We start from the raw sequence: 45,342 nt of genomic DNA on the forward strand, positions 1-45,342 counted from the left end.
GAGCTTGCCCGCGAAGCTTTTGGCGTCTTTGAGGGCGCCTTCGCGGGCAAGCTCCGCTCCCACACAAGCCCATCCACCACTGAAAGCTTCGTTGCTGTCAGGGGCCTCAATCCTCAAACAGGATCGGGCACTTATCCACACCCTCGAGCTTGACCAGCTCTTCCACCACCGGCGCCCGCGCCCGCCTCAGGGTCAGGCTGCGGCCTTCGCGTATCAACCGCCGGGCTTCCTGGTGGAGCATTTCAACCCCCGAGTAATCGATGAAGTTGATCTGCTGCGCCTCGATCACCACCTTCACCCCGTGCAACCGTTGCAACTGCACTTGCAGGTAATGGCTGGCGCCGAAAAAGATCGATCCGCCGACCCGCAGCACATCCTCGTCGCCATCGCGCCAATGCTGGACCCGCGGCTGCGAGGTGCGCTTCAGGTAGAAAAACAGCGAGGCCAGCACCCCGGCATAAATCGCCGTCTGCAACTCCAGCAGCAAAGTTGCCACGCAGGTCATGGCCATTACCGCGAACTCGGCGTGACTGACCCGGAATAACGCGCGGATGCCGCGCCGGTCGACCAATCCCCAACTGATCAGCAGGATACTGCCGGCCATCGCCGGGATCGGGATATGCGCGATCAGCGCCGAGCCGGTTACGGCGAACAGTGCCACCCAGAGCGCGGAAAACACCCCGGCCAGCGGTGAGCAGGCCCCGGCTTCGTAACTCAGTGCGGCGCGGGTGAACGAGCCGGCCGAGAGGTAGCCGGAAAACAGACTGCCGACGATATTCGACAGGCCCTGGGCGCGGACTTCCTGGTTGGCATCGAGCAATTGCTGCGAACGTGCGGACAACGAGCGGGCTATCGACAGGCTGGTCACCAGCCCGAGCATGCCCACCGCGACGGCGCTGGGCAGCAGGCGCAGGATGGTTTCCAGGTCCAGCGGCAAGGCGCTGAACGGCGGCAACCGGCCGATAAAGCCCTTGACCCGTTGCACATGCCCGAATAGGCCCGGACACAACCAGACCAGCGTGCTGGCCAGGACCAGGGTGATCAACAGGGTTGGCCAGCGCGGCAGCCAGGATTTGAGCGCGAGACCGAGGATCAGCGTCCCCAGGCCCAGCAGCAGCGAGGGTTTGTCCAGTTCGCCGAGGTGCTGGCCCAGTTGCAGCAGGCTGTTCAGGGCGGTGGCCTGGTTGGGGATATCGAGCCCCAGCAGGTTTGGCAGTTGCCCGAGGGCGATGACCACGGCGGCGCCCAGGGTGAAACCCAGCACCACCGAATGTGAGACGAAATTCACCAGAGCACCGAAACGCAGCATCCCCAGCAACCACTGGAAGATCCCGGCGATACAGGTCAGCAACAGGATCAGTGTGATGTAGTCCTGGCTGCCGGGCACCGCCAGGGGGCTGACGCTGGCGAACAGGACAATCGAGATGGCCGCCGTGGGTCCGCAGATCAGGTGCCAGGACGAGCCCCAGAGACAGGCGATCAGCACCGGGACGATGGCTGCGTACAGGCCGTATTCGGGGGGCAGGCCGGCAATCAGCGCGTAGGCGACCGATTGTGGCAAGGCCAGGATCGCCCCGCTCAGGCCGACGATCAGGTCACGACTGACGCTGGCGCGGGTTTGCCGCGGCAGCCAGCTGAGAAATGGCAGGAATTTGTGGCGGTTGGTCCAGCCCATGGGTCTCTCGGTCGGATGAGTCGGCGTCAGGGTGAGGGGTATATCCGAAATTTTCGCGGTGAAGCACTGACCTTGTAGGAGCCGGCTCCCACAGATCCCGGTTCCGCCGCAATACTATCGTCATGCGCCGAACCTTGTAGGAGCCAGCTTGCTGGCGATGAGGCCCTTGAGCCTTGCGCTGCCCTTGCGGACGCCATCGCCAGCAAGCCGGCTCCTACACCTCAGGTTGTGTATTGCTCTTTAGAGCTTGGCTTTAACCGCCGGCAACCCATCCTGGCCATCCACGGTCTTCACCCCGTCCAGCCATTTATCCAGCACCGCCGGGTTGGCCTTGATCCAGGCCTTGGCCGCATCGGCATTGCTCAGCTTCTTGTTCGCCACCTCGGCCATGATGCTGTTTTCCATGTCCTGGGTGAAGCTCAGGTTGCTCAGCAATTTGCCGACGTTCGGACAGGCCTGTGCATAACCCTTGCGGGTCACGGTATAGACGCTGCCGGTATCACCGAAGTATTTCTCGCCGCCCTTGAGGTAATGCATTTTCATCTGCACGTTCATCGGGTGCGGGGTCCAGCCGAGGAAGACCACGAACTTCTGCTTCTTCACCGAACGAGCTACTTCGGCCAACATCGCCTGCTCGCTGGACTCCACCAGTTTCCACTGGCCCAGGTCGAACTCGTTCTTCTTGATGATATCCGCCAGCGAGGCATTGGCCGGCGCGCCGGAGCCGATACCATAGAGCTTCTTGTCGAACTTGTCGGCGAACTTGTTCAGGTCGGCAAAGTTATGCACGCCCGCGTCCCAGACATAATCCGGGACCGCCAGGGTGAACTCGGTGCCGTCGAGGTTCTTCGTCAGTTGCGTGACATCGCCGTTGGCCAGGAATTTGTCGTAGAAACCCTGCTGCGCAGGCATCCAGTTGCCAAGGAACACATCCACCTGGCCGTCCTTGAGACCGCCATAGGTGATCGGCACCGCCAGGGTGTCGACCTTGGCCTTGTAGCCCAGGCCATCAAGCAGCAAGCTGGTGATGGCGTTGGTCGCGGCGATATCGCTCCAGCCCGGATCGGCCATTTTTACCGTGTCGCAGCTCTGCTCGGCATAAGCACTCAGGCAGCTCATGGCCAGCAAACCGGCCGTCAGTGCTGTGGATAACTTCTTCATCGCCTTCCCCTTACGTTCGTTATTGGTTTTGGCAGGGTTGTGGATAACGTGCTTTGCGTTCCAGATCGTCGAGGTCGATATGGTTGCGCATGTATTGCTGACTGGCATCCACCAGTGGCTGGTGATCCCAGCTCTTCAGCTTTCCTTGGCTCAGCGCGCTGGCGACGAAACGCCGCCGCCGCTGACTGGCGAGCACCTGTTGGTGGATCGCCGGGATGTTCCATTTCGCCCGGGCTTCGGCCAGGAAGTCGTTGAAGAGTGCTTGATGCGGCACTGACTGGCTGAGTTCTTCCTCCTCATGGGGGTCGTTGTGGACATCGAAGAGCAGGCAGGGGTCGTCTTCGCTGTAGATAAATTTGTAGGCTCCACGGCGAATCATCATCAGCGGGCTGATGGTGCCTTCGGCCATGTATTCGCCGAACACTTCGTCGTGGCCGCCCTCGCCCTTCAGGTGTGGGACCAGCGAGCGCCCGTCCAGCGGCAGTTCGGCCTGCAAGGTGCCACCGGCCAGTTCCACCAGGGTCGGTAGCAGGTCGGCGGTGGAGACGGCCGCGCTGACGCGGCCGGCGGCAAACTGCCCCGGCGCGCTGATCAGCAGCGGTACCCGCGCGGACATTTCGAACCAGTGCATTTTGTACCAGAGGCCGCGCTCGCCGAGCATGTCGCCGTGGTCGCCGGAGAACACGATCACCGTGTCCTCGGCCAGGCCGGTTTCCTCCAGGGTTTGCAGGAGTTTGCCGACGTTGCTGTCGATATAGCTGCACGCGCCGAAGTAGGCCCGGCGCGCGTCGCGGATCTTCTCCACAGGCAGCGGCTTGTCCCACAGGTCATAGACCTTGAGCAACCGCTGGGAATGCGGATCGAGACTGTCCTGGGCCGGGGTCTGCGGCAACGGAATGTCTTCGTCGCGATACAGGTCCCAGAAGGCCTTGGGAATGGTGTAGGGATCGTGGGGGTGGGTCATGGACACGGTCAGGCAGAACGGCTGGTTGCCGTCTTCGCGCACATGGTCGAACAGGTATTGTTGCGCCTTGAAGACCACCTCTTCATCGAAATCCAGCTGGTTGGTGCGCACGCAAGGACCGGCCTGCAGCACCGAGGACATGTTGTGGTACCAGCTGGGCCGCACATCGGGCTCATCCCAGTTCACCGCCCAGCCGTAGTCCGCCGGGTAGATATCGCTGGTCAGGCGCTCTTCATAGCCATGCAACTGGTCCGGCCCGCAGAAGTGCATCTTGCCCGACAGCGCGGTGCGATAGCCGAGGCGCCGCAGATAGTGGGCATAGGTCGGTACGTCGGCGGGGAAATCGGCGGCGTTGTCGTAAGCGCCGATCTTGCTCGGCAACTGGCCACTGACGAGGGTGAAGCGCGACGGCGCGCAGAGCGGGCTGTTGCAGTAGGCGGCATCGAAGACCACGCCTTCGGCGGCCAGACGGCTCAGGTTCGGAAGCTTGATCGGCGATGCACCGTAGAGCGGCAACAGGGGTGCGGCCATTTGATCGGCCATGATGAAGAGAATGTTCTTGCGCTTCATGTAATCGCGGCATTCCATAGTGAATTGTTATGCGATAGTGCTGTGATTCAGCATGTGGCCCACGGAATCTGTGGTAAAGCCCCTGCAAAACAATGACTAGGATAAGTGCAGCTTATGTATGAAGCGCTGGGTGACCTGTCCCTCGATCTGCTCCGGGCCTTCGAAGCGGCGGCCCGTCATCACAGTTTTACCGCCGCCGCGGTGGAGTTGGGCACTACCCAGCCGGCCATCAGCCAGCAGATCAAGCGCCTGGAAGAGCAGTTGACCACCCGCCTGTTCGACCGCATCTACCGCGGCATCGAGTTGACCGAGGCCGGCTCGATTCTGTTCGAGCAGGTGCAGGTCGGTCTGCAGAGCATCGACAGTGGTTTGAGCGCGGTCACCGCCCAGCGTCAGCACGAGGTGCTGCAGGTCGCCACTGACTTTGCCTTTGCCGCCTATTGGTTGATGCCGCGCCTGCATCGCTTCCACGCGGCCAATCCACAGGTCGATGTCAGCCTGGTGACCAGCGAGCGCAGCCACAACATGCTGCGCACCGACATCGATGTGGCGGTGTTGTTCGGCAAGGGCCGTTTCAAGCAGGGCGAGAGCCATTGGCTGTTCAGCGAGGAAGTGTTTCCGGTGTGCAGCCCGCAATTGCTCAAGGGTCGGGAGTTGCCGCTACCCACAGAGGCTTTGCTGGAGTTTCCCTTGCTGCACCTCAAGGGCGAAAACAGCAGCCACTGGTTCGATTGGAGTGGGGTTTTTCGCGAACTGGGGCTCACCGCCGCACCGGCTCCGGGGCAATTGCGCTTCGACAACTACACCTTGTTGATCCAGGCGGCGATTGGCGGCCAGGGCGTGGCCATCGGCTGGCGCCACCTGGTGGATAACCTGTTGGAGCAGGGCTTGTTATGCCGGCCGATCAGCCAGACGGTGATTTCCACCTTTGGTTATTACGTGGTGTTGCCTCAGCGTAAACGGCGTGGGGCGCTGATCCAGCGCTTCTTTGACTGGTTGATGGCCGAGCAGGCCAACAGTGCGCAATCGCTGGTGGGGCTGGGCTTGCCCTCGATTGCGGTGTAGCGTTAGGTCATTAACGGACGCTGAACGAACGAGAGCGGCATGCAACGTATCAAGGGCTACCACGCCCACATCTATTTCGATGCTTCGACCCTGGAGCAGGCCCGTGAGCTGTGTGAACTGGCGGCGACGACTTTTCCGCTGAGGATGGGACGGATGCACCAGCGCCCGGTGGGGCCGCATCCGGACTGGAGTTGCCAGCTGGCGTTCGAGGCGCAATACGTTGGTGTGGTCCTGCCGTGGCTGGCGCTGAACCGCAAGGGGCTGGTGGTGTTCCTGCATCCCCTGACCGGCGATGACCTGGCCGACCATCGCGATCACGGGATCTGGATGGGAGCGGTCAGGCCATTGGATCTGTCGATCTTCGCCTAGCGCCTCAAGCGGTCAGTTCAGCACGCCGTCGAGAATCTCGTAGACGATCCCGGTGCCGATGGTGATCAAGACCACGTCATCGCCCATGCGCCGCCATTCGTAACCCTCGTACATCGGCAGGCGCGACAGCGCCCGGTCGTCCAGGCGTTCGCCTTCGTAGCCGCGTGGCAGCGGTTGGCCGCGCACCAGACGGTAGCCCGGTGGTGGTGGCGCGCCACGGCCGAAATGTTCGCGGTCTTCATGAATCATCTGGCGGACCCGGCCGAAATCCTGGGGCGGACGGTGCGCATTGCGCTCGTCATGTTCCCTGCCTTGGCCTCTGTTGTCACCCCGGTCCCGTTGGTCGTAGCCACCGCGATCATGATCTTCGCCGCGCCACTGGTCTTCGGCATGCAGCAGGGGGCTGGTGCTGAGTATCAACAGGCCAAGACCGGCCATCAGGCGTTTGGGCATTTTCATCGGGGGCATTCCTCACCACACAGGCAATACATCGAATAGGGGTGAAGGCTTGGCTTCAAACCCCCGGGTCTTGCTCTATTAGTCCGTATGGTGGCGTTTAGATTCCTTTGTATCAGGAACTTTACCTTTGTCCGGCGCCGGTGCTATCTCCAGCGATCATGCTGTTCGCTCAGGCCATGCCGCAGGGCTTCAAGACGTTCGCGCAAGGAGGCGTCGTTTGCCGCTGCGCCAGCGGTTCTTGCCGGGACGCCGCTCTGCGAAGCCAGTTTCGCGGTGCTGGGGGCCAGGGGTTCGAACGCGAACAGGCTGGACAGGTTTTGTCGCGGTGGTGGGGTTTGGCGGGGCTGGGAAGTCACCGATCTGAGCCGCTTTGGGCGAGGGCTTTCAGTGACGGACAGGTGGTCGAGGAAGGTACGGGCGATAGCGAGTGTCATAGGGGCATCCATTTTCATCGGTAACGATCCAGCGCTCCTGCGCGGCCGTCTCTTGCCGGTATTTCCCGGAAAGAGAATGAAATGATTACCCCTTTGACAGCGCGGTTCTGTCAATAAACGCTCAGGTTCGCGCCCATGAAAAAAGGGACCCAGGGCCGTGGCCGTGGATCCCCTGGTGTCGTGCCGTGTGGCTTAGCGCGCGGTCCGTACGCCTTCGGCGAGGGCCGCGCACAGGCTCAGCACGCCATCGATGGCCTGCTCATCGCTGGTGGCGTTGGCGATATGATCGATCAGCGCCGAGCCGACCACCACGCCGTCCGCCAGCCGGGCGATGGCCGCGGCCTGCTCCGGTGTGCGGATACCGAAACCGATGCTGATCGGCAGATCGGTGTGGCGACGCAGGCGAGCCACCGCCTCTTCGACGTGTTCCAGGGTCGCCGAGCCGGCACCGGTCACGCCGGCCACCGACACGTAGTAGACGAAGCCGGAGCTGCCGTTGAGCACGGTGGGTAGACGGACGTCGTCGGTGGTCGGGGTGGTCAGGCGGATAAAGTCCAGGCCGGCGGCCTGGGCCGGGTCGCACAGCTCGCCGTTATGTTCCGGTGGCAGGTCGACCACGATCAGGCCGTCGACACCGGCGGCCTTGGCATCGGCGATGAAGCGTGGCACGCCGTAGTGGTGGATCGGGTTGAAGTAACCCATCAGCACCAACGGGGTTTCATTGTTCTCGGCGCGGAACTCGCGAACCATCTGCAGGGTTTTCGCCAGGTTCTGCTTGGCGGCCAGGGCGCGGATGTTCGCCAGTTGGATTGCCGGGCCGTCGGCCATCGGATCGGTGAAGGGCATGCCCAGTTCGATCACATCGGCACCGGCCTTGGGCAAGCCCTTGAGGATTGCCAGGGAGGTGTCATAACCCGGGTCGCCAGCGGTGACAAAGGTCACCAGGGCGGCGCGGTTCTGTTGTTTCAGCTCGGCAAAGCGGGTTTGCAGGCGGCTCATCAGTGTTTCTCCTGCTGGGACTGTTGCATGTGGTGCATGACGGTTTGCATGTCCTTGTCGCCGCGACCGGACAGGTTGACCACCATCAGGTGATCCTTGGGCAGGGTCGGCGCGCGCTTGAACACTTCGGCCAGGGCGTGGGCGCTTTCCAGGGCCGGGATGATGCCTTCGAGGCGGCAGCACTGGTGGAACGCGGCCAGGGCTTCATGATCGGTGATCGAGGTGTACTGGACGCGGCCGATATCGTGCAACCAGGCGTGTTCCGGGCCGATGCCGGGGTAATCGAGGCCGGCGGAAATCGAGTGGGCGTCGATGATCTGGCCGTCGTCGTCCTGCAGCAGGAAGGTCCGGTTGCCGTGCAGTACACCCGGGACGCCGCCGTTCAGGCTGGCGGCGTGCTTGCCGGTCTCGATACCGTGGCCGGCCGCTTCGACGCCGATGATTTCGACGCTGGTGTCATCAAGGAACGGGTGGAACAGGCCCATGGCGTTGGAGCCGCCGCCGATGCACGCCACCAGGCTGTCGGGCAGGCGCCCTTCCTGGGCTTGCAGCTGCTCGCGGGTTTCCTTGCCGATCACCGACTGGAAGTCGCGGACCATGGCCGGGTACGGGTGTGGACCGGCGACGGTGCCGATCAGGTAGAAGGTGCTGTCGACGTTGGTGACCCAGTCGCGCAGGGCTTCGTTCATCGCGTCTTTCAGGGTGCCGGTCCCGGCAACCACTGGAATCACTTCCGCGCCCAGCAGTTTCATGCGGAACACGTTGGCCTGCTGGCGCTCGATGTCGGTGGTGCCCATGTAGATCACGCAATCGAGGCCGAAGCGCGCAGCCACGGTGGCGGTGGCCACGCCGTGCATGCCGGCACCGGTCTCGGCGATGATGCGTTTCTTGCCCATGCGCCGCGCCAGCAGGATCTGGCCGATGCAGTTGTTGATCTTGTGCGCGCCGGTGTGGTTCAGCTCCTCGCGCTTGAGGTAGATCTTCGCGCCGCCGCAGTGCTCGGTCAGGCGTTCGGCGAAGTACAGTGGGCTCGGACGACCGACGTAGTCGCGCTGGAAGTAGGCCAGTTCCTTGATGAACGCGGGATCGATCTTGGCGGCTTCGTATTCGCGGTTCAGGTCGAGGATCAGCGGCATCAGGGTTTCGGCCACGTAGCGGCCGCCGAATGCGCCGAACAGGCCGTTGGCGTCGGGGCCGTTGCGCAGGTTGGACTGGGTCATGGGAGGCTCCAGGTGGACGATTGAAGGTTCGATGGGGTTCACTCTAACCATGACAGGCGCGGATGAAAACCGATAAGATCGGCGTAACCTGTCAGGAAAACTCACAGATACCATGAGCCGCGACCTTCCCCCGCTCAATGCCTTGCGCGCCTTCGAGGCCACCGCCCGCTTGAACAGCGTCAGTCAGGCGGCCGAACAGCTGCATGTGACCCATGGGGCGGTCAGCCGGCAATTGAAAGTGCTCGAGGAACACCTGGGCCTGAGTCTGTTCGTCAAGGACGGCCGCGGCCTGAAACTCACAGATGCGGGGATACGCCTGCGTGACGCCAGTTTCGAGGCATTCGAGCGGCTGCGGGCGGTCTGCGCCGAGCTGACCCAGAGCACGGCGGATGCGCCTTTTGTACTGGGCTGTTCCGGGAGTTTGCTGGCGCGCTGGTTTATTCCGCGACTGGGACGACTGAATGCCGATCTGCCTGACTTGCGCCTGCACCTGTCGGCGGGTGAAGGCGATCTCGATCCACGCAAGCCGGGGCTCGATGCCCTGCTACTGTTCGCCGAGCCGCCATGGCCGGCGGATATGCAGGTCGTTGAGCTGGCCAGCGAGCGCATCGGGCCGGTCATGAGCCCGCACTTCAGCCGTTACGAGTCCTTGCTGCGGGCGTCGGCCCGGGGGCTGGTGGGCGAGCCGTTGTTGCACACCACTTCGCGACCGCAGGCCTGGCCCAGTTGGGCGCGGCAGAACGGCATCGATGTGACGGAGTTGAAATACGGGCAGGGTTTCGAGCATCTGTACTACCTGCTCGAAGCGGCGGTGGCCGGGTTGGGCGTGGCGATCGCGCCGCAGCCGCTGGTGGCGGACGATTTGCGCGCCGGTCGCCTGGTGGCGCCCTGGGGCTTCAATGAAACCCCGGGGCGGCTGGCGTTATGGTTGCCTCGGCGTGCCGCGGACGGACGTGCCCAACAGTTGGCCCAATGGCTCAAGACCGAGTTGGAGCACGGCACTTAGTCCCGGCGTGTGCACAGCAGGTAAGCCGCCAGCAACCCCAAGGCACCCACCGCGATACCAGCGGTTGTCCACGGATGCTCCTGGGCGTAGTCCCGGGTCGCGATCCCGGTTTCACGGGTTCTGACCTTGACCTCTTCATAGGCATCGCTGAGCAGGTGCCGCGAGTGTTTCAGCGCATTCTCGGCATTGCTGCGGAGCGCCTTGAGGGTCTTGCGCGACTCGTCCGAGGCGTCATCCTTGAGGCTTTCGAGGGACTTGAGCAGGCTCTCGATTTCGGCTTCCATGCTTTGCAATGAAGCTTTGCGTAGTGAGTTGCTGGCCATATCGGCATTCTCCCGCAGTTGAGTGGCGTGTGTAGATTGGGACTTCAGCGCGGTGTGAAAGTGCAAAAAATCTGCGCCGCCTCCCGGGGTCACTCGATGCGAGCTGTGGGAAAAATCACTGCTAGGCTCTCTGAACCGCCCTCGGGACTTAGGAGAACAGCATGAGCGACCATCACACCTACAAGAAAATCGAACTGGTAGGTTCTTCCCCCACCAGCATCGAAGACGCGATCAACAACGCCCTGGCCGAAGCCGGTAAAAGCATCAAGCACCTGGAGTGGTTCGAGGTGCTCGATACCCGTGGGCATATCAAGGACAACAAGGCCGCGCACTTTCAGGTGACGCTGAAAGTGGGCTTCAGAATCGCCAATAGCTGAACAAATGCTGGCCTTTTGAACTTATAGGCTGGCCGACTGCCATATTGATTGCTATACAGAGGGCGCTAAATAGCCCCAGGTGCGTCGCCTAACAGCCGACGCACTTTTTTTGATCTGACCAGGGAATATGATCGATGAAAAAGCTTGTGCTGGCGGTAGCGTTGTTGAGTCTGGCGGGAACCGCCCTTGCGGCGGGCAAACCATGCGACGCGGTAGAGAAGGACATCAAGGACAAGCTTGAAGCCAAGGGCGTCCATGGTTACTCGCTGCAGGTCGTCGACAAGGCCGGCAATACCGGCGCCGATGGCAAGGTCATTGGCAGCTGCGATGCGGGTAAAAAGGAAATCGTCTACAAGCGCAAGTAAGCTTGAGTGGGTATCAAAGCCGGCGCCAGGCGCCGGCTTTTTTGTCGCTGGCCCTCAGCCTTTCATAAGCTGCGCCAGCAACTCGTAGGAATGCAGCCGATCGGCATGCTCATACAGGTCACAGGTGAAGATCAGTTCATCGGCCTGGGTCTGCTCGATCAGCACCTCCAGCTTGGCGCGGATCTTCGCCGGGCTGCCGACCATCGCCAGACCGAGGAAGCTCGCCACGGCTTCTTTCTCGTGGGGTAGCCACAAGCCATCCATGGTTTGCACCGGAGGCCGTTGCACCAGACTCTGGCCACGCATCAGGGCGAGGATGCGCTGGTACACCGAGGTCGCCAGGTAGTCGGCCTTTTCATCGGTATCCGCGGCCACCAATGGCACGCCGAGCATCACGTAAGGTTTGTCAAGCACCGCCGAAGGCTTGAAGTGGTTGCGGTAGACGCGAATCGCCTCATGCATATAGCGCGGCGCGAAATGTGAAGCGAAGGCGTAGGGCAAGCCCCGCTCGCCAGCCAGTTGGGCACTGAACAGGCTCGAGCCGAGCAACCAGACCGGCACCTGGGTGCCGGTGCCCGGCATGGCGATCACCCGTTGTTCCGGCGTGCGCGGGCCGAGGTAGCCCATCAGCTCAGTGACGTCCTCGGGGAAGTCGTCGGCGCTGCCCGAACGCTCGCGGCGCAAGGCCCGGGCGGTCATCTGGTCGGACCCCGGGGCGCGGCCCAGGCCCAGGTCGATACGGCCGGGGTAGAGGCTTTCCAGGGTGCCGAACTGTTCGGCGATCACCAGTGGCGCATGGTTGGGCAGCATCACACCGCCGGAGCCGACGCGAATGGTCGAGGTGCCGCCCGCCAGGTAACCCAGCAGCACGGAGGTGGCCGAACTGGCGATGCCGTCCATGTTGTGGTGCTCGGCGACCCAGAAGCGGTTGTAGCCGAACTTCTCCACATGACGGGCCAGATCCAGCGAATTGCGCAGCGATTGGCCCGGGCTGCCGTCCTGGCGCACGGGCACCAGGTCGAGGGTGGAAAATTTGGTATCGGACAGTCGCTTCATAAGCCTGCTACTCCATAGGGGGGTACGCAGGCTTCGTCTGCTGTCGAAAAACCTGCCGGTCTCCAAGGAATGTGGGCATATACCCGAGTTTCAAGGGGTGGCTGGTTTTTAACCTGCATTTTTTTCAGATGGGTCTTACAAAGTGAACTTTGAGACAGCGTCTATCCTCAGAACTTTGACCCCGGCGTGAACCCTTCGCGCCGGCTTTTGAGGAGGCAGCTATGAGTATCAAGAAGAAAGCATCGGCTCATTGGGCAGGCGACCTGAAAACCGGTATCGGTTCGATTTCCACGGAAACCGGGGTGTTGCGCGAAGCACCTTACGGTTTCAAGGCCCGTTTTGAAGGCGGCAAGGGCACCAACCCGGAAGAGCTGATCGGTGCCGCCCACGCGGGGTGTTTCTCCATGGCCTTTTCGATGATTCTCGGCGAGGCCGGTCTCAAGGCCGACAGTATCGACACCCAGGCCGAAGTGACCCTGGACCAGGTCGACGGTGGTTTTGCGATCACCGCGGTGCACCTGATTCTCAAGGCGAAAATCCCCGGCGCCAGCCAGCAGCAGTTCGATGAACTGAGCAAAAAGGCCAAGGAAGGTTGTCCCGTGTCCAAGGTACTGAACGCCAAGATCAGCCTCGACGGGACCCTGGTTCACTGACCGGGCTGCGGCAAACGCCGGGGATGTGAGGTGGAGCAGAACTTGGCCGGCGCAATTGTGGTCGAATAAAGTGTGGAGTTTGCGCGTACGCTCTTGCGACGCGCTGCCGTAGTCAAGGAGTTCGACCATGAAACGTTTTGCCCTGGGGATTTTCTGTTGCGCGCTGGTCACCTCGGCCTTGGCCGCGACCAAACCTTGTGACGAGCTCAAGGCCGAGATCGAAACCAAGATCCAGGCCGCTGGTGTCAGTTCCTACACCCTGGAAATCGTCGCCAATGATGAAGTCCACGACCAGAACATGGTCGTGGGCAGTTGCGACGGCGGCAGCAAGAAAATCATCTACCAGAAGAACGACCGCTGACGCCTGGCCACACCGGTCACTCGCTAGGTAATGCAGAACACGTTGTTTTGCTCGGCCACCACTTCACCCTTGTCGTTATACAGCCGTGCGCTGGCGTAGAAGCCCAGGGCAATGCCTTCCAGACGGTAACGCCGGCCGGCTTCGAAGTGGTCGTAGTGCACGCTCAGATAGCACAGGCGGTTCGGTGGATCGGTGTTCATGGCCATGCCGCCGATATAAACCTCGTAATCGAAACGCGCCACGAGGTCATGGCTGCCCGGGGTGACCTGGAAAAAGCGCCCGTCGCGCAGGCGCTGCTTGTCCAGACTTTCGGCCATGATCACCGTGCCGGTGTGGGTGTCCAGGTCGACCCAGGCCATTTGTGGGTTCACCGCCGGTAACGGACTGATACAGCCGCCCAGGCTGGCCAGGGCGAGGAGTACGAGGGGAGTCTTGCGCATGATGGTTTCCAGTCTGTCAGAGCCTCAGCATACCCGCGTTCAGGGGCGGCGGGATGCCCCCGGGCGTCAAGCTCGTGCTGGGACGGCCGCATTGCGGTTAACCGCGTAACCTCAAGAATCATTCATGGAAAAGTGTTCGGTCCGCACGCTAGTCTTGTGTCTGCTCCCAGCAGGATGACACCCATGATGTTCAGGCCCTTGGTCCGCGGTTCGATCGCTGCCATGCTGCTGTTGCTCGGTGGTTGCAGCAGTATCGATTATTATAGCCAACTGGCCGGCGGCCAGTTGAGCCTGTTACGCGCCCGGGAACCGGTGGCCGAGGTGATTGCCGATCCGACCCGGGATCCGAAGCTGCGTGAACACCTGGCCCAGTCCCAGCAGGCGCGAGCCTTCGCCAGCGAGCATCTGCATCTGCCGGATAACCACAGTTACCGATTGTATGCGGATATCAAACGCCCTTATGTGGTCTGGAATGTCTTCGCCACGGCGGAATTTTCCCTGACCCCGCAACCGCACTGTTTCCCCATTGCCGGCTGCGTGGCCTATCGCGGCTATTACAACCAGGGCGCGGCGCGGGGTGAAGCGGCGCTGCAAAAACAGCAGGGCATGGACGTGTATATCGGTGGGGTCGAGGCCTACTCGACGCTGGGCTGGTTCGACGATCCGATTATCAGTTCGATGCTGACCTGGGGCGACGAGCGCCTGGCGACGCTGATCTTTCACGAGCTGGCGCACCAGCGCTTTTATGTGAAGGACGACACCGAGTTCAACGAATCCTATGCCAACTTCGTCGAACAGGAAGGCACGCGCCAATGGCGGACGGCGCGGGGCTTGCCGCCGGCCAAGGTCAACGATGTGGCGCAGAAGGATCAGTTTATCGAGCTGCTACTGAAGACGCGGGCGCGTTTGCAGCAGCTGTATGCGCAGGCGTTGCCGGTCGAGCAGATGCGTGAGCGCAAGGCACAGGAGTTCCAGCGTTTGCGTGATGAGTATCACCGGATACAGGCGAGTCAGTGGGCTGGCGACAAGCGTTATGACGCCTGGATCAATGCGCCGCTGAATAACGCCAAGCTGCTGCCCTTTGGATTGTATGACCAATGGGTGCCGGCGTTTGCGGCGTTGTTCAAGCAGGTCAATGGCGACTGGCCGGCGTTTTTCAGTGCGGTGGAAAAGCTTGGGGGGCTGCCAGTTGACGAACGCAAGGCGGTGTTGCGCCAATTGATGCCTGGCTGAAGGACGCCATCGCGAGCAAGCTTGCTCCTGCAGTGTCTGTGTCGTATCAATAAATTGCGGACGACCGATATCCTGTAGGAGCAAGCTTGCTCGCGATGCAGGCGACACGGTTTCACGACTTACACAAACGCCCGATGCAGCTCAGCCAAGGTCTGGAAATGATAAGCCGGCTGCTGCGCGCTCAACTCCTCGAAACTGCCAAACCCATACCCCACTGCCGCCGCATCCAAACCATTGGGTTGCGCGCCGATCAGGTCGTGCTTGCGGTCGCCGATCATCAGCGTCTCGCTCGGCACCAGCCCTTCTTCGGCGATCAGGTGGGCAATCAGCTCGACCTTGTCGGTCCGCGTGCCATCCAGCTCGCTGCCGTAGATCACCTTGAAGTGCCGGGCAAAATCGAAATGCCGGGCGATCTCCCGGGCAAACACCCAGGGCTTGGACGTGGCGATATACAGGGTGCGGCCCTGTCCGCCCAACAGCTCCAGCAGCGGCGTGACCCCTTCGAACACCCGGTTCTCATACAGCCCGGTGACCTTGAAGCGCTCCCGGTAGAAGTTTACCGCCTCCCAGGCCTTGGCCTCGTCAAAACCGTAGAACTGCATGAACGCCTGCAACAACGGCGGGCCGATAAAGTGTTCGAGCTTGCCGAGGTCCGGCTCGTCGATCCCCAGCTTACCCAGCGCGTACTGGATTGAACGGGTGATGCCCTCGCGTGGATCGGTCAAGGTGCCGTCGAGGTCGAAGAGAATCGTCTGGTAATGCATGGCGTGTCCTGGTTGTACAAAAAACAATCAAACGGCCTGATGATAACCTTCGGCCATGTGCAGGTCCTTGAGCTTCACGTAGTTCGCCGCGCTGTAGGTGAAAAACGCCCGTTCCTTGTCTGTCAACGCCCGCGCCTGCTTGACCGGGCTGCCGATATAGAGAAAACCGCTTGCCAGGGTCTTGCCCGGCGGCACCAGGCTGCCGGCGCCGACGATTACCTCGTCCTCGATCACCGCGCCGTCCATGACGATACTGCCCATGCCGATCAGAATCCGGCTGCCCAGCGTGCAGCCATGCAGCATGACCTTGTGGGCGATGGTCACGTCGTCGCCGATCAGCAGCGGGAAACCTTCAGGGTTGAACGGCCCGGCGTGGGTGATATGCAACACGCAGCCGTCCTGCACGCTGGTGCGTTGGCCGATGCGGATTCGGTGCATGTCGCCACGGATCACGGTCAACGGCCAGATGGAGCTGTCGGCGCCGATTTCGACGTCGCCGATCACTACCGCCGAACGGTCGACAAAGGTCCGTTCACCGAGTGCCGGCGTGAGGTTCTGATAGGTGCGAAGGGTCACGATAGGCGCTCTCTCTTTGGTTGATAGCTGCGGTCGGCGTCGATTGTAATTAAGATGGGCGTATGTTTCTTCCAGCCAAGGTGCCAACCGTGAGCGTGAATAACCCTCTTCTGCAGTCCTACGACCTGCCGCCGTTCTCGGCGATCCGCGCCGAACACGTGCTGCCGGCCATCGAACAGATCCTGGCGGACAACCGCGCGGCCATCGCTGACATTCTGGCAACCCAGGGCCAACAGCCTACCTGGGCCGGGCTGGTCCTGGCGATGGATGAACTCAACGATCGCCTGGGCGCCGCCTGGAGTCCGGTCAGCCACCTCAATGCGGTGTGCAACAGCGCCGAATTGCGCGAAGCCTACGAGGCCTGTCTGCCGGCCTTGAGCGCCTACTCCACGGAGCTGGGCCAGAACCGCGAACTGTTCCAGGCTTTCGAAGCCCTGGCGAACAGCCCGCAGGCCGCCAGCTTCGATGTAGGCCAGAAAACCATCCTCGAACACTCCCTGCGCGACTTCCGCCTGTCGGGTATCGACCTGCCGCCCGAGCAGCAGCAGCGCTACGCCGAGGTGCAGAGCAAGCTTTCCGAACTGGGCAGCCGCTTCTCCAACCAGTTGCTTGACGCGACCCAGGCCTGGACCCGGCATGTCACCGACGAGGCTGGCCTGGCCGGCCTGAGCGATTCCTCCAAGGCGCAAATGGCCGCCGCGGCCAAGGCCAAGGGCCTGGACGGCTGGTTGATCAGCCTGGAATTCCCGAGCTACTACGCGGTGATGACCTACGCCCAGGACCGTGCCCTGCGCGAAGAGGTGTACGCCGCCTACTGCACCCGTGCCTCGGACCAGGGGCCGAACGCCGGCCAGTACGACAACGGCCCGGTGATGGAAGAGATCCTCGACCTGCGCCAGGAGCTTGCTCAATTGCTGGGCTTTGCCAGCTTCGCCGAATTGAGCCTGGCGACCAAGATGGCCGATTCCAGCGACCAGGTGCTGACCTTCCTGCGCGACCTGGCCAAGCGCAGCAAGCCGTTTGCCGCCCAGGACCTGCAGCAACTCAAGGCCTACGCCGCCGAGCAAGGCTGCGCCGAGCTGCAAAGCTGGGACAGCGGTTACTACGGTGAGAAGCTGCGTGAACAACGCTACAGCGTTTCCCAGGAAGCCCTGCGCGCCTACTTCCCGATCGACAAGGTGCTCGGCGGGCTGTTCGCCATTGTCCAGCGCCTGTACGGCATCGAGATTGCCGAACAGAGCGGTTTCGACACCTGGCACCCGGATGTCCGGCTGTTCGAAATCAAGGAGAACGGCCAGCACGTCGGGCGCTTCTTCTTTGACCTCTATGCCCGCGCCAACAAGCGTGGCGGTGCCTGGATGGACGGTGCCCGCGACCGTCGGCGTACCGTCGATGGCGTCCTGCAAAGCCCGGTGGCCAACCTGGTGTGCAACTTCGCCCCGGCCGACAGCGGCAAGCCGGCCTTGCTGACCCATGACGAAGTCACCACCCTGTTCCACGAATTCGGCCATGGCTTGCATCACCTGCTGACCCGCATCGAGCATGCCGGCGTGTCCGGCATCAACGGCGTGGCCTGGGATGCCGTGGAGCTACCGAGCCAGTTCATGGAGAACTGGTGCTGGGAGCCTGAAGGCCTGGCGCTGATCTCCGGTCACTACGAAAGCGGCGAGCCACTGCCCCAGGACCTGCTGGAAAAAATGCTCGCGGCGAAGAATTTCCAGTCCGGGCTGATGATGGTGCGCCAGTTGGAATTCTCGTTGTTCGACTTCGAACTGCATGCCACCCATGGCGATGGCCGTAGCGCGGCGCAGGTCCTCGAAGGTGTGCGCGACGAGGTCTCGGTGATGCGTCCGCCGGCCTACAACCGTTTCCCCAACAGCTTTGCGCATATTTTCGCCGGCGGTTACGCGGCGGGCTACTACAGCTACAAATGGGCCGAAGTGCTGTCGGCCGATGCCTTTTCCCGGTTCGAGGAAGAAGGTGTGTTGAATGAGCAGACCGGGCGGGCTTTCCGTGAAGCGATCCTGGCACGTGGTGGTTCCCAGGAACCGATGCTGTTGTTCGTCGACTTCCGTGGCCGCGAGCCGTCAATTGACGCACTCTTGCGTCACAGCGGCTTGAGCGAGGATGTCGCGGCATGAGCGAGGCACCTGTGATCAAGACCAAGAAGCGCTTTATCGCCGGGGCGGTCTGCCCAGCGTGCAGCGAGCAGGACAAGCTGATGATGTGGAGCGAAGACGAGGTTCCGCACCGTGAGTGCGTGGCCTGCGGTTATGCCGACACCCTGAATGAACAGGGCTTGTCGGTACCCAAGGAGTTGGGCACGCGGGTCAATACCGCGGCGGTCAAGGCGCCGCAGGACAACAAGGTCCAGACCGTGCAGTTCTTTCCCAATCCGAAGCTGAAGAAGCCCGACGGCCAGTAGCCGCCGCGTGTTATAGCCTGAGCCGGGTCACGCCCGGCTCATTTTTGGCCATCACTCGACACTGGCGGACTTGAGCCAGCTGCGCACCGCGCAGGTGGCGTAGGGGTTGGTGCTGCATGCGCCGCTGGCCAGGGCCTCGCGCAACTTGTCGACTGGCGCCTGCATCATGTAGCGGATGCTGTCCTTGAAGTGCGCGCTTTCGCCAAATCCACCCATCATCATCTCGCTCAGGGCTTCCTCCTTGCTCCAGCCCTGCACCACCACCCGGTACATCGCCGCCATCAGGCCGGTGCGCTCCGTGCCCTGCTTGTCGTGGATCAACACCGAACCCTGGTCCTCGGCGTCCTTGATCGCCCGCAAAATCGTCAACACGTCGGCGTCGTCGACATGGCCGATCCGATAGGGCAGTTGCACTTGCTTGATCTCGGGGGCCGACAGCCAGCTGGAGTCGGCTTCCGGTTGGAAGTTGATCACCGTGGTGATGTTCAGCTTGGCCAGGAGCTGTACGGCATTGCTGTCCGGCAAGGTGCTGCGGTAGAGCGTCGGGGTCATCTGGTTGAGGTTGTACTGGTTGCCCACTGGGGTCGCCCATTGCGGCGGGCGTTGGCTGCTATTGTCGCCGGCCTGGACGGCGAGCCACACCAAACCGCTGATGAGGATCAGGCCAAGGAGGGAAAACCAACGAACGATCGACATGTGGACGGCGCCCGGAAAAAGAGAACTCGACATTGCCCTATAGCATTGAATTTTCCGGATCAAAAGCCTGTGAGTCGAGTGTCAAAGATTTGTGAGAGCCACGGAATACGCGCAGCAAAAAGCCGAGATTTTTAGCTGAATCGATTCATCTTGATGCTTAGGCTGCTATCATTTGTAACTAAAGGTTGCCGGTGTGTTCTCTATTCGAGGTGTCTCGCTAGAGACCGCTGCCCGAAAAAGACAGGTTGCTCAATTGAAGTGGCCGATTAATCCGTGCGTGCAAGATGAGTAAGGTACCGCCATGTCTGATCAAGATCGAGATAACCCGCGGCGTGAGTTCCTGCGCAAAACCCTGACCTTGATCCCGCTGGTCAGCGTGGCGAGCAGCGCCTTGGGCAGCAGTGTCCTGCAGGCCGCGTCGCAAGCAACGCCGCCGGCCGCCGACCAGGCGCTGGTCAACAGCGGTCATTACGAGCCGAGTTTCTTCACCACCGAGGAATGGGCTTTTCTCAATGCCGCGGTGGCCCGTTTGATTCCGGCCGACGCCCAAGGGCCGGGGGCCCTGGAAGCCGGAGTTCCAGAGTTTATCGACCGGCAAATGAACACGCCTTACGCCAGTGGCGCCCTCTGGTTCATGCAGGGTCCGTTCGCCGCCGACGCGTCGGCGGAGATGGGTTGGCAAAGCAAATTGGTGCCCCGCGAGATCTATCGCCTGGGTATCGCCGCCACGGAGGCCTGGTGCAAGAAGCTGCACGGTTCAACTTTTGCCGAGCAAGACAGCGCTACCCAGGACGCCTTGCTCAAGCAACTGGAGGCCGGAGACGCGGCGTTCGACAGTGTCCCTCCGAAGATTTTCTTCAGTTTCCTGCTGCAAAACACCAAGGAAGGGTTCTTTTGCGATCCGATCCATGGCGGCAACAAAGGCCTGGTCGGTTGGACCCTGATCGGCTTCCCCGGCGCCCGCGCCGACTTTATGGATTGGGTTGAACGCAACGAGCAATACCCCTTCCCGGCTGTTTCCATTCGCGGCGAGAGGGCGTGAGCATGGCGATTCAAATGAAAAAGGTCGACGCGGTGATCGTCGGTTTCGGTTGGACCGGTGCAATCATGGCCAAGGAGCTGACCGAAGCCGGGCTGAATGTCGTGGCCCTGGAACGGGGTCCGATGCAGGACACCTATCCCGATGGCAACTACCCACAGGTGATCGACGAACTCACCTACAGCGTGCGTAAAAAACTCTTCCAGGATATCTCCAAGGAAACTGTCACCATTCGCCATAGCGTCAATGACGTTGCCCTGCCGAACCGCCAGCTCGGTGCGTTCCTGCCAGGTAACGGCGTGGGCGGTGCCGGCCTGCACTGGTCGGGTGTGCACTTCCGGGTCGACCCCATCGAGCTGCGCATCCGTAGTCACTACGAAGAGCGCTACGGCAAACACTTCATTCCCAAGGACATGACCATCCAGGACTTCGGCGTCAGCTACGAAGAGCTGGAGCCGTTCTTCGACTACGCCGAAAAGGTCTTCGGCACCTCGGGCCAGGCCTGGACCGTCAAGGGTCAGTTGGTCGGCCAAGGCAAAGGCGGCAATCCCTACGCGCCGGATCGCTCCAATCCTTTTCCGCTGGAGTCGCAGAAGAACACCTATTCCGCACAGCTGTTCCAGAAAGCTGCCAGCGAGGTCGGCTACAAGCCCTACAACCTGCCGTCGGCGAATACCTCAGGGCCCTACACCAACCCTTACGGCGCGCAGATGGGACCGTGCAATTTCTGCGGTTTCTGCAGCGGTTATGTTTGCTACATGTATTCCAAGGCCTCGCCGAACGTGAACATCCTGCCGGCGCTGCGGCAGGTGGCGAACTTCGAACTGCGGCCCAATTCCCACGTGCTGCGGGTCAATCTCGACAGCAGCAAGCGCAAGGCCACCGGGGTGACCTACGTCGACGCCCAGGGCCGCGAGGTGGAGCAACAGGCCGACCTGGTGATTCTTGGCGCCTTCCAGTTCCATAACGTGCGGCTGATGCTGCTGTCCGGTATCGGCAAGCCCTACGACCCGATCACTGGCGAGGGCGTGGTGGGCAAGAACTTCGCCTACCAGAACATGGCCACCATCAAGGCCTTCTTCGACAAGGATGTGTACACCAACAATTTTATCGGCGCTGGCGGCAACGGCGTGGCGATCGATGATTTCAACGCCGACAACTTCGACCACGGCCCCCACGGGTTTGTCGGCGGCTCGCCAATGTGGGTCAACCAGGCCGGCAGCCGGCCGATTGCCGGGACCTCGAACCCGCCGGGCACACCGGCCTGGGGCAGCGCCTGGAAACGTGCCACGGCGGATTACTACACCCATCAGGTGTCGATGGACGCCCACGGTGCGCACCAGTCCTACCGGGGCAACTACCTGGATCTCGACCCGGTTTACCGTGATGCCTACGGCTTGCCGCTGCTGCGGATGACCTTCGACTGGCAGGAAAACGACATCAAGATGAACCGCTTCATGGTTGGGAAACTGAGCAAGGTCGCCGAGGCGATGAACCCCAAGTCGATTGCCCTGTTGGGCAAGCAGGTGGGTGAGCACTTCAACACCGCGTCCTACCAGACCACCCACCTCAACGGCGGCGCGATCATGGGCAGCGACCCGAAGACCAGCGCCCTGAACCGCTACCTGCAATCCTGGGATGTACACAATGTCTTCGTCCCCGGCGCTTCGGCCTTTCCCCAGGGTCTGGGCTACAACCCCACCGGCCTGGTGGCGGCGCTGACCTACTGGTCGGCCCGGGCGATCCGCGAGCAGTACCTGAAGAACCCCGGCCCGCTGGTTCAGGCTTAAGGAGCGATGAACATGAAAGCATTGGTTATCGCCACCCTGGCACTGTTGGGCAATGGCGCGGTCAGCGCCGCCGAGGCCGATCCGTCGGCCCTGATCAAGCAGGGCGAATACCTGGCGCGGGCCGGGGATTGCGTCGCCTGTCACACGGCCAAGGGCGGCCAGCCGTTCGCCGGTGGGCTGCCGATGCAGACGCCCATCGGCACGATCTACTCGACCAATATCACCCCGGACCAAAGCGGCATCGGTGCCTACAGCTTCGAGGATTTCGACCAGGCGGTCCGGCATGGTGTCGCCAAGAGCGGCAGTACCCTGTACCCGGCGATGCCCTATCCGTCCTACGCCCGGGTCAGTGACAGCGATATGCAGGCGTTGTACGCCTATTTCATGAAGGGCGTGGCGCCGGTGGCCCAGGACAACAAGGTGGTCGATATCCCCTGGCCGCTGAGCATGCGCTGGCCGTTGGCGGGTTGGCGCTGGATGTTCGCGCCCAAGGTCGCCGAATATCAGGCCGCTAGCGGCGCGGATCCGCTGCTGAGTCGCGGCGCTTACCTGGTCGAAGGCCTCGGCCATTGCGGCGCCTGCCATACGCCACGGGCCCTGACCATGCAGGAAAAGGCCTTGAGCGCCAATGACGGCAGCGCCTTCCTGGCGGGCAGCGCACCGCTGGAAGGGTGGATCGCGAAAAGCCTGCGTGGCGACCACAAGGATGGCCTCGGCAATTGGAGCGAGGCGCAGTTGGTGCAGTTCCTCAAGACCGGTCGCAGTGAGCGCAGCGCAGTATTCGGCGGCATGAGCGACGTGGTGGTGCACAGCATGCAGTACATGAGCGATGACGACCTGAGCGCCATTGCCCATTACCTCAAGAGCTTGCCGCCGGTGGACCCGCAAGATGCGCCCCACGGCTATGAGCCACAGGTCGCACAGGCCTTGTGGAAAGGTGATGACAGCAGGCCGGGGGCATCGGTCTACATCGACAACTGCGCGGCTTGCCACCGTACCGACGGGCACGGTTATACCCGGGTGTTCCCGGCGTTGGCCGGCAATCCGGTGGTGCAATCGGCGGATGCCACCTCGTTGATCCATATCGTGCTCAAGGGCGGCACCTTGCCGGCGACCCACACTGCACCTTCGGCCTTCAGCATGCCGGCGTTTGCCTGGCGGCTGTCGGACCAGGAAGTGGCGGATGTGGTCGGTTTCATTCGCGGCAGCTGGGGCAACCAGGGCGGCGCGGTGAAGGCCAGTGATGTGGCGGCATTGCGCAAGGAGGATATGCCGGCCAAGCCGTAAGATCCCGAGAGCGCCACCGCCCCCTGTAGGAGCCGGCTTGCCGGCGATGAGGCCCTTGAGTCTTGCGGTGCCCTTACGATCGCCATCGCCAGCAAGCAGGCTCCTACAAGGTCCGCGTTCGGCCGGGCCTTTTGGGCGCTCCTGCCAGACGGTGCTAGGCAGATCGGCTCGGCTCCATTACTGTATATAAATACAGTAATGGAGCCTTCTCCAATGTTTACCCCGCTCCCACTCCGTGGCCGTGGCACCGCGACCAACCCGCACAACCGCTTCTCGCCCAATCGTTCGGTGGCCGAGGACGACGGCTGGTACCAGGAGGTTCCGCTGACCCAGGGCACCGAGGTGCGCATCGAGACGGCGAAATCCATCATCACCCGCAACACCTCGCCGGACCTGCCCTTCGACCGCTCCATCAATCCCTATCGCGGTTGCGAGCACGGTTGCATCTACTGCTACGCACGCCCCAGCCATGCCTATTGGGATCTGTCCCCTGGCCTGGATTTCGAAACCAAACTGATCGCCAAGACCAACGCGGCCGCGCTGCTGGAGCAACAACTGTCCAAGCCGGGCTATCGGGTGGCCCCGATCAACCTGGGCTCCAACACCGATCCCTACCAGCCGATCGAACGCGAGCACCAGCTCACCCGGCGGATTCTCGAGGTGTTGCTGCGTTATCGGCATCCGGTGACCATCGTCACCAAGGGCTCGTTGATCCTGCGCGATCTGGACCTGCTGACGGAACTGGCCCGGCAGCGACTGGTGGCGGTGATGATCAGCCTGACCAGCCTCGACGATGAGCTCAAGCGCATCCTCGAACCCCGTGCGGCGGCGCCCAAGGCGCGCTTGCGGGCGATCCGGGTCATGCGTGAAGCGGGCATCCCGGTGGGCGTGCTGTGTTCGCCGATGATTCCGATGATCAACGACAGTGAGCTGGAAAGCCTGCTCACCGAGGCCCGCGATGCTGGAGCCCAGAGTGCCGCCTACATGATGCTGCGCCTGCCGCTGGAGGTGGCGCCGCTGTTCGAGGAGTGGCTGGCCGCCCATTACCCGCAGCGGGCGGCCCATGTGCTGAGCCTGATCCGCCAGACTCGCGGCGGTGAGCTCTACGACAGCCGGTTTGGTGCGCGGATGCGCGGCGAAGGGCCGTTTGCCGACCTGCTGGCACAACGCTTTGCCAAGGCCATCAAGCGCTTGGGTCTCAACCACCGGGAAGGCTTCAACCTCGATTGCACGGCGTTCTGTCCCCCCGGAGGGCAGATGTCGTTACTCTGAACCATGACCCGGACCAAGGTTGCTTGGTGGTGTTTAGCCTGTGCCTATACTCTTGGGTAACAAGCGTAAGAAGCTTCTGGAACGTCCGTTCTAGAGCCTCTGATTCAGCTTGAGTTAAGTTTTCGCGGTTAGGGTGAAGTTGCCTGTTTCGTACGGGTGGCGTTCAAGGAATCGGGCGCGTTGATCCGATGAGTGCTGGCCGCGAGCGAGCCAAATCAGGAAAATCCCCTTAAATCCGTCAGAAAAGAGGATGAATCATGAGTGACAAGGATAAACAGCCGTCAGCTGCGTCGGCATCAGGGGTTTCCGGAGCCGAAAGTGCCGATGCGGCGCTGAAACATATCGTCGATGGCTTCCTGCATTTTCACCATGAAGTCTTTCCGCAACAGGAAGAGCTGTTCAAGAAACTCGCCACGGCGCAGAGCCCGCGGGCGATGTTCATCGCCTGCGCCGACTCGCGCATCGTTCCCGAGTTGATTACCCAAAGCGCCCCAGGCGACCTGTTCGTGACCCGCAATGTCGGCAATGTGGTGCCGCCCTACGGGCAAATGAACGGCGGTGTCTCGACCGCCATCGAGTACGCGGTGCTGGCCCTGGGCGTGCAGCACATTATCGTCTGCGGGCATTCGGACTGCGGCGCCATGCGCGCGGTGCTCAACCCCGACAGCCTGGAAAAGATGCCCACGGTCAAAGCCTGGCTGCGCCATGCGGAAGTGGCGAAGACCATGGTCCATGAGAACTGCGACTGCGCCAACGAAGGCGAAAGCATGAAGGTGCTGACCGAAGAAAACGTCATCGCCCAGTTGCAGCACTTGCGCACACATCCCTCGGTGGCCTCGCGCATGGCCAACGGTCACCTGTTTATCCATGGCTGGGTCTACAACATCGAAACCAGCGAAATCAAAGCGTATGACGCCGATCGGGCCTGTTTCCTGCCTCTCGATGGTACTCATCCGATCCCGAGTGCAACGCCCAAAGCCCGCTTCTAGCGTCTGAAGCTTCCTCCCTCCATTGGGTTCAGCCACGACCGGCGTCAGAGCGGTCGGGCTTTGCCATGCCTGAAGATATCCTCAGGAGACTGATCATGCGTGCTGCACAACTGAAAGCGCTTTTGCCACGGGAGCTGTTGGCTTCCGTGGTGGTATTCCTGGTTGCCCTGCCGCTGTGCATGGGGATCGCCATCGCCTCCGGCATGCCACCGGCCAAGGGGCTGATCACCGGCATCATCGGTGGGCTGGTGGTGGGCTGGCTGGCCGGTTCGCCGTTGCAGGTCAGTGGTCCGGCGGCGGGCCTGGCGGTGCTGGTGTTCGAACTGGTGCGCGAGCACGGCATGGCCATGCTCGGGCCGATCCTGTTACTGGCCGGCCTGCTGCAATTGCTGGCCGGTCGCCTGCGTCTGGGCTGCTGGTTCCGGGTGACCGCGCCGGCAGTGGTCTATGGCATGCTCGCGGGTATTGGCGTGTTGATCGTTCTGTCCCAGATGCATGTGATGCTCGACGGCTCGCCCCGGCCCTCGGGTCTGGACAACCTGCTGGGCTTTCCCGCCGCGCTGGGTCAGGCGTTTTCCGGCGAAGGCAGCGGCTGGCAGGCCGGTGCGTTGGGCCTGGCGACGATCCTGGTGATGTGGGTTTGGGACAGGCGCAAACCTCAGGCCTTGCGCTTTGTGCCGGGTGCGTTGCTCGGCGTGGGCCTGGCGACCCTGGCGAGCCTGCTGCTGGCGTTGTCGGTCAAGCGCGTGGAAGTCCCGGCCAACCTGGCCGAGGCCATTGACTGGCTGCGGCCCGCCGACCTGCTCAACCTGGCCAACCCCAACCTGCTGATCGCGGCCTTTGCCGTGGCCTTTATCGCCAGCGCCGAAACCCTGCTCTCGGCGGCCGCGGTGGACCGCATGCACGACGGTCAGCGTTCGGACTTCGACCGCGAACTGTCGGCGCAGGGGGTGGGCAATATGCTCTGCGGCTTGCTCGGGGCGTTGCCCATGACCGGGGTGATCGTGCGCAGTTCGGCGAATGTCCAGGCCGGTGCCCGGACCCGGCTGTCGGCGATGTTCCATGGTCTGTGGCTGCTGGCTTTCGTGCTGCTGCTGTCCAGCGTGCTGCAAAGCATTCCGGTGGCGAGCCTGGCGGGTGTGCTGGTGTATACGGGCATCAAGCTGGTGGACCTCAAGGCCTTTCGCGGCCTGGGGCGTTACGGGCGCATGCCGATGCTGACCTATGCGGCCACGGCCTTGGCGATTGTCTGCAGCGACTTGTTGACGGGAGTATTGATCGGTTTCGGCCTGACCCTGGCGAAGTTGGCCTGGAAGGCCTCGCGCCTGAAAATCAGCCTGGTGGATTTGCCCGCCGAGGGTGAGATGGAGCTGCGCCTGCTGGGGGCGGCGACGTTTCTCAAGGTGCCGGCGCTGACGCGGGTGCTGTCGACGGTTCCGCCGGGCACGGTGGTGCATGTACCGCTGGGCAACCTGAACTATATCGACCACTCGTGCCTGGAGCTGTTGGAGGAATGGGATCGGGCCAACCGGGCCAAGGGTTCGCGATTGGTGATCGAGTCCCATGGCTTGAAACGGCGTCTGGAGGGGCGGCTGCGGACCACCACCGGTATCGGTTCCGCCGCGGTCTGATGAGAATCTTGAAAACACCACAAAACCTGTAGGAGCCCGGCTTGCCGGCGATAGCGGCCCTAAGGACGATAAAGCCCTTGGGCCTTGCGGCGCCGATGCGGACGCCATCGCCGGCAAGCCGACTCCTACAGGGGACCGCGTTCGGCCGCGAAGGCCTGGCCGCACTAAGCGCTGGGCTTGTCGAGCTCCAGTTCCACGCCCAGTTGGCGCGACAGGCACGGCCAGCGTTTCCACGCCGCCTCGGTGTCCGGGTTGTACAGGCGCTCGCGATAGGCTTCCACCGACTCCAGGGCAAAGCTCTCTTCATTGAGCATTTCATCGACCGCGTGATGCACCGCTTCATCCAGCTGGTTGGCGAATGTCTCGCCGATCAACTGGTGGGCGATCAGGTTGGCCACGGTAATGTCCGAGGGAATCAACGGCTGGCCGAAATGCTTGATATACAGGTCGTTGACCTCCTCCACCAGGCGGTGCGCCAGATAGGCTTCATCCAGCAGGCCGTCGAGCCCGACATGGCCTTCCAGGATCGCCGGCGGTTGCAGGAAAAACTGCTCGGCGATTGTCAGCACCGGTTTGATCTGCGATTCGATACCGGCTTCGCGCGCCACCTCATTGGCGGCATCCAGCAGGTCGGGAACCAGGTCGATGTAAGCTTTGACAAAGCGCGTCAGCACGCCTTTGGCGTCCACATCCGGCAGTTGAATAGCGGGGTGAAGGTGCGGCAATTGAACTTCAAGTTGACGAGTCAACTGGCCGGTACCGGTCTCGTGTTGATGGGCACGTTGAATCTGCTCGCGCAATGCGGCGGTGTTCATGAAAACTCCAGGGGGGTGCGACAAAGGGAAAATAGGGAGAATACAAAGTAGCTGGGTTATAAAAGATGCTCAGACGCATTTGTAATAATTATTTCATGCTTATATGCATGAGTTATATCGGCTTGCCATCATTTCTGCCCTACCTCAGGTAATCCAGGGCCTCCAGCCCGATACCCAGTCGCCTTTCAGTTCATTTCCCAGATCGCATGGCGCGGTCCCGGTCGCTGTCTATACTCGGTTTTGTATGGAGTTAGCTGATGACGCCCGGCTGCGGTTGCAGGCCAGGCCGAATGGTCCGCTTACGCAGTACGACCATTCCCTTGGCCGCAGGTGAAAGCCGGCGGGATAACAAGAACGATAAGGGGAACCCGCAATGATGCGACATCCACGAGTCTGGATGGGCCTCCTGTTGTGGTCGATATTCAGTCAGGCGCAGGCTGCCTGGACCGTGAATATGACGCCTGGAGCGACGGAAGTCAGTCACGAGATCTTTGATCTGCACATGACCATTTTCTGGATCTGTGTGGTGATCGGCATCGTCGTGTTCGGTGCAATGTTCTGGTCGATGATCATGCACCGACGCTCCACCGGCCAGGTAGCGGCCAAGTTCCATGAAAGCACCACCGTGGAAATCCTCTGGACCATCGTGCCTCTGCTGATCCTGGTGGTGATGGCGGTTCCCGCGACCGCCACGCTGATCAAGATGTACGACACCAGCGAGTCGGACGTCGATATCCAGATCACCGGCTATCAGTGGAAATGGCATTACAAATACCTGGGCCAGGATGTCGAGTTCTTCAGCAACCTGTCCACCCCCGCCGAACAGATGCATAACCAGGCGCCCAAGGGCGAAAACTACCTGCTGGAAGTCGATCAGCCGCTGGTGTTGCCGGTGGGGGCCAAGGTGCGTTTCCTGGTGACCTCCGCCGACGTGATCCATTCCTGGTGGGTGCCGGCCTTTGCGGTCAAGCGCGATGCGATCCCGGGGTTTTTCAACGAGGCCTGGACCCGCGTCGACAAGCCCGGCATCTACCGTGGGCAATGCTCAGAACTCTGTGGCAAGGACCACGGCTTCATGCCAGTGGTGGTCGATGTCCGCACCAAGGCCGACTACGACAGCTGGCTGGCCGAGCGCAAGGCCGAGTCCGCCAAGCTCAAGGAACTGACCAGCAAGGAGTGGACCCTCGACGAACTCAAGGAGCGCGGCGACAAGATCTACCACACCACCTGCGTGGCCTGTCACCAGGCCGAGGGCCAGGGCTTGCCGCCGATGTTCCCGGCGCTCAAGGGCTCGAAGATCGCCACCGGTCCGAAAGAGGATCACCTGCACCGGGTGTTCTTCGGCAAGCCGGGCACCGCCATGGCGGCCTTCGGCAAACAGTTGTCGGAAGTTGATATCGCCGCCGTCATCACCTATGAGCGCAATGCCTGGGGCAACAACAAGGGCGACATGGTCACCCCCAAGGAAGTCCTGGCACTGAAGCAGACGGAGGGCAAATGAACAGCTCCGAAACAAACAGCGCTGTTGCAGGTTCGCCGAACCGGTCGGAGGCCAGTGCCCTCGACCAAGCCGTTCCCCCCGTCAGCAGGAGAGAGGACATGAGTGCACTGATCGACGACCATGGCCATGTCGGCCACGATGAGCACGCCGTCCACGGTCCGGCCAAGGGGCTGATGCGCTGGGTGCTGACCACCAACCACAAGGATATCGGCACGCTGTACCTGTGGTTCAGCTTCGCCATGTTCCTGCTCGGCGGCTCCTTCGCCATGGTGATCCGCGCCGAACTGTTCCAGCCGGGACTGCACATCGTCGAACCGGCGTTCTTCAACCAGATGACCACCATGCACGGCCTGGTGATGGTCTTCGGCGCGGTGATGCCGGCCTTCGTCGGCCTGGCCAACTGGATGATCCCGCTGATGATCGGCGCGCCGGACATGGCCTTGCCGCGGATGAACAACTTCAGCTTCTGGCTGTTGCCGGCGGCCTTCGCGCTGATGGTCTCGACCCTGTTCATGCCCGGCGGCGGGCCGAACTTCGGCTGGACCTTCTATGCACCGCTGTCGACCACCTATGGTCCGGAGAGCGTGACCTTCTTCATCTTCGCCATCCACATGATGGGCATCAGTTCGATCATGGGCGCGATCAACGTGATCTCGACCATTCTCAACCTGCGTGCGCCGGGCATGACCCTGATGAAGATGCCGCTGTTCGTCTGGACCTGGCTGATCACCGCGTTCCTGCTGATTGCCGTGATGCCGGTGCTGGCGGGCTGCGTGACCATGATGCTGATGGACATCCATTTCGGCACCAGCTTCTTCAACGCCGCCGGCGGTGGTGATCCGGTGCTGTTCCAGCACGTATTCTGGTTCTTCGGCCATCCCGAGGTGTACATCATGATCCTGCCGGCGTTCGGCGCGGTCAGTGCGATCATCCCGGCGTTTTCGCGCAAGCCGCTGTTCGGCTACACCTCGATGGTCTACGCCACGGCGAGTATCGCCTTCCTTTCGTTCATCGTCTGGGGCCACCACATGTTCGTGGTCGGCATTCCCCTGGTCGGCGAGTTGTTCTACATGTACGCGACCATGCTGATCGCGGTGCCGACCGGGGTGAAGGTGTTCAACTGGGTCAGCACCATGTGGCAAGGCTCGTTGACCTTCGAGACGCCGATGTTGTTCGCGGTGGCCTTCGTTATCCTGTTCAGCATCGGCGGCTTCTCCGGGCTGATGCTGGCGATGGCGCCGGCGGACTTCCAGTACCACGGCACCTATTTCGTGGTGGCGCATTTCCACTACGTGTTGGTGCCGGGCGCGATCTTCGGGATCTTCGCCTCCACCTACTACTGGTTGCCGAAGTGGACCGGGCACATGTACGACGAAACCCTCGGCAAGCTGCACTTCTGGCTGTCGTTCGTCGGCATGAACCTGACCTTCTTCCCGATGCACTTCGTCGGCCTGGCGGGAATGCCGCGGCGGGTACCGGACTACAACCTGCAGTTCGCCAACTTCAACATGGTCTCGTCGATCGGCGGCTTCATGTTCGGGGTCACGCAACTGTTGTTCCTGTTCATCGTCATCAAGTGCATTCGCAGCGGCCCGCCGGCCCCGGCCAAGCCTTGGGATGGCGCGGAGGGCCTGGAGTGGAGCATTCCGTCACCGGCGCCCTATCACACCTTCACCACGCCGCCGGAAGTGAAGTAAGCCATGGCCGACTCGATCTCGCTCAAACGCCTGGTCACGCGCCTGTTGCTGGTGGTGGTAGCGATGTTCGCCTTCGGTTTTGCCCTGGTGCCGCTGTACGACGTGATGTGCAAGACCTTCGGCATCAACGGCAAGACCGCCGGGCAGTATGAAGGCGAACAGGTGGTCGACCTGTCGCGCAAGATCGGCGTGCAATTCCTCTCGACCAATGCCGTCGACATGGTCTGGGAGTTCTATCCCAAGGCCGACCAGCTGAGCGTGCACCCCGGTGCGGTCAACGAGATGCTCTTCGTGGCCTACAACCCCACCGATCATGTGATGAAGGCCCAGGCCATCCCGAGCATCGCCCCGGCGAATGTCGCGGTGTATTTCCACAAGACCGAATGCTTCTGCTTCACCCAACAGACCCTGCAACCCGGGCAGCGCATCGAGATGCCGGTACGTTTCATCGTTGACCGCGACATGCCCAGGGATGTGAAGCACCTGACGCTGGCTTACACGCTGTTCGACATCACCGCCCGCAACCCGCCCGTGGCGGGTACGGGCGGCTAGGACATTTGGCGTGCCCGATAAGGAGAACAATAAATGGCGATTCATGAGCACTATTACGTACCGGCCCAGAGCAAGTGGCCGATCATTGCCACGTTGGGCATGCTGACCACGATGTTCGGCCTGGGTACCTGGTTCAACGACCTGAAGGCGGCGCGCCCGGATTCCCACGGCCCGCTGATCTTCTTCGTCGGCGGGCTGTTGCTGGCCTACATGCTCTTCGGCTGGTTCGGCACGGTGATCAAGGAAAGTCGCGCCGGGCTCTACAGCGCGCAGATGGATCGCTCGTTCCGCTGGGGCATGAGCTGGTTCATCTTTTCCGAGGTGATGTTCTTCATCGCCTTCTTCGGCGCGCTGTTCTACGTGCGCAATCTGGCGGTGCCGTGGCTGGCCGGTGACGGCGGCGCGAAAGGGATCGCCCACCTGCTCTGGCCGAACTTCCAGAACGCCTGGCCATTGCTCCAGAACCCCGATCCGAAACTCTTCCCCGGCCCCAGGGAAACCATCAGTCCCTGGGGACTGCCGCTGCTCAATACCGTGCTGCTGGTCAGTTCGAGCGTCACCGTGACCATCGCCCACCATGCCCTGAAGAACGGCCATCGCGGCGCCCTCAAGCTCTGGCTGGCGTTCACCGTGCTGTTGGGGATCGGGTTCCTGACCTTCCAGGCCAAGGAGTACATTCATGCCTACCACGAGCTGGGGCTGACCCTGGGCTCGGGCATCTACGGCGCGACCTTCTTCATGCTCACCGGTTTCCACGGTGCCCACGTGACCATCGGCACCCTGATCCTGTTCGTGATGCTGATGCGGGTCATGCGCGGGCACTTCAATGCCGAGCATCAATTCGGTTTTGAAGCGGCCAGTTGGTATTGGCACTTTGTCGACGTGGTCTGGATCGGCCTGTTCGTGTTCGTCTACGTGCTCTGAGCCTTGCCGGGCCCTGGGGCTTACCAGGGCGCCGAGGACACCAGTTGGCCGCTGAAAAAGCCCCAACTGATCAAGGCCAGGGTGATCACGGCAAGCCCGACCCGGACGGTCAGGGCATGGACCAGGCGCTTGGAGTGCGCGTCGTCCTTCACCAGGAAGAACAGGCCGCTGAACAGGCTGGCCAGCGTGGCCAACAGCATCAGGACAATCGCCGCTTTCAACATGGTGAGACTCCGGGGGAGATGCGTATGCAATTGAGTATAGCGAGTCGAATAGCGGTCGCCGGGGTGCGGCCATGAGGCGCTTCCAGCCCGGCATCGCGCCGACGCTGGTGGTGCTCGTGCTGCTGCCGTTGCTGGTCTGCCTGGGTTTCTGGCAGCTGAGTCGCAGCGAGCAGAAGCGCGTGCTGCTGGAAAACCATGCCCAGCGCCGTACTGCCGAGCCAGTGGCCGGCGACCAGCTGAAAGCCCTACCCGATCCGGCGTTCCGGCGGGTGCGGCTGAGCGGTCAGTTCGACACTGAGCACAGCTACCTGCTGGATAACCGCATGCGTGACGACCGGGTCGGCGTCGAGCTGTTGCAGCCGTTCCACGACGAGGCCAGCGGCCTGTGGTTGCTGGTCAACCGGGGCTGGTTGCCCTGGCCGGATCGGCGCACGCCGCCGCTGTTCAGCACCCCCACGCAACGGCTGGAGATCGGCGCCTGGGTGTATGTCTCGCCCGGCGCGACTTTCCAGTTGGGCGCCGACCCGGCCAATGCGAGCTGGCCACGGCTGGTGACCGTGATCGAGCCGGACAAGCTCTGGGCCGAACTGGGTCGTACAGGTTTCAACTACGAACTGCGCCAGGAGTCCGGGCCGGCGGCCTACGAGGCCGGCTGGCCGGTGGTCTCCGAAGGCATGGGGCCGGAAAAACATGTGGCCTATGCCGTGCAGTGGTTCGCCATGGCACTGGCGCTGTTCGGCCTTTATCTCTATCTCGGATGGCATAACGCAAGGGAGAAGCACCATGGGAGCGGCCATGAATCCTCTGAACACAGCTGAAACCCCGGGCCGGCCACAGCGCGCCCGTGGTCGTTGGCAACTGATCCTGATCCTGCTGGTGGTGATCGGCCCGATGATCCTCGCCACCGGGATGTACAAGTTGCAGTTCTGGGTACCGGAGAGCCGCAGCTATCACGGCGAGTTGATCGGCAACGGCGAAAGCCGCGTCGACTTGGGCGTGCAGACCGACGAGCAGCGTTGGCAGATGCTGGTGACGGCGCCAGGGGAGTGTGCCGCGGACTGCCAGCAACTGGTCTACCTGGCGCGGCAGATCCAGATCGCTCTTGGCCGCGATGCTTCCCGGGCCAGCCATGCCCTGGCGACGGCGCAACCCCTGGAGACGGGCTACGACGCCAAGCTCAAGCGCGAATACCCGCAGCTGCAGCGCTACCCGCTCGATCTTGCGGCCTATACTCGAGAGACCCAGGGCAATGGCGCGGCGCAACTGTGGATCGTCGATCCCCACGGCAACCTGGTGCTGCGCTACGACGCCGGGGTCAAGGGCAAGGATCTGCTAAACGACCTGGTGCAACTGCTGAAATTGTCGAATATCGGATGAGGGCATCGTCATGGCCAAACCTGGATTTCGCCTCGCGTTGTTCGCCACCCTGCTGGCGCTGATCGTCGTCCTGCTGGGGGCCTATACCCGCCTGACCCACGCCGGCCTGGGCTGCCCCGACTGGCCGGGTTGCTACGGCTTTATCAGCGTGCCCCAGGGCGAAGTCCAGCTGGCCCATGCCGAGCTGCATTTTCCCGAAACCCCGGTGGAGGCCCACAAGGGCTGGAACGAGATGGTCCATCGTTACTTCGCCGGGACCCTGGGGTTGCTGATTGTGTTGCTGGCCGCGCGCTCCTGGCATGAGCGCCGGCGTGACGGGCAACCGTTGAAGTTGCCGCTGTTCCTGCTCGGGGTGGTCTTCGCCCAGGCGGCCTTCGGCATGTGGACGGTGACCCTCAAGCTCTGGCCCCAGGTGGTCACGGCGCATCTGCTCGGCGGCTTTGCCACCTTGAGCCTGCTGTTCCTGCTGACCTTGCGCCTGTCCGGCGTGCTGCCGGCGCTGGCGGTGCCGCGGCGCTTACAGCGCTGGGCCACGGCCGGGCTGCTGCTGGTGATCCTGCAGATCGCCCTCGGCGGCTGGGTCAGTTCCAATTATGCGGCGGTGGCCTGTATCGACCTGCCAACCTGCCATGGCCAATGGTGGCCGAACGCGGATTTCGCCAACGGTTTTCACCTGACCCAGCATATCGGCCCCAACTACCTGGGCGGCCAGCTCGACAGTGATGCGCGCACGGCGATTCACCTGACCCACCGCATCGGCGCCCTGCTGGTGACCCTGGTGTTGCTGGGCCTGGCCTGGCAACTGCGGGCGGTGGGCATGACCCGGCTTGCCGGTTTGCTGCTGCTGGCGCTGGCGGCGCAGATCGGCCTGGGCCTGAGCAACGTCTACTTTCATCTGCCACTGCCGGTGGCCGTGGCGCACAATGCCGGTGGCGCGGCGTTGTTGCTGACGCTGGTGCTGATCAACTACCACGCGCGCACCGCGCTGGTCCGGGTGCGGGCGCAAGCGCGCTGGCGCCTGAGCCCGATCAAAGCGGTCCATGCACCCATCACGATCAAGGGAGAAATGCCGTGGCGACTGTAATCGGTGAGCGCCAGGGCCAGGCCCTGTGGCGCGACTACCTGGAGCTGACCAAACCCAAGGTGGTGGTGCTGATGCTGATCACCTCGCTGGTGGGCATGTTTCTCGCGACCCGCGCCGGGGTGCCCTGGACCGTGCTGGTGTTCGGCAACCTCGGCATCGGCCTGTGTGCCGGCGGCGCGGCGGTGGTCAACCATGTGGTGGATCGGCGCATCGATGCGCTGATGGCCCGCACCCACAAGCGGCCGTTGGCCCAGGGCCGGGTCTCGCCGACGGCGGCGCTGAGCTTTGCGCTGCTCCTCGCGGTGCTCGGACAGGCCTTGTTGCTGAGCTTCACCAACCCGCTGACGGCCTGGCTGACCCTGGCTTCGCTGCTCGGTTACGCGGTGATCTACACCGGTTTTCTCAAGCGTGCCACGCCGCAGAATATCGTGATCGGCGGTCTGGCCGGGGCGGCGCCGCCGTTGCTCGGCTGGGTCGCGGCCACCGGCCATGTCAGCGCCGAACCGCTGTTGCTGGTGCTGATCATCTTCGCCTGGACCCCGCCGCACTTCTGGGCCCTGGCCATCCATCGCAAGGAAGAGTACGCCAAGGCGGATATCCCGATGCTGCCGGTGACCCATGGCGAGCAGTACACCAAGGTGCATATCCTGCTTTACACCTTTGCCCTGCTGGCGGTCAGCCTGCTGCCGTTCGTGATCCATATGAGCGGCCTGCTCTACCTGGTCTGCGCCACGGCCTTGGGCGCGCGCTTCCTGCACTGGGCGTGGGTGTTGTACCGTGGCAGCCAGCCGCATGCGGCGATCAACACCTTCAAGTACTCTATCTACTACTTGTTCCTGCTGTTTATCGCGCTGCTTGTCGATCACTACCTATTGTTGAATCTATGACTCGAGTTCAGAAAACCGTTTTTATTCTTGTCGCCGTGGTGGCCCTGGTCCTGGGCCTGACGGTCAATAAAGTGATGAACAACCAGCGCCAGGGCGAGCCCACGGCGATGATCGATGCGGGGATTATCCTGCTGCCCCAGAGCCGTTCGCTGCCCGGGGTGAAGATGACTGACCAGAACGGCCAGCCGGTGCAGGTTGACGAGCTCAAGGGCAAGTGGAGCCTGCTGTTCTTCGGCTACACCTTCTGCCCGGACATCTGCCCGACCACCCTCGCCCAGCTGCGTCAGATCAAGAGCGAGTTGCCCAAGGACGTGGTTGGCCAGTTGCAGGTGATCCTGGTGAGTGTCGACCCGAACCGCGATACGCCGCAGCAGCTCAAGCAGTACCTGGGGTATTTCGATCCGGATTTCCGCGGGCTGACGGCGAGCTCGATCGATGATCTGCAGAAGGTTGCCAATGCGCTGAGCATTCCGTTTATTCCGGCGGATACCAGCAAGCCCAACTACACCGTCGACCATAGTGGCAACCTGGCGCTGGTCGGGCCGGATGGCACTCAGCGCGGTTTTATCCGCGCGCCGTTGAACAACCAGAAGCTGGTGGCGCAGTTGCCGGAGTTGCTCACGCGCAAATAACCCCGGCCTCGCCAGCATCGCCGAACCCTGTGGGAGCCGGCTTGCCGGCGATGGCGTCCTAGCAGGCGATGCAAGACTCACTGGCCTCATCGCCGGCAAGCCGGCTCCCACAGGGGGCCGTGCCGCGCCAACATATCGGGGTATAGCGCCGATCGTGAGGTTTACTTGGCGAACATCTGCCCGATATCCTTGAACGCTTTGAACTCCAGGGCATTGCCGCACGGGTCGAACAGGAACATGGTGGCCTGTTCGCCCACCTGGCCCTTGAAGCGCACATAGGGCTCGATCACGAACCGCGTGCCCTTCTCTTTCAGGCGTTCGGCCAGCGCTTCCCAGGTTTCCCATTCCAGCACCACGCCGAAATGCGGCACCGGCACGTCGTGGCCGTCCACCGGGTTGCTCAGCGCCTGTTCCTGAGCTGCGCTCTTGGCCTGATAGTGAATCACCAACTGGTGGCCGAAGAAGTCGAAGTCCACCCAGTGATCGCTGCTGCGTCCTTCCGGGCAGGCAAAGACATCGCCATAGAAATGTCGGGCCGCGGCGAGGTCATGGACCGGGATTGCCAGATGAAACGGTGAAAGCGCCATGTCGGATACCAGGCTGAGGGGATGAAGCTTTCAGTGTAGCGATGATTATTTTGCTGAAAAGCGCATATTCTTGCTCCCGAGCCCGACTATTTTTGCTAGGTGAGCCCGATGCTCCGTGAACTCAAGACCTTTATCCGCGTCGCCCGCGAAGGCACCTTTGTCGCCGCTGGCCAGCAGGTGGGACTGACCCAGTCGGCGGTCAGTGCGCAAATGCGCGTGCTGGAGCAGAACCTCGGTCTGCGCCTGTTCGACCGCAGTGGGCGGGCCGCCGTGCTGAATGCGGCGGGTCGCCATGCGTTGCCCCTGGCCGAGCAGATCCTCGTCCTCTACGGGCAGATGGCCCTGTCGACGACGGCCGCCGAGTGGCAGGGCGAGTTGCGCATCGGCGCTATTGCCACGGTGCAGACCGGCTTGTTACCCCAGGCCTTGCCGCGCTTTCGCCAGGCGGCGCCACGGGTCGAGTTGAAGCTGGTACCGGGCGTCTCGCTCAATTTGCTGAGCCAGGTGGATGCCGGTGAGCTGGACCTGGCGCTGTTGATCAAGCCGCCGTTCGAGTTGCCCAAGGAGCTGCTGGAGATTCCCCTGGCCAGCGAGGCCTTTGTACTGATCGCGCCGCTGCATTTGCCGGGCGATGACCCGCTGCAATTGCTCGCCGAGCAGCCGTTCGTGCGTTATGACCGGGCATCGTTTGGCGGACGCCTGGTCAGTCAGTTTCTGCGCGAGCAGCGGATACAGGTACGCGATGCGCTGGAGCTGGATGAGCTGGAAGCGATTGCGCGGATGGTCGAGTGCGGGCTGGGGGTGTCGCTGGTGCCCCGGGCGGGACTGTGGTTGCAGCGGGCGGATCAGTTGCGGGTGATTGAGCTGGGTGAGCTGACGTTTGAACGGCAGTTGATCGCGGTGTTGCGTCGCGCCCAGCGGCAGCCGGCGTTGGATTGCCTGCTGGAGTGCCTGGGCGGGTGCTGAGAGCTACCAGGGGGCCTGCGGGAGGCATGTGTGGATGTACTGTGGGAGCGGAGCTTGCCCGCGAAGAACGATAACGCGGTGTACCTGAAAAACCGCGTCGCTCTCTTCGCGGGCAAGCTCCGCTCCCACACAAGCTCCGCTCCCACACAAGTTCCGCTCTCAAGGAGATCGAGCCGACTTTAGAACGCCGGGACGATCGCGCCCTTGTACTTCTCGATGATGAAGGCTTTCACTTCAGGGCTGTGCAGTGCCGCGACCAGCTTCTGCATGGCGTCCGAATCCTTGTTGTCCGGACGGGCCACCAGGATGTTCACGTACGGCGAATCGCTACCTTCGATGATCAGCGCATCCTTGGACGGGTCCAGTTTGGCTTCCAGGGCGTAGTTGGTGTTGATCAGGGCCAGGTCGACCTGGGTCAGCACGCGCGGCAGGGTGGCGGCTTCCAGCTCGCGGATCTTCAGGTCCTTGGTGTTCTCGACGATGTCTTTCGGGGTCGACAGGATGTTAGTGGCATCCTTCAACTTGATCAGGCCGGCTTTCTGCAGCAGCAACAGGGCGCGACCGCCGTTGGTGGCGTCGTTCGGGATCACCACATTGGCGCCGCCCGGCAGGTCGGCGAGTTTCTTGTACTTGCTGGAGTAGGCGCCCAGCGGCTCCACGTGTACGCCAGTAACGCTGACCAAGTGGGTGCCCTTGGCCTTGTTGAACTCATCCAGGTACGGTTGGTGCTGGAAGAAGTTGGCGTCCAGGTGCTTCTCGGACACTTGCACGTTCGGTTGCACGTAGTCGGTGAAGACCTTGACCTTCAGGTCCACGCCTTCCTTGGCCAGCACCGGCTTGACGAACTCCAGGATTTCCGCGTGGGGAACTGGCGTGGCGGCGACGGTCAGGGTTTCCGCGGCGTGGGCCGAGAAGGCGGCAACGGCGGCAAAGGCAGCAATCAGTTTTTTCATCGAACGACTCCATGTGGGGGGCGCCGGTTCAGGCGCTTGCCGGCCTGGGGCCGGCTGATTCAGTTGTAAATGCGATATCTATTTGCGCGAGAAGTGCACCACCAGCCGGTCGCCGATGCTCTGCAGCACTTGCACCAGGACGATCAGCATGATCACCGTGACCACCATGACATCGGTCTGGAAACGCTGGTAACCATAGCGGATCGCCAGGTCGCCGAGACCGCCGGCGCCGACCACACCGGCCATGGCGGTATAGCTCACCAGGGTAATCGCGGTCACGGTAATCGCCGCGAGGATACCCGGACGGGCTTCCGGCAACAGCGCGTTGAGAATGATCTGGCGGGTGGTCGCGCCCATTGCCTGGGTGGCTTCGATAATGCCGCGGTCGACTTCGCGCAGCGCGGTTTCCACCAGTCGGGCGAAGAACGGCGCGGCGCCCACCACCAGCGGTGGGATGGCGCCGGCCACGCCCAGGGAGGTGCCGGTAAGAAGCACGGTGAACGGAATCATCACGATCAGCAGGATGATGAACGGCAGCGAGCGCACCACGTTCACCACGAAGGCCAGGACCGCGTAGGTGGCTTTCTGCTCCAGCAACTGGCGTGGGCTGCAGAGGAACAGCAGGATCCCCAGCGGCAGGCCCAGGAGGATGGTGAACACCAGCGAGGTGCCGAGCATCAGCAGGGTGTCGCCAGTGGCTTCCCAGATATCCGACCAGTCGATGTTGGCGAAGAAACTCAGAAACAGGTCCATCAGCGCAGTACCTCCATATGGACGTCGGCGGCGCTGAAGCGCGCGAAGGCGGCCTCCATGTCGCCGCCGGTGACAGCGAGCGTCAGTTGCCCATAGGGGGTGTCCTTGATGCGGTCGATGCGTCCGGCGAGGATGCTGTAGTCGACGCCGGTTTCACGGGCGACGGTGCCCAGCAGCGGCGCGTAGGTGGCGTCGCCCTGGAAGGTCAGACGGACGATACGGCCCGGCACATGGGCGAAGTCGTCGCGCTGCTCGCTCTCGTCGATCTGTTCGTCTTCCTGGACGAAGCGGCGGGTGGTCGGGTGCTTGGGATGCAGGAACACATCCGCCACCGGCCCCTGCTCGACGATCACGCCGGCATCCATCACCCCGACCACATCGCAGACCCGGCGGATCACGTCCATTTCATGGGTGATCAGTACGATGGTCAGCTTCAGCTCGCGATTGATCTCGGCCAGCAGTTGCAGGACCGAGGCGGTGGTTTGCGGGTCGAGGGCGCTGGTGGCTTCGTCGCACAGCAGGATCTTCGGCTTGGTCGCCAGGGCGCGGGCGATGCCGACGCGCTGCTTTTGCCCGCCGGACAACTGGGCCGGGTATTTCTTCGCATGATCGGACAGGCCGACCCGCTGCAAGAGTTCGGCGACGCGCTGGTCGATCTCGCGCCGCGACAGCTCGCCGGCCAGGGTCAGCGGCAGCGCGACGTTGTCGGCCACGGTCTTGGAGGCCAGCAGGTTGAAGTGCTGGAAGATCATCCCGACCTGTTGGCGGAAACGCCGCAGGCCATTGGCATCGAGCGCCGTGACCTCTTCGTCGTCGACGACGATCTGGCCGCCGCTGGGGGCTTCCAGGCGATTGATCAGACGCAGCAGGGTGCTTTTTCCCGCGCCGGAATGGCCGATCAGGCCGAACACCTGGCCGTTCTCAACCCGCAGGTTGGTCGGGTGCAGGGCGGGAATATCCTTACCGGCGACCCGGTAGGTTTTATGGACGTTATGAAACTCGATCACGTAGCGAACCTTGTGGGGCGCAATGGAAAAAGGTCAGCGGTTAGCCGGGCGGGCATTTTAGCTTGTCTGTATAGAGGTTTTTAGCATTTGTTTTGCGTACAACCTTTCAATCGGAAATAAGCCGATCGACGGTCGGACACCCATCTGTGGAAACCAGCTTGCTGGCGATGACGTCCGCACGTTCGATGCAAGACGTGCTGGCCTCATCGCTGCGGTGCGGCGTCCCGACAAGCCAGCGCCTACGGAAGATCGCCGGGTTTACGGCTTGTGTGGGCTCAAGACCACCTGCGCCTTCACCTGCCGGTCAATCTGCTTGTCGATCTTCAGCTCGAAGCCCGCATCAAGCTTTTTCACCCGTTTTTCCAGCAAGGTTGCCAGCCACGGGTAATCCTCGGTGCGCGGCACCTGGAAGGTCACCGTGCACTGGTAATTCACCACGTCCGCCGCCAGCGCATCCATCTGCTTGCGCAGTTGTGCAACGTCCTGGATGTTCAGGGCAATCGTGCTGCTCTCGGCACTCGGATCGATCAAGCGTGCCGTTGGCTTGGTCTCGGCCGCCTTGAGCGCCGCCTCGGCCTTTTCCAGCTCGGCCTTGCGTGCCTGGGCGATCGTGCCGTTGACCCCGCCGGTCAGGGCCGGAGCCTTGGGCATCAGCGCCCGGGCGCGGCTCAGGGCCGTGGCGGCGGCGTTGACGTCGCCTTTTTGCAGCACGATCTGGCTGCGTTGCAGATAGGCTTCGGCCAGTTGCCGCTGGTAGGTCACCCACTGGGGATCGTCCGGCGACTGCGTCTGCAAGGCGCTCAGTTGGTCCTCGGCGGTGGTCAGTTCATTGCTGTTGATGCTCTGCTCCAGCGCGGCGATGGCCGCGACCCGGGCGTCGGGCACCGTGGTGTCCACCGGTGGGGTGCTCTGGCAAGCGCCCAGCAGCAGGGAAAATGCGACAAGGAGCAGATAACGGGAGGCGAACGGCTTCATTCCTGCGACTCTCTAATTGCGCAAAAAACGAGCAAGTCTACACCCCTCTGCGTGGCAGGACAAAACTCAGCAGAAACAGGCCGGCAGCCGTCACCACAATGGACGGCCCCGCCGGGGTGTCCTTGAACCAGGACAACGCCAGGCCACCGCACACCGCGAGCATGCCGAGCAGGCTGGCACCCAGGGCCATCTGCTCCGGCGAGCGGGCGTGCCGCTGGGCGGCGGCGGCCGGGATGATCAACAAGGAGGTGATCAACAGCACGCCGACAATTTTCATCGCCACCGCGATCACCACGGCAATCAGCAGCATCAGCGCCATGCGCAACGCTGCCACCGGCAGGCCTTCGACGGTGGCCAGTTCTTCGTGCACGGTGATCGCCAGCAGCGGCCGCCAGAGGCTGATCAGCAGCACCAGCACCGCCGCGCTGCCAGCGAGGATCCAGTAAAGGTCGGTGGTGCTGATGGCCAGCAGGTCGCCGAACAGATAACCCATCAGGTCGATCCGCACTTCATGCATGAAGCTTAGTACCACCAGGCCGAGGGACAAGGTGCTCGGCGCGAGAATCCCCAGCAGGGTGTCGGAGGCCAGGGGCTGGCGCTGTTGCAGGGTCACCAGCAGCACCGCCAGCAACAGGCAGCCGACGGTCACCGCCAGGGTCGGGCTGACATCCAGCAGAAAGCCCAGGGCCACGCCGAGCAGGGCCGCGTGGGACAAGGTGTCGCCGAAATAGGCCATGCGCCGCCAGACCACGAACGAGCCCAGCGGGCCCGCCACCAGCGCCAGGGCCAAGCCTGCCAGCAAGGCGTAGAGCAGAAAATCAGCCATGCTTGCAGCTTTCTCCGTGAACGTGGGTGTGGGCCGCCGGGGCCGTTTCGTTGACCACGGCGCCATGCAGGTCGTGGGCGTGGTCATGGTGGTGGTGATAGATCGCCAGGCTTTGGGCGTTCTGGCCGAACAGCTCGATGAAGGCCGGGTCGCCGCTGACCTGCTCGGGATGGCCGGAGCAGCAGACATGGCGATTGAGACAGACCACCTGGTCGGTGGTGCTCATCACCAGGTGCAGGTCGTGGGAGACCATCAGCACGCCGCAGCCGTGGCGGTCGCGCAGGCGGGTGATCAAGCTGTAGAGCTCGGCCTGGCCGGCGACATCGACACCTTGCACCGGCTCGTCGAGCACCAGCAGTTGCGGTTCGCGCAATAGCGCGCGGGCCAGCAGCACGCGCTGCATTTCGCCGCCGGAGATGCTTTGCACCGGGCTGTCGATCACCTGTTCGGCACCGACTTCGCCGAGGGCCGCCAGGGCCCGTGCGCGGTCGACGCCCGGCACCAGGCGCAGGAAGCGCAGCACCGACAGCGGCAAGGTCGGGTCGACATGGAGTTTCTGCGGCATATAGCCGATCCGCAGCTTCGGCTTGCGCCAGACGCTGCCGCGATCCGGCTTGAGCAGGCCGAGCACGGCGCGCACCAGGGTGGTCTTGCCGGCGCCATTGGGGCCGATCAGGGTGACGATCTGCCCGGGCTCGACGCTCAGGTGGATGTTGTCGAGCACCGGCTGCCCGGCAAAGGTCACGGCCACCTGTTCGAGGCGAATCAGCGCAGTGCTCATCAGGTCCCCTGGCAACCCGAGCAGAGCCCGATCACTTCGACGGTCTGGGCCTCGACGGCGAAGCCGACCTCCCGGGCACTGCCGACGATGGCGTCGCTGATGGACTTCTGTTCCAGCTCGATGGCGGCGTGGCACTCGCGGCAGATCAGGAACTGGCCCTGGTGGGCGTGTTCCGGGTGGTTGCAGCCGACAAAGGCGTTGAGCGAGGCGATGCGATGGACCAGGCCGTTGTCCAGCAGGAAGTCCAGGGCGCGGTAGACGGTCGGTGGCGCGGCGCGGCGGCCGTCCTGTTCGCTCAGCACGGCGAGGATGTCATAGGCGCCCAGCGGCTTGTGGCTCTGCCAGACCAGCTCGAGCACCCGCCGCCGCAGGGCGGTCAGACGCAGGCCCTGGCGTGCGCACAGGGCATCGGCGTCGGACAGCGCGCTGTGCACGCAGTGAGAGTGATCATGGGGACGGCTGGCGAGAGGGGTTATAGGCATGAGCGGCGACGGCGTTTGTGAGAGACGTTATTATGTTACCTGTTCCTGCCACCTTGAGTGTTCATCGTGCCCCGTCTTTTTGCCTTTTTTGTCACTATCAGTGCCAGTTTGTTGGTGATGTCCCCGGTTCAGGCGCAAGTCAGCGTCCTGACCAGCATCAAGCCCCTGCAGTTGATTGCCGCCGCCGTGCAGGAGGGTGTCGATACCCCCGAGGTGTTGTTGCCGCCGGGTGCTTCGCCGCACAACTATGCGTTGCGGCCTTCCGATGTACGCAAGGTGCAGTCGGTGGACCTGCTCTACTGGATCGGCCCGGACATGGAAAGCTTCCTGCCCCGGGTGCTCAAGGACCGCAGCCTGGCAACCGTGGCGGTGCAGGACCTGCCGGGGATGAAACTCCGTCGGTTCGCCGAAGATAGCCACTCGCATGCCGAAGATGCTGACGAACATGATCACGATCATCGTCCGGGCACGTTGGATGCGCACCTGTGGCTGTCGACGGTGAATGCCAGGGTGATTGCCGCGCGCATGGCCGCGGACCTGAGTGCGGTCGATCCGGCCAACGCGCAGCGTTATCAGAGCAATGTGAAGGCCTTCGATGCCCGGCTCGATGCCCTGGATGCCCGGTTGAAGGCGCGTCTGGCGGGGGTGGCGGGCAAGCCGTATTTTGTCTTCCATGAGGCCTTCGACTACTTCGAGGATGCCTATGGGCTCAAGCACGCCGGCGTGTTCAGCGTGGCCGCCGAAGTGCAGCCGGGCGCCCAGCATGTGGCGGCGATGCGCACGCGCTTGCAGGAAGTGGGCAAGACCTGTGTGTTCAGCGAACCGCCATTGCGTCCGCGGTTGGCGGAAACCCTGGTGAGCGGGCTGCCGGTGAAGCTGGCTGAGCTGGATGCGTTGGGCAGCTACACGCCGGCGGCGGCCCATGGGTATGAGCAGGTGCTGGAGAAGCTGGGTAATGACCTGGCGGGGTGCCTGGAAAGCCTCTAAGGAACATGGCCCCTGTTCCTGCGGGGCAATGCGGTTCACTTGAGGTTGAACACCTACCCTGTGGGGGCGGGGGGGGGGGGGGGGGGGGGGGGGGGGGGGGGGGGGGGGGGGGGGGGGGGGGGGGGGGGGGGGG

At 62.6% G+C, this 45,342-nt stretch carries 49 protein-coding genes; 27 read left to right on the forward strand and 22 right to left on the reverse strand.

Features of this window, described 5'->3' with window-relative positions; translation table 11 throughout:
- Positions 1–106: 106 nt before the first annotated feature.
- The 3 genes from AC07T0_RS29920 to betC form a co-directional block, all read right to left on the reverse strand.
- Complete coding sequence (locus AC07T0_RS29920; protein WP_495004567.1) at positions 107–1,675, reverse strand: SulP family inorganic anion transporter; 1,569 nt, start codon at positions 1,673–1,675, stop codon at positions 107–109.
- Positions 1,676–1,915: 240 nt separating this feature from the next.
- The gene (locus tag AC07T0_RS29925; protein ID WP_495004568.1) at positions 1,916–2,836 is read right to left on the reverse strand and encodes a choline ABC transporter substrate-binding protein; all 921 of its coding nucleotides are present in this window, start codon (positions 2,834–2,836) and stop codon (positions 1,916–1,918) included.
- Positions 2,837–2,855: 19 nt separating this feature from the next.
- The gene (gene betC / locus AC07T0_RS29930) at positions 2,856–4,370 is read right to left on the reverse strand and encodes a choline-sulfatase (RefSeq protein WP_495004569.1); all 1,515 of its coding nucleotides are present in this window, start codon (positions 4,368–4,370) and stop codon (positions 2,856–2,858) included.
- A 114-nt stretch (positions 4,371–4,484) separates the two neighbouring features.
- Between betC and AC07T0_RS29935 the strand changes: the two genes are divergently transcribed.
- Complete coding sequence (locus tag AC07T0_RS29935) at positions 4,485–5,435, forward strand: choline sulfate utilization transcriptional regulator (RefSeq protein ID WP_495004570.1); 951 nt, start codon at positions 4,485–4,487, stop codon at positions 5,433–5,435.
- Positions 5,436–5,474: 39 nt separating this feature from the next.
- Positions 5,475–5,804, forward strand: a complete 330-nt coding sequence (locus AC07T0_RS29940; protein WP_495004571.1) for a DOPA 4,5-dioxygenase family protein — start codon at positions 5,475–5,477, stop codon at positions 5,802–5,804.
- Positions 5,805–5,816: 12 nt separating this feature from the next.
- Here the strand turns inward: AC07T0_RS29940 and AC07T0_RS29945 are convergent, their stop codons facing one another.
- From AC07T0_RS29945 to trpB, 3 genes are all read right to left on the reverse strand, one after another.
- Positions 5,817–6,263, reverse strand: a complete 447-nt coding sequence (locus AC07T0_RS29945; RefSeq protein WP_495004572.1) for an anti-virulence regulator CigR family protein — start codon at positions 6,261–6,263, stop codon at positions 5,817–5,819.
- Positions 6,264–6,889: 626 nt separating this feature from the next.
- Positions 6,890–7,696, reverse strand: a complete 807-nt coding sequence (gene trpA, locus AC07T0_RS29950; RefSeq protein WP_495004573.1) for a tryptophan synthase subunit alpha — start codon at positions 7,694–7,696, stop codon at positions 6,890–6,892.
- Positions 7,696–8,916, reverse strand: coding sequence for a tryptophan synthase subunit beta (gene trpB, locus AC07T0_RS29955; protein ID WP_495004574.1), 1,221 nt, complete (start codon positions 8,914–8,916; stop codon positions 7,696–7,698). The genes trpA and trpB overlap by 1 nt, the downstream gene beginning before the upstream one ends.
- Positions 8,917–9,028: 112 nt before the next feature.
- On the opposite strand from trpB, the gene AC07T0_RS29960 reads away from it, so the two are divergent.
- A complete protein-coding gene (locus AC07T0_RS29960; RefSeq protein ID WP_495004575.1) occupies positions 9,029–9,922 on the forward strand; it encodes a LysR family transcriptional regulator in 894 nt (297 codons plus the stop codon).
- On the opposite strand, the gene AC07T0_RS29965 is transcribed toward AC07T0_RS29960, so the two are convergent.
- The gene (locus AC07T0_RS29965) at positions 9,919–10,245 is read right to left on the reverse strand and encodes an ElaB/YgaM/YqjD family protein (protein ID WP_495004576.1); all 327 of its coding nucleotides are present in this window, start codon (positions 10,243–10,245) and stop codon (positions 9,919–9,921) included. The two genes, AC07T0_RS29960 and AC07T0_RS29965, sit on opposite strands and share 4 nt — an antisense overlap.
- A 161-nt stretch (positions 10,246–10,406) precedes the next feature.
- On the opposite strand from AC07T0_RS29965, the gene AC07T0_RS29970 reads away from it, so the two are divergent.
- Positions 10,407–10,622 (forward strand): dodecin, encoded by a 216-nt coding sequence (locus AC07T0_RS29970; RefSeq protein WP_100939968.1) that lies wholly within the window; start codon positions 10,407–10,409, stop codon positions 10,620–10,622.
- Positions 10,623–10,756: 134 nt separating this feature from the next.
- Positions 10,757–10,987: a DUF1161 domain-containing protein gene (locus AC07T0_RS29975; protein ID WP_495004577.1), complete on the forward strand. Its 231-nt coding sequence runs from the start codon at positions 10,757–10,759 to the stop codon at positions 10,985–10,987.
- 54 nt (positions 10,988–11,041) lie between these two features.
- Here AC07T0_RS29975 and AC07T0_RS29980 read toward each other — a convergent pair whose 3' ends face one another.
- Complete coding sequence (locus AC07T0_RS29980; RefSeq protein ID WP_495004578.1) at positions 11,042–12,043, reverse strand: LLM class flavin-dependent oxidoreductase; 1,002 nt, start codon at positions 12,041–12,043, stop codon at positions 11,042–11,044.
- A 221-nt stretch (positions 12,044–12,264) separates the two neighbouring features.
- Between AC07T0_RS29980 and AC07T0_RS29985 the strand changes: the two genes are divergently transcribed.
- Together AC07T0_RS29985 and AC07T0_RS29990 are read left to right on the forward strand one after the other, a co-directional pair.
- Positions 12,265–12,696 carry an OsmC family protein gene (locus AC07T0_RS29985; RefSeq protein ID WP_495004579.1) on the forward strand — a complete coding sequence of 144 codons (432 nt, stop codon included), beginning with the start codon at positions 12,265–12,267 and terminating at the stop codon, positions 12,694–12,696.
- A gap of 127 nt (positions 12,697–12,823) precedes the next feature.
- Positions 12,824–13,057: a DUF1161 domain-containing protein gene (locus AC07T0_RS29990; RefSeq protein WP_495004580.1), complete on the forward strand. Its 234-nt coding sequence runs from the start codon at positions 12,824–12,826 to the stop codon at positions 13,055–13,057.
- Positions 13,058–13,080: 23 nt separating this feature from the next.
- Here the strand turns inward: AC07T0_RS29990 and AC07T0_RS29995 are convergent, their stop codons facing one another.
- On the reverse strand, positions 13,081–13,497 hold the full coding sequence (locus AC07T0_RS29995) for a PA0061/PA0062 family lipoprotein (protein WP_495004581.1): 417 nt from the start codon (positions 13,495–13,497) through the stop codon (positions 13,081–13,083).
- A 183-nt stretch (positions 13,498–13,680) separates the two neighbouring features.
- Here AC07T0_RS29995 and AC07T0_RS30000 point away from each other — a divergent pair, with 183 nt between their 5' ends.
- On the forward strand, positions 13,681–14,730 hold the full coding sequence (locus tag AC07T0_RS30000) for an aminopeptidase (protein ID WP_495004582.1): 1,050 nt from the start codon (positions 13,681–13,683) through the stop codon (positions 14,728–14,730).
- A 119-nt stretch (positions 14,731–14,849) separates the two neighbouring features.
- Here the strand turns inward: AC07T0_RS30000 and AC07T0_RS30005 are convergent, their stop codons facing one another.
- Both AC07T0_RS30005 and AC07T0_RS30010 read right to left on the reverse strand, forming a co-directional pair.
- On the reverse strand, positions 14,850–15,494 hold the full coding sequence (locus AC07T0_RS30005; protein ID WP_495004583.1) for an HAD family hydrolase: 645 nt from the start codon (positions 15,492–15,494) through the stop codon (positions 14,850–14,852).
- A gap of 27 nt (positions 15,495–15,521) precedes the next feature.
- Positions 15,522–16,070, reverse strand: a complete 549-nt coding sequence (locus tag AC07T0_RS30010; RefSeq protein ID WP_495004584.1) for a gamma carbonic anhydrase family protein — start codon at positions 16,068–16,070, stop codon at positions 15,522–15,524.
- A 62-nt stretch (positions 16,071–16,132) separates the two neighbouring features.
- On the opposite strand from AC07T0_RS30010, the gene prlC reads away from it, so the two are divergent.
- Positions 16,133–18,211, forward strand: coding sequence for an oligopeptidase A (gene prlC, locus AC07T0_RS30015; RefSeq protein WP_495004585.1), 2,079 nt, complete (start codon positions 16,133–16,135; stop codon positions 18,209–18,211).
- Positions 18,208–18,495 (forward strand): YheV family putative zinc ribbon protein, encoded by a 288-nt coding sequence (locus AC07T0_RS30020; RefSeq protein WP_495004586.1) that lies wholly within the window; start codon positions 18,208–18,210, stop codon positions 18,493–18,495. The genes prlC and AC07T0_RS30020 overlap by 4 nt, the downstream gene beginning before the upstream one ends.
- Before the next feature lie 51 nt (positions 18,496–18,546).
- On the opposite strand, the gene AC07T0_RS30025 is transcribed toward AC07T0_RS30020, so the two are convergent.
- Positions 18,547–19,191 carry a phosphatase domain-containing protein gene (locus AC07T0_RS30025; RefSeq protein WP_495004587.1) on the reverse strand — a complete coding sequence of 215 codons (645 nt, stop codon included), beginning with the start codon at positions 19,189–19,191 and terminating at the stop codon, positions 18,547–18,549.
- Positions 19,192–19,492: 301 nt separating this feature from the next.
- Between AC07T0_RS30025 and AC07T0_RS30030 the strand changes: the two genes are divergently transcribed.
- The 6 genes from AC07T0_RS30030 (at position 19,493) to AC07T0_RS30055 (ending at position 27,199) form a co-directional block, all read left to right on the forward strand.
- Positions 19,493–20,233 carry a gluconate 2-dehydrogenase subunit 3 family protein gene (locus AC07T0_RS30030; protein ID WP_495004588.1) on the forward strand — a complete coding sequence of 247 codons (741 nt, stop codon included), beginning with the start codon at positions 19,493–19,495 and terminating at the stop codon, positions 20,231–20,233.
- A gap of 2 nt (positions 20,234–20,235) precedes the next feature.
- Positions 20,236–22,020 (forward strand): GMC family oxidoreductase, encoded by a 1,785-nt coding sequence (locus AC07T0_RS30035; RefSeq protein ID WP_495004589.1) that lies wholly within the window; start codon positions 20,236–20,238, stop codon positions 22,018–22,020.
- 12 nt (positions 22,021–22,032) lie between these two features.
- Positions 22,033–23,307 (forward strand): c-type cytochrome, encoded by a 1,275-nt coding sequence (locus AC07T0_RS30040; RefSeq protein WP_495004590.1) that lies wholly within the window; start codon positions 22,033–22,035, stop codon positions 23,305–23,307.
- 213 nt (positions 23,308–23,520) lie between these two features.
- Positions 23,521–24,579 (forward strand): PA0069 family radical SAM protein, encoded by a 1,059-nt coding sequence (locus AC07T0_RS30045; protein ID WP_495004591.1) that lies wholly within the window; start codon positions 23,521–23,523, stop codon positions 24,577–24,579.
- A 257-nt stretch (positions 24,580–24,836) separates the two neighbouring features.
- The gene (locus tag AC07T0_RS30050; protein WP_495004592.1) at positions 24,837–25,568 is read left to right on the forward strand and encodes a carbonic anhydrase; all 732 of its coding nucleotides are present in this window, start codon (positions 24,837–24,839) and stop codon (positions 25,566–25,568) included.
- 95 nt (positions 25,569–25,663) lie between these two features.
- A complete protein-coding gene (locus AC07T0_RS30055) occupies positions 25,664–27,199 on the forward strand; it encodes a SulP family inorganic anion transporter (protein ID WP_495004593.1) in 1,536 nt (511 codons plus the stop codon).
- 164 nt (positions 27,200–27,363) lie between these two features.
- On the opposite strand, the gene AC07T0_RS30060 is transcribed toward AC07T0_RS30055, so the two are convergent.
- Positions 27,364–28,014, reverse strand: a complete 651-nt coding sequence (locus AC07T0_RS30060; RefSeq protein ID WP_495004594.1) for a hypothetical protein — start codon at positions 28,012–28,014, stop codon at positions 27,364–27,366.
- Positions 28,015–28,387: 373 nt separating this feature from the next.
- On the opposite strand from AC07T0_RS30060, the gene coxB reads away from it, so the two are divergent.
- The 4 genes from coxB (at position 28,388) to AC07T0_RS30080 (ending at position 32,688) form a co-directional block, all read left to right on the forward strand.
- Positions 28,388–29,515: a cytochrome c oxidase subunit II gene (gene coxB / locus AC07T0_RS30065; protein ID WP_495004595.1), complete on the forward strand. Its 1,128-nt coding sequence runs from the start codon at positions 28,388–28,390 to the stop codon at positions 29,513–29,515.
- A 98-nt stretch (positions 29,516–29,613) separates the two neighbouring features.
- Positions 29,614–31,212 (forward strand): cytochrome c oxidase subunit I, encoded by a 1,599-nt coding sequence (gene ctaD, locus AC07T0_RS30070; protein WP_495004596.1) that lies wholly within the window; start codon positions 29,614–29,616, stop codon positions 31,210–31,212.
- A gap of 3 nt (positions 31,213–31,215) precedes the next feature.
- Positions 31,216–31,764 (forward strand): cytochrome c oxidase assembly protein, encoded by a 549-nt coding sequence (locus AC07T0_RS30075; RefSeq protein ID WP_495004597.1) that lies wholly within the window; start codon positions 31,216–31,218, stop codon positions 31,762–31,764.
- A 33-nt stretch (positions 31,765–31,797) separates the two neighbouring features.
- The gene (locus AC07T0_RS30080; RefSeq protein ID WP_495004598.1) at positions 31,798–32,688 is read left to right on the forward strand and encodes a cytochrome c oxidase subunit 3; all 891 of its coding nucleotides are present in this window, start codon (positions 31,798–31,800) and stop codon (positions 32,686–32,688) included.
- A 20-nt stretch (positions 32,689–32,708) separates the two neighbouring features.
- On the opposite strand, the gene AC07T0_RS30085 is transcribed toward AC07T0_RS30080, so the two are convergent.
- The gene (locus AC07T0_RS30085) at positions 32,709–32,912 is read right to left on the reverse strand and encodes a twin transmembrane helix small protein (RefSeq protein ID WP_495004599.1); all 204 of its coding nucleotides are present in this window, start codon (positions 32,910–32,912) and stop codon (positions 32,709–32,711) included.
- Between the two features lie 71 nt (positions 32,913–32,983).
- On the opposite strand from AC07T0_RS30085, the gene AC07T0_RS30090 reads away from it, so the two are divergent.
- Genes AC07T0_RS30090 through AC07T0_RS30110 form a run of 5 tightly spaced genes read left to right on the forward strand, consistent with a single transcriptional unit; the run spans position 32,984 to position 36,892 of the window.
- Complete coding sequence (locus tag AC07T0_RS30090) at positions 32,984–33,730, forward strand: SURF1 family protein (RefSeq protein WP_495004600.1); 747 nt, start codon at positions 32,984–32,986, stop codon at positions 33,728–33,730.
- Positions 33,696–34,289 (forward strand): PA_0111/PP_0108 family redox-active disulfide protein, encoded by a 594-nt coding sequence (locus tag AC07T0_RS30095; protein WP_495004601.1) that lies wholly within the window; start codon positions 33,696–33,698, stop codon positions 34,287–34,289. Before AC07T0_RS30090 ends, AC07T0_RS30095 begins: the two co-directional genes overlap by 35 nt.
- A gap of 10 nt (positions 34,290–34,299) precedes the next feature.
- Entirely contained in the window at positions 34,300–35,373 is a 1,074-nt protein-coding gene (locus AC07T0_RS30100) for a COX15/CtaA family protein (RefSeq protein WP_495004602.1), read from the forward strand.
- On the forward strand, positions 35,361–36,260 hold the full coding sequence (cyoE, locus tag AC07T0_RS30105; protein WP_495004603.1) for a heme o synthase: 900 nt from the start codon (positions 35,361–35,363) through the stop codon (positions 36,258–36,260). Before AC07T0_RS30100 ends, cyoE begins: the two co-directional genes overlap by 13 nt.
- On the forward strand, positions 36,257–36,892 hold the full coding sequence (locus AC07T0_RS30110; protein ID WP_495004604.1) for an SCO family protein: 636 nt from the start codon (positions 36,257–36,259) through the stop codon (positions 36,890–36,892). Before cyoE ends, AC07T0_RS30110 begins: the two co-directional genes overlap by 4 nt.
- 161 nt (positions 36,893–37,053) lie before the next feature.
- On the opposite strand, the gene AC07T0_RS30115 is transcribed toward AC07T0_RS30110, so the two are convergent.
- Positions 37,054–37,479, reverse strand: coding sequence for a VOC family protein (locus tag AC07T0_RS30115; RefSeq protein WP_495004605.1), 426 nt, complete (start codon positions 37,477–37,479; stop codon positions 37,054–37,056).
- A 108-nt stretch (positions 37,480–37,587) separates the two neighbouring features.
- Between AC07T0_RS30115 and AC07T0_RS30120 the strand changes: the two genes are divergently transcribed.
- Positions 37,588–38,445, forward strand: coding sequence for a LysR family transcriptional regulator (locus tag AC07T0_RS30120; protein ID WP_495004606.1), 858 nt, complete (start codon positions 37,588–37,590; stop codon positions 38,443–38,445).
- 179 nt (positions 38,446–38,624) lie between these two features.
- Here the strand turns inward: AC07T0_RS30120 and AC07T0_RS30125 are convergent, their stop codons facing one another.
- The 7 genes from AC07T0_RS30125 to zur all read right to left on the reverse strand — a co-directional run bounded on the left by AC07T0_RS30125 (position 38,625) and on the right by zur (position 44,222).
- Complete coding sequence (locus AC07T0_RS30125; RefSeq protein ID WP_495004607.1) at positions 38,625–39,398, reverse strand: MetQ/NlpA family ABC transporter substrate-binding protein; 774 nt, start codon at positions 39,396–39,398, stop codon at positions 38,625–38,627.
- Between the two features lie 78 nt (positions 39,399–39,476).
- Positions 39,477–40,151, reverse strand: a complete 675-nt coding sequence (locus tag AC07T0_RS30130) for a methionine ABC transporter permease (protein ID WP_495004608.1) — start codon at positions 40,149–40,151, stop codon at positions 39,477–39,479.
- Positions 40,151–41,158 carry a methionine ABC transporter ATP-binding protein gene (locus AC07T0_RS30135; RefSeq protein ID WP_495004609.1) on the reverse strand — a complete coding sequence of 336 codons (1,008 nt, stop codon included), beginning with the start codon at positions 41,156–41,158 and terminating at the stop codon, positions 40,151–40,153. Before AC07T0_RS30135 ends, AC07T0_RS30130 begins: the two co-directional genes overlap by 1 nt.
- A gap of 258 nt (positions 41,159–41,416) precedes the next feature.
- The gene (locus AC07T0_RS30140) at positions 41,417–42,133 is read right to left on the reverse strand and encodes a PA5502 family lipoprotein (protein WP_495004610.1); all 717 of its coding nucleotides are present in this window, start codon (positions 42,131–42,133) and stop codon (positions 41,417–41,419) included.
- Positions 42,134–42,170: 37 nt separating this feature from the next.
- The gene (gene znuB / locus AC07T0_RS30145) at positions 42,171–42,959 is read right to left on the reverse strand and encodes a zinc ABC transporter permease subunit ZnuB (RefSeq protein WP_495004611.1); all 789 of its coding nucleotides are present in this window, start codon (positions 42,957–42,959) and stop codon (positions 42,171–42,173) included.
- Positions 42,952–43,740 carry a zinc ABC transporter ATP-binding protein ZnuC gene (znuC, locus tag AC07T0_RS30150; protein ID WP_495004612.1) on the reverse strand — a complete coding sequence of 263 codons (789 nt, stop codon included), beginning with the start codon at positions 43,738–43,740 and terminating at the stop codon, positions 42,952–42,954. Before znuC ends, znuB begins: the two co-directional genes overlap by 8 nt.
- Positions 43,740–44,222 carry a zinc uptake transcriptional repressor Zur gene (gene zur, locus AC07T0_RS30155; protein WP_495004613.1) on the reverse strand — a complete coding sequence of 161 codons (483 nt, stop codon included), beginning with the start codon at positions 44,220–44,222 and terminating at the stop codon, positions 43,740–43,742. The genes znuC and zur overlap by 1 nt, the downstream gene beginning before the upstream one ends.
- Positions 44,223–44,288: 66 nt before the next feature.
- On the opposite strand from zur, the gene AC07T0_RS30160 reads away from it, so the two are divergent.
- Positions 44,289–45,209: a zinc ABC transporter substrate-binding protein gene (locus AC07T0_RS30160; protein WP_495004614.1), complete on the forward strand. Its 921-nt coding sequence runs from the start codon at positions 44,289–44,291 to the stop codon at positions 45,207–45,209.
- Positions 45,210–45,342: the final 133 nt, after the last annotated feature.

The sequence above is a fragment of the Pseudomonas sp. GW821-FHT04D07 genome (genome assembly GCF_059420225.1).

Excerpts from the sequence above, each read along its gene's own strand:
- AC07T0_RS29920 (WP_495004567.1), bottom strand. The coding sequence starts at position 1,675 with ATGGGCTGGACCAACCGCCACAAATTCCTGCCATTTCTCAGCTGGCTG.
- AC07T0_RS29925 (WP_495004568.1), bottom strand. The coding sequence starts at position 2,836 with ATGAAGAAGTTATCCACAGCACTGACGGCCGGTTTGCTGGCCATGAGC.
- betC (WP_495004569.1), bottom strand. The coding sequence starts at position 4,370 with ATGAAGCGCAAGAACATTCTCTTCATCATGGCCGATCAAATGGCCGCA.
- AC07T0_RS29935 (WP_495004570.1), top strand. The coding sequence starts at position 4,485 with ATGTATGAAGCGCTGGGTGACCTGTCCCTCGATCTGCTCCGGGCCTTC.
- AC07T0_RS29940 (WP_495004571.1), top strand. The coding sequence starts at position 5,475 with ATGCAACGTATCAAGGGCTACCACGCCCACATCTATTTCGATGCTTCG.
- AC07T0_RS29945 (WP_495004572.1), bottom strand. The coding sequence starts at position 6,263 with ATGAAAATGCCCAAACGCCTGATGGCCGGTCTTGGCCTGTTGATACTC.
- trpA (WP_495004573.1), bottom strand. The coding sequence starts at position 7,696 with ATGAGCCGCCTGCAAACCCGCTTTGCCGAGCTGAAACAACAGAACCGC.
- trpB (WP_495004574.1), bottom strand. The coding sequence starts at position 8,916 with ATGACCCAGTCCAACCTGCGCAACGGCCCCGACGCCAACGGCCTGTTC.
- AC07T0_RS29960 (WP_495004575.1), top strand. The coding sequence starts at position 9,029 with ATGAGCCGCGACCTTCCCCCGCTCAATGCCTTGCGCGCCTTCGAGGCC.
- AC07T0_RS29965 (WP_495004576.1), bottom strand. The coding sequence starts at position 10,245 with ATGGCCAGCAACTCACTACGCAAAGCTTCATTGCAAAGCATGGAAGCC.
- AC07T0_RS29970 (WP_100939968.1), top strand. The coding sequence starts at position 10,407 with ATGAGCGACCATCACACCTACAAGAAAATCGAACTGGTAGGTTCTTCC.
- AC07T0_RS29975 (WP_495004577.1), top strand. The coding sequence starts at position 10,757 with ATGAAAAAGCTTGTGCTGGCGGTAGCGTTGTTGAGTCTGGCGGGAACC.
- AC07T0_RS29980 (WP_495004578.1), bottom strand. The coding sequence starts at position 12,043 with ATGAAGCGACTGTCCGATACCAAATTTTCCACCCTCGACCTGGTGCCC.
- AC07T0_RS29985 (WP_495004579.1), top strand. The coding sequence starts at position 12,265 with ATGAGTATCAAGAAGAAAGCATCGGCTCATTGGGCAGGCGACCTGAAA.
- AC07T0_RS29990 (WP_495004580.1), top strand. The coding sequence starts at position 12,824 with ATGAAACGTTTTGCCCTGGGGATTTTCTGTTGCGCGCTGGTCACCTCG.
- AC07T0_RS29995 (WP_495004581.1), bottom strand. The coding sequence starts at position 13,497 with ATGCGCAAGACTCCCCTCGTACTCCTCGCCCTGGCCAGCCTGGGCGGC.
- AC07T0_RS30000 (WP_495004582.1), top strand. The coding sequence starts at position 13,681 with ATGATGTTCAGGCCCTTGGTCCGCGGTTCGATCGCTGCCATGCTGCTG.
- AC07T0_RS30005 (WP_495004583.1), bottom strand. The coding sequence starts at position 15,494 with ATGCATTACCAGACGATTCTCTTCGACCTCGACGGCACCTTGACCGAT.
- prlC (WP_495004585.1), top strand. The coding sequence starts at position 16,133 with ATGTTTCTTCCAGCCAAGGTGCCAACCGTGAGCGTGAATAACCCTCTT.
- AC07T0_RS30020 (WP_495004586.1), top strand. The coding sequence starts at position 18,208 with ATGAGCGAGGCACCTGTGATCAAGACCAAGAAGCGCTTTATCGCCGGG.
- AC07T0_RS30025 (WP_495004587.1), bottom strand. The coding sequence starts at position 19,191 with ATGTCGATCGTTCGTTGGTTTTCCCTCCTTGGCCTGATCCTCATCAGC.
- AC07T0_RS30030 (WP_495004588.1), top strand. The coding sequence starts at position 19,493 with ATGTCTGATCAAGATCGAGATAACCCGCGGCGTGAGTTCCTGCGCAAA.
- AC07T0_RS30035 (WP_495004589.1), top strand. The coding sequence starts at position 20,236 with ATGGCGATTCAAATGAAAAAGGTCGACGCGGTGATCGTCGGTTTCGGT.
- AC07T0_RS30040 (WP_495004590.1), top strand. The coding sequence starts at position 22,033 with ATGAAAGCATTGGTTATCGCCACCCTGGCACTGTTGGGCAATGGCGCG.
- AC07T0_RS30045 (WP_495004591.1), top strand. The coding sequence starts at position 23,521 with ATGTTTACCCCGCTCCCACTCCGTGGCCGTGGCACCGCGACCAACCCG.
- AC07T0_RS30050 (WP_495004592.1), top strand. The coding sequence starts at position 24,837 with ATGAGTGACAAGGATAAACAGCCGTCAGCTGCGTCGGCATCAGGGGTT.
- AC07T0_RS30055 (WP_495004593.1), top strand. The coding sequence starts at position 25,664 with ATGCGTGCTGCACAACTGAAAGCGCTTTTGCCACGGGAGCTGTTGGCT.
- AC07T0_RS30060 (WP_495004594.1), bottom strand. The coding sequence starts at position 28,014 with ATGAACACCGCCGCATTGCGCGAGCAGATTCAACGTGCCCATCAACAC.
- coxB (WP_495004595.1), top strand. The coding sequence starts at position 28,388 with ATGATGCGACATCCACGAGTCTGGATGGGCCTCCTGTTGTGGTCGATA.
- ctaD (WP_495004596.1), top strand. The coding sequence starts at position 29,614 with ATGAGTGCACTGATCGACGACCATGGCCATGTCGGCCACGATGAGCAC.
- AC07T0_RS30075 (WP_495004597.1), top strand. The coding sequence starts at position 31,216 with ATGGCCGACTCGATCTCGCTCAAACGCCTGGTCACGCGCCTGTTGCTG.
- AC07T0_RS30080 (WP_495004598.1), top strand. The coding sequence starts at position 31,798 with ATGGCGATTCATGAGCACTATTACGTACCGGCCCAGAGCAAGTGGCCG.
- AC07T0_RS30085 (WP_495004599.1), bottom strand. The coding sequence starts at position 32,912 with ATGTTGAAAGCGGCGATTGTCCTGATGCTGTTGGCCACGCTGGCCAGC.
- AC07T0_RS30090 (WP_495004600.1), top strand. The coding sequence starts at position 32,984 with ATGAGGCGCTTCCAGCCCGGCATCGCGCCGACGCTGGTGGTGCTCGTG.
- AC07T0_RS30095 (WP_495004601.1), top strand. The coding sequence starts at position 33,696 with ATGGGAGCGGCCATGAATCCTCTGAACACAGCTGAAACCCCGGGCCGG.
- AC07T0_RS30100 (WP_495004602.1), top strand. The coding sequence starts at position 34,300 with ATGGCCAAACCTGGATTTCGCCTCGCGTTGTTCGCCACCCTGCTGGCG.
- AC07T0_RS30110 (WP_495004604.1), top strand. The coding sequence starts at position 36,257 with ATGACTCGAGTTCAGAAAACCGTTTTTATTCTTGTCGCCGTGGTGGCC.
- AC07T0_RS30115 (WP_495004605.1), bottom strand. The coding sequence starts at position 37,479 with ATGGCGCTTTCACCGTTTCATCTGGCAATCCCGGTCCATGACCTCGCC.
- AC07T0_RS30120 (WP_495004606.1), top strand. The coding sequence starts at position 37,588 with ATGCTCCGTGAACTCAAGACCTTTATCCGCGTCGCCCGCGAAGGCACC.
- AC07T0_RS30125 (WP_495004607.1), bottom strand. The coding sequence starts at position 39,398 with ATGAAAAAACTGATTGCTGCCTTTGCCGCCGTTGCCGCCTTCTCGGCC.
- AC07T0_RS30130 (WP_495004608.1), bottom strand. The coding sequence starts at position 40,151 with ATGGACCTGTTTCTGAGTTTCTTCGCCAACATCGACTGGTCGGATATC.
- AC07T0_RS30140 (WP_495004610.1), bottom strand. The coding sequence starts at position 42,133 with ATGAAGCCGTTCGCCTCCCGTTATCTGCTCCTTGTCGCATTTTCCCTG.
- znuB (WP_495004611.1), bottom strand. The coding sequence starts at position 42,959 with ATGGCTGATTTTCTGCTCTACGCCTTGCTGGCAGGCTTGGCCCTGGCG.
- znuC (WP_495004612.1), bottom strand. The coding sequence starts at position 43,740 with ATGAGCACTGCGCTGATTCGCCTCGAACAGGTGGCCGTGACCTTTGCC.
- zur (WP_495004613.1), bottom strand. The coding sequence starts at position 44,222 with ATGCCTATAACCCCTCTCGCCAGCCGTCCCCATGATCACTCTCACTGC.